General features: G+C 39.6%; 59 protein-coding genes and 1 riboswitch (2 of these 60 running past the window's edge). Of the genes, 23 read left to right on the top strand and 36 right to left on the bottom strand.

Annotated features, from left to right (window positions below; all coding sequences use genetic code 11):
* The 3 genes in view from rsxG to nth are tightly spaced (at most 36 nt apart) and all read left to right on the top strand, a layout consistent with a single transcriptional unit that may run on beyond the window.
* Window positions 1–553, top strand: the 3' portion of a protein-coding gene (gene rsxG / locus ACOB80_RS03390; RefSeq protein ID WP_473164391.1) for an electron transport complex subunit RsxG. 77 nt of this gene lie to the left of the window's left edge; only the last 553 of its 630 coding nucleotides appear in the window; its start codon lies off the left edge, out of view; it ends in the stop codon at window positions 551–553.
* Complete coding sequence (locus ACOB80_RS03385) at window positions 553–1,254, top strand: electron transport complex subunit E (RefSeq protein WP_473164390.1); 702 nt, start codon at window positions 553–555, stop codon at window positions 1,252–1,254. The genes rsxG and ACOB80_RS03385 overlap by 1 nt, the downstream gene beginning before the upstream one ends.
* Window positions 1,255–1,290: 36 nt before the next feature.
* Complete coding sequence (nth, locus tag ACOB80_RS03380) at window positions 1,291–1,923, top strand: endonuclease III (RefSeq protein WP_473164389.1); 633 nt, start codon at window positions 1,291–1,293, stop codon at window positions 1,921–1,923.
* Window positions 1,924–2,035: 112 nt separating this feature from the next.
* Here the strand turns inward: nth and ACOB80_RS03375 are convergent, their stop codons facing one another.
* From ACOB80_RS03375 to ACOB80_RS03355, 5 genes are all read right to left on the bottom strand, one after another.
* The gene (locus ACOB80_RS03375; protein ID WP_473164388.1) at window positions 2,036–2,695 is read right to left on the bottom strand and encodes a hypothetical protein; all 660 of its coding nucleotides are present in this window, start codon (window positions 2,693–2,695) and stop codon (window positions 2,036–2,038) included.
* 1 nt (window position 2,696) lies between these two features.
* Window positions 2,697–3,203 (bottom strand): RNA polymerase sigma factor, encoded by a 507-nt coding sequence (locus ACOB80_RS03370; protein ID WP_473164387.1) that lies wholly within the window; start codon window positions 3,201–3,203, stop codon window positions 2,697–2,699.
* 399 nt (window positions 3,204–3,602) lie between these two features.
* The gene (locus tag ACOB80_RS03365) at window positions 3,603–4,127 is read right to left on the bottom strand and encodes an RNA methyltransferase (protein ID WP_473164386.1); all 525 of its coding nucleotides are present in this window, start codon (window positions 4,125–4,127) and stop codon (window positions 3,603–3,605) included.
* A gap of 203 nt (window positions 4,128–4,330) precedes the next feature.
* A complete protein-coding gene (locus ACOB80_RS03360; protein WP_473164385.1) occupies window positions 4,331–5,041 on the bottom strand; it encodes a DUF2268 domain-containing putative Zn-dependent protease in 711 nt (236 codons plus the stop codon).
* A 229-nt stretch (window positions 5,042–5,270) separates the two neighbouring features.
* The gene (locus ACOB80_RS03355; RefSeq protein WP_473164384.1) at window positions 5,271–6,698 is read right to left on the bottom strand and encodes a M20/M25/M40 family metallo-hydrolase; all 1,428 of its coding nucleotides are present in this window, start codon (window positions 6,696–6,698) and stop codon (window positions 5,271–5,273) included.
* A gap of 312 nt (window positions 6,699–7,010) precedes the next feature.
* Between ACOB80_RS03355 and ACOB80_RS03350 the strand changes: the two genes are divergently transcribed.
* Window positions 7,011–7,412 (top strand): hypothetical protein, encoded by a 402-nt coding sequence (locus tag ACOB80_RS03350; protein WP_473164383.1) that lies wholly within the window; start codon window positions 7,011–7,013, stop codon window positions 7,410–7,412.
* Window positions 7,413–7,488: 76 nt separating this feature from the next.
* Entirely contained in the window at window positions 7,489–8,010 is a 522-nt protein-coding gene (locus tag ACOB80_RS03345) for a MerR family transcriptional regulator (protein WP_473164382.1), read from the top strand.
* A gap of 35 nt (window positions 8,011–8,045) precedes the next feature.
* Here ACOB80_RS03345 and ACOB80_RS03340 read toward each other — a convergent pair whose 3' ends face one another.
* From ACOB80_RS03340 to ACOB80_RS03295, 10 genes are all read right to left on the bottom strand, one after another.
* Window positions 8,046–8,960 carry a carbon-nitrogen hydrolase family protein gene (locus ACOB80_RS03340; protein ID WP_473164381.1) on the bottom strand — a complete coding sequence of 305 codons (915 nt, stop codon included), beginning with the start codon at window positions 8,958–8,960 and terminating at the stop codon, window positions 8,046–8,048.
* 8 nt (window positions 8,961–8,968) lie between these two features.
* Window positions 8,969–10,453 (bottom strand): adenosylcobinamide amidohydrolase, encoded by a 1,485-nt coding sequence (locus ACOB80_RS03335; protein WP_473164380.1) that lies wholly within the window; start codon window positions 10,451–10,453, stop codon window positions 8,969–8,971.
* Between the two features lie 3 nt (window positions 10,454–10,456).
* Window positions 10,457–10,792 carry a DUF2149 domain-containing protein gene (locus ACOB80_RS03330; protein ID WP_473164379.1) on the bottom strand — a complete coding sequence of 112 codons (336 nt, stop codon included), beginning with the start codon at window positions 10,790–10,792 and terminating at the stop codon, window positions 10,457–10,459.
* Entirely contained in the window at window positions 10,789–11,370 is a 582-nt protein-coding gene (locus ACOB80_RS03325; RefSeq protein ID WP_473164378.1) for a MotA/TolQ/ExbB proton channel family protein, read from the bottom strand. The genes ACOB80_RS03330 and ACOB80_RS03325 overlap by 4 nt, the downstream gene beginning before the upstream one ends.
* A gap of 1 nt (window position 11,371) precedes the next feature.
* The gene (locus ACOB80_RS03320; protein WP_473164377.1) at window positions 11,372–15,847 is read right to left on the bottom strand and encodes a cobaltochelatase subunit CobN; all 4,476 of its coding nucleotides are present in this window, start codon (window positions 15,845–15,847) and stop codon (window positions 11,372–11,374) included.
* 115 nt (window positions 15,848–15,962) lie between these two features.
* Window positions 15,963–16,107: riboswitch (cobalamin riboswitch) on the bottom strand.
* 97 nt (window positions 16,108–16,204) lie between these two features.
* The gene (locus tag ACOB80_RS03315) at window positions 16,205–16,348 is read right to left on the bottom strand and encodes a DUF2256 domain-containing protein (RefSeq protein WP_473164376.1); all 144 of its coding nucleotides are present in this window, start codon (window positions 16,346–16,348) and stop codon (window positions 16,205–16,207) included.
* Window positions 16,348–17,799 carry a cryptochrome/deoxyribodipyrimidine photo-lyase family protein gene (locus ACOB80_RS03310; protein ID WP_473164375.1) on the bottom strand — a complete coding sequence of 484 codons (1,452 nt, stop codon included), beginning with the start codon at window positions 17,797–17,799 and terminating at the stop codon, window positions 16,348–16,350. The genes ACOB80_RS03315 and ACOB80_RS03310 overlap by 1 nt, the downstream gene beginning before the upstream one ends.
* Before the next feature lies 1 nt (window position 17,800).
* Window positions 17,801–19,150 carry a DASH family cryptochrome gene (locus ACOB80_RS03305; protein WP_473164374.1) on the bottom strand — a complete coding sequence of 450 codons (1,350 nt, stop codon included), beginning with the start codon at window positions 19,148–19,150 and terminating at the stop codon, window positions 17,801–17,803.
* Between the two features lie 125 nt (window positions 19,151–19,275).
* Entirely contained in the window at window positions 19,276–19,929 is a 654-nt protein-coding gene (locus ACOB80_RS03300) for a substrate-binding domain-containing protein (RefSeq protein ID WP_473164786.1), read from the bottom strand.
* A gap of 54 nt (window positions 19,930–19,983) precedes the next feature.
* Entirely contained in the window at window positions 19,984–20,166 is a 183-nt protein-coding gene (locus tag ACOB80_RS03295) for a helix-turn-helix domain-containing protein (protein ID WP_473164373.1), read from the bottom strand.
* Window positions 20,167–20,332: 166 nt separating this feature from the next.
* Here ACOB80_RS03295 and ACOB80_RS03290 point away from each other — a divergent pair, with 166 nt between their 5' ends.
* The 4 genes from ACOB80_RS03290 (at window position 20,333) to ACOB80_RS03275 (ending at window position 23,446) form a co-directional block, all read left to right on the top strand.
* Window positions 20,333–20,818 carry a VOC family protein gene (locus ACOB80_RS03290; protein WP_473164372.1) on the top strand — a complete coding sequence of 162 codons (486 nt, stop codon included), beginning with the start codon at window positions 20,333–20,335 and terminating at the stop codon, window positions 20,816–20,818.
* 182 nt (window positions 20,819–21,000) lie between these two features.
* Window positions 21,001–21,870, top strand: a complete 870-nt coding sequence (locus ACOB80_RS03285; protein WP_473164371.1) for a GGDEF domain-containing protein — start codon at window positions 21,001–21,003, stop codon at window positions 21,868–21,870.
* Window positions 21,871–21,963: 93 nt separating this feature from the next.
* Window positions 21,964–22,608 (top strand): HAD family hydrolase, encoded by a 645-nt coding sequence (locus ACOB80_RS03280; protein ID WP_473164370.1) that lies wholly within the window; start codon window positions 21,964–21,966, stop codon window positions 22,606–22,608.
* Window positions 22,609–22,702: 94 nt separating this feature from the next.
* Window positions 22,703–23,446: an MBL fold metallo-hydrolase gene (locus ACOB80_RS03275; RefSeq protein WP_473164369.1), complete on the top strand. Its 744-nt coding sequence runs from the start codon at window positions 22,703–22,705 to the stop codon at window positions 23,444–23,446.
* Between the two features lie 37 nt (window positions 23,447–23,483).
* On the opposite strand, the gene ACOB80_RS03270 is transcribed toward ACOB80_RS03275, so the two are convergent.
* From ACOB80_RS03270 to ACOB80_RS03260, 3 genes are all read right to left on the bottom strand, one after another.
* A complete protein-coding gene (locus tag ACOB80_RS03270; RefSeq protein ID WP_473164368.1) occupies window positions 23,484–24,392 on the bottom strand; it encodes a helix-turn-helix domain-containing protein in 909 nt (302 codons plus the stop codon).
* Window positions 24,393–24,439: 47 nt separating this feature from the next.
* A complete protein-coding gene (locus ACOB80_RS03265; protein WP_473164367.1) occupies window positions 24,440–25,339 on the bottom strand; it encodes an oxidoreductase in 900 nt (299 codons plus the stop codon).
* A 171-nt stretch (window positions 25,340–25,510) separates the two neighbouring features.
* Window positions 25,511–25,942, bottom strand: coding sequence for an organic hydroperoxide resistance protein (locus ACOB80_RS03260; RefSeq protein ID WP_473164366.1), 432 nt, complete (start codon window positions 25,940–25,942; stop codon window positions 25,511–25,513).
* Window positions 25,943–26,092: 150 nt separating this feature from the next.
* Here ACOB80_RS03260 and ACOB80_RS03255 point away from each other — a divergent pair, with 150 nt between their 5' ends.
* The 3 genes from ACOB80_RS03255 (at window position 26,093) to ACOB80_RS03245 (ending at window position 29,073) form a co-directional block, all read left to right on the top strand.
* A complete protein-coding gene (locus ACOB80_RS03255; RefSeq protein WP_473164365.1) occupies window positions 26,093–26,518 on the top strand; it encodes a MarR family winged helix-turn-helix transcriptional regulator in 426 nt (141 codons plus the stop codon).
* An 88-nt stretch (window positions 26,519–26,606) separates the two neighbouring features.
* Window positions 26,607–26,978, top strand: coding sequence for a hypothetical protein (locus tag ACOB80_RS03250; RefSeq protein WP_473164364.1), 372 nt, complete (start codon window positions 26,607–26,609; stop codon window positions 26,976–26,978).
* 112 nt (window positions 26,979–27,090) lie between these two features.
* Window positions 27,091–29,073, top strand: coding sequence for a TonB-dependent receptor plug domain-containing protein (locus ACOB80_RS03245; RefSeq protein WP_473164363.1), 1,983 nt, complete (start codon window positions 27,091–27,093; stop codon window positions 29,071–29,073).
* Between the two features lie 86 nt (window positions 29,074–29,159).
* Here ACOB80_RS03245 and ACOB80_RS03240 read toward each other — a convergent pair whose 3' ends face one another.
* The 4 genes from ACOB80_RS03240 to ACOB80_RS03225 form a co-directional block, all read right to left on the bottom strand.
* Window positions 29,160–30,047 carry a helix-turn-helix domain-containing protein gene (locus ACOB80_RS03240; protein ID WP_473164362.1) on the bottom strand — a complete coding sequence of 296 codons (888 nt, stop codon included), beginning with the start codon at window positions 30,045–30,047 and terminating at the stop codon, window positions 29,160–29,162.
* Between the two features lie 54 nt (window positions 30,048–30,101).
* Window positions 30,102–30,476 carry a DUF2255 family protein gene (locus tag ACOB80_RS03235; RefSeq protein WP_473164361.1) on the bottom strand — a complete coding sequence of 125 codons (375 nt, stop codon included), beginning with the start codon at window positions 30,474–30,476 and terminating at the stop codon, window positions 30,102–30,104.
* 105 nt (window positions 30,477–30,581) lie between these two features.
* A complete protein-coding gene (locus tag ACOB80_RS03230) occupies window positions 30,582–31,655 on the bottom strand; it encodes an alpha/beta hydrolase (RefSeq protein WP_473164360.1) in 1,074 nt (357 codons plus the stop codon).
* Between the two features lie 195 nt (window positions 31,656–31,850).
* Window positions 31,851–32,219, bottom strand: coding sequence for an SgcJ/EcaC family oxidoreductase (locus ACOB80_RS03225; RefSeq protein WP_473164359.1), 369 nt, complete (start codon window positions 32,217–32,219; stop codon window positions 31,851–31,853).
* Between the two features lie 137 nt (window positions 32,220–32,356).
* Here ACOB80_RS03225 and ACOB80_RS03220 point away from each other — a divergent pair, with 137 nt between their 5' ends.
* From ACOB80_RS03220 to ACOB80_RS03205, 4 genes are all read left to right on the top strand, one after another.
* A complete protein-coding gene (locus tag ACOB80_RS03220; protein WP_473164358.1) occupies window positions 32,357–33,703 on the top strand; it encodes a dihydroorotase in 1,347 nt (448 codons plus the stop codon).
* A gap of 163 nt (window positions 33,704–33,866) precedes the next feature.
* A complete protein-coding gene (locus ACOB80_RS03215) occupies window positions 33,867–36,038 on the top strand; it encodes a M3 family metallopeptidase (protein WP_473164357.1) in 2,172 nt (723 codons plus the stop codon).
* A 245-nt stretch (window positions 36,039–36,283) separates the two neighbouring features.
* The gene (locus ACOB80_RS03210; protein ID WP_473164356.1) at window positions 36,284–37,126 is read left to right on the top strand and encodes a DUF4437 domain-containing protein; all 843 of its coding nucleotides are present in this window, start codon (window positions 36,284–36,286) and stop codon (window positions 37,124–37,126) included.
* Window positions 37,127–37,162: 36 nt separating this feature from the next.
* Window positions 37,163–37,582 (top strand): VOC family protein, encoded by a 420-nt coding sequence (locus ACOB80_RS03205; RefSeq protein ID WP_473164355.1) that lies wholly within the window; start codon window positions 37,163–37,165, stop codon window positions 37,580–37,582.
* Between the two features lie 78 nt (window positions 37,583–37,660).
* Here ACOB80_RS03205 and ACOB80_RS03200 read toward each other — a convergent pair whose 3' ends face one another.
* The 4 genes from ACOB80_RS03200 to ACOB80_RS03185 all read right to left on the bottom strand — a co-directional run bounded on the left by ACOB80_RS03200 (window position 37,661) and on the right by ACOB80_RS03185 (window position 41,726).
* A complete protein-coding gene (locus ACOB80_RS03200) occupies window positions 37,661–38,146 on the bottom strand; it encodes a phosphatase domain-containing putative toxin (protein ID WP_473164354.1) in 486 nt (161 codons plus the stop codon).
* A gap of 31 nt (window positions 38,147–38,177) precedes the next feature.
* Window positions 38,178–39,209, bottom strand: coding sequence for an ACR3 family arsenite efflux transporter (arsB, locus tag ACOB80_RS03195; protein ID WP_473164353.1), 1,032 nt, complete (start codon window positions 39,207–39,209; stop codon window positions 38,178–38,180).
* 42 nt (window positions 39,210–39,251) lie between these two features.
* A complete protein-coding gene (locus ACOB80_RS03190; protein ID WP_473164352.1) occupies window positions 39,252–39,617 on the bottom strand; it encodes a metalloregulator ArsR/SmtB family transcription factor in 366 nt (121 codons plus the stop codon).
* 156 nt (window positions 39,618–39,773) lie between these two features.
* Window positions 39,774–41,726, bottom strand: coding sequence for a spermidine synthase (locus ACOB80_RS03185; RefSeq protein WP_473164351.1), 1,953 nt, complete (start codon window positions 41,724–41,726; stop codon window positions 39,774–39,776).
* A gap of 191 nt (window positions 41,727–41,917) precedes the next feature.
* Here ACOB80_RS03185 and ACOB80_RS03180 point away from each other — a divergent pair, with 191 nt between their 5' ends.
* Window positions 41,918–42,814, top strand: coding sequence for a DUF2785 domain-containing protein (locus ACOB80_RS03180; RefSeq protein ID WP_473164350.1), 897 nt, complete (start codon window positions 41,918–41,920; stop codon window positions 42,812–42,814).
* Between the two features lie 83 nt (window positions 42,815–42,897).
* Window positions 42,898–43,557, top strand: coding sequence for an outer membrane protein (locus ACOB80_RS03175; RefSeq protein ID WP_473164349.1), 660 nt, complete (start codon window positions 42,898–42,900; stop codon window positions 43,555–43,557).
* Window positions 43,558–43,628: 71 nt separating this feature from the next.
* Here the strand turns inward: ACOB80_RS03175 and ACOB80_RS03170 are convergent, their stop codons facing one another.
* From ACOB80_RS03170 to ACOB80_RS03160, 3 genes are all read right to left on the bottom strand, one after another.
* Window positions 43,629–45,611 carry a tetratricopeptide repeat-containing diguanylate cyclase gene (locus tag ACOB80_RS03170; RefSeq protein WP_473164348.1) on the bottom strand — a complete coding sequence of 661 codons (1,983 nt, stop codon included), beginning with the start codon at window positions 45,609–45,611 and terminating at the stop codon, window positions 43,629–43,631.
* A gap of 299 nt (window positions 45,612–45,910) precedes the next feature.
* Window positions 45,911–46,930, bottom strand: coding sequence for an MJ1255/VC2487 family glycosyltransferase (locus ACOB80_RS03165; protein WP_473164347.1), 1,020 nt, complete (start codon window positions 46,928–46,930; stop codon window positions 45,911–45,913).
* Window positions 46,927–47,508: a phosphatase PAP2 family protein gene (locus ACOB80_RS03160; RefSeq protein ID WP_473164346.1), complete on the bottom strand. Its 582-nt coding sequence runs from the start codon at window positions 47,506–47,508 to the stop codon at window positions 46,927–46,929. The genes ACOB80_RS03165 and ACOB80_RS03160 overlap by 4 nt, the downstream gene beginning before the upstream one ends.
* Window positions 47,509–47,690: 182 nt before the next feature.
* Between ACOB80_RS03160 and ACOB80_RS03155 the strand changes: the two genes are divergently transcribed.
* Window positions 47,691–48,323: a CPBP family intramembrane glutamic endopeptidase gene (locus ACOB80_RS03155; RefSeq protein ID WP_473164345.1), complete on the top strand. Its 633-nt coding sequence runs from the start codon at window positions 47,691–47,693 to the stop codon at window positions 48,321–48,323.
* Window positions 48,324–48,453: 130 nt separating this feature from the next.
* Complete coding sequence (dapE, locus tag ACOB80_RS03150) at window positions 48,454–49,674, top strand: succinyl-diaminopimelate desuccinylase (RefSeq protein ID WP_473164344.1); 1,221 nt, start codon at window positions 48,454–48,456, stop codon at window positions 49,672–49,674.
* Between the two features lie 259 nt (window positions 49,675–49,933).
* On the opposite strand, the gene olsF is transcribed toward dapE, so the two are convergent.
* Window positions 49,934–51,646 carry a bifunctional ornithine lipid synthase OlsF gene (gene olsF / locus ACOB80_RS03145; protein ID WP_473164343.1) on the bottom strand — a complete coding sequence of 571 codons (1,713 nt, stop codon included), beginning with the start codon at window positions 51,644–51,646 and terminating at the stop codon, window positions 49,934–49,936.
* 215 nt (window positions 51,647–51,861) lie between these two features.
* Here olsF and ACOB80_RS03140 point away from each other — a divergent pair, with 215 nt between their 5' ends.
* The 3 genes from ACOB80_RS03140 to ACOB80_RS03130 all read left to right on the top strand — a co-directional run bounded on the left by ACOB80_RS03140 (window position 51,862) and on the right by ACOB80_RS03130 (window position 54,119).
* A complete protein-coding gene (locus ACOB80_RS03140; protein ID WP_473164342.1) occupies window positions 51,862–52,689 on the top strand; it encodes a polyphosphate kinase 2 family protein in 828 nt (275 codons plus the stop codon).
* 123 nt (window positions 52,690–52,812) lie between these two features.
* A complete protein-coding gene (locus ACOB80_RS03135; protein WP_473164341.1) occupies window positions 52,813–52,974 on the top strand; it encodes a DUF2986 domain-containing protein in 162 nt (53 codons plus the stop codon).
* A 176-nt stretch (window positions 52,975–53,150) separates the two neighbouring features.
* A complete protein-coding gene (locus ACOB80_RS03130; protein ID WP_473164340.1) occupies window positions 53,151–54,119 on the top strand; it encodes an alpha/beta fold hydrolase in 969 nt (322 codons plus the stop codon).
* Window positions 54,120–54,156: 37 nt separating this feature from the next.
* On the opposite strand, the gene ACOB80_RS03125 is transcribed toward ACOB80_RS03130, so the two are convergent.
* The 6 genes from ACOB80_RS03125 to ACOB80_RS03100 form a co-directional block, all read right to left on the bottom strand.
* Complete coding sequence (locus tag ACOB80_RS03125; RefSeq protein WP_473164339.1) at window positions 54,157–54,573, bottom strand: acyl-CoA thioesterase; 417 nt, start codon at window positions 54,571–54,573, stop codon at window positions 54,157–54,159.
* 114 nt (window positions 54,574–54,687) lie between these two features.
* Window positions 54,688–55,302: a GNAT family N-acetyltransferase gene (locus ACOB80_RS03120; RefSeq protein WP_473164338.1), complete on the bottom strand. Its 615-nt coding sequence runs from the start codon at window positions 55,300–55,302 to the stop codon at window positions 54,688–54,690.
* A 7-nt stretch (window positions 55,303–55,309) separates the two neighbouring features.
* On the bottom strand, window positions 55,310–55,657 hold the full coding sequence (locus ACOB80_RS03115) for a hypothetical protein (RefSeq protein WP_473164337.1): 348 nt from the start codon (window positions 55,655–55,657) through the stop codon (window positions 55,310–55,312).
* A gap of 82 nt (window positions 55,658–55,739) precedes the next feature.
* Window positions 55,740–56,102 carry a putative zinc-binding protein gene (locus tag ACOB80_RS03110; RefSeq protein ID WP_473164336.1) on the bottom strand — a complete coding sequence of 121 codons (363 nt, stop codon included), beginning with the start codon at window positions 56,100–56,102 and terminating at the stop codon, window positions 55,740–55,742.
* A gap of 154 nt (window positions 56,103–56,256) precedes the next feature.
* Window positions 56,257–57,219: a 2-hydroxyacid dehydrogenase gene (locus ACOB80_RS03105; RefSeq protein ID WP_473164335.1), complete on the bottom strand. Its 963-nt coding sequence runs from the start codon at window positions 57,217–57,219 to the stop codon at window positions 56,257–56,259.
* 26 nt (window positions 57,220–57,245) lie between these two features.
* On the bottom strand, window positions 57,246–57,318 hold the final stretch of the coding sequence (locus ACOB80_RS03100) for a YehS family protein (RefSeq protein WP_473164334.1). 551 nt of this gene lie beyond the right edge of the window; 73 of the gene's 624 nt are visible here — the last part of the coding sequence; its start codon lies beyond the right edge, outside the window; the stop codon is at window positions 57,246–57,248.

Here is a 57,318-nt window from a genome sequence, read left to right as displayed (position 1 = left end):
GCACTGGCTAACCTTTGAGCAAATTGCGCACCAGCAGCAACAATACCTGGTTAAGACACTTGCGGAAGTTGTTAACCCAGATAGCCACGACAATGATATGACCAAGTCGTGCATCATTATCAATGATGAAGCCTTATCGCCTTCACCACAAAAAGCTTACCTAGCCTTTTTAAATGAACAGCCTGTTGCCGCCGCTATCACAACAGTAGCACCTGATGGTTACAACGGTAACATTGAGCTACTTGTTGCTGTAAATAACGATGGCCTCGTTCAAGGCGTTCGTACCTTAAAGCATAGTGAAACACCTGGCTTAGGCGACAAAATAGAGATTAGACGCAGCAATTGGATTTTATCATTTAACCAACAATCGGTTATTGATGAAAACGATCCTAATTGGGCAGTTAGAAAAGACGGCGGGATGTTCGATCAGTTTACCGGAGCAACCATAACACCAAGAGCTGTCGTAAATGCTGTTAAACGAACAACGCTCTATTTTAATAAACATAAACAGACGCTATTTACCCAAGCTACTCAATGTCAGGAGAGCAAGTAATGTTGACGCCAGAATATAAGGAACTTGCTTGGCAAGGCCTATGGAAAAACAATCCAGGCATAGTCCAACTGCTAGGCTTATGCCCATTACTCGCGGTAAGCTCAACAGTCGTTAATGCTCTAGGGCTAGGTTTAGCTACCTTGTTTGTCTTAGTTTGTTCAAATGCAACCGTCTCAGCGATTCAAAAATGGGTTCCGAAAGAAATTCGTATCCCTATTTTCGTATTAATTATTGCTGCCTTCGTAACCTGTGTGCAGCTGCTAATGAATGCGTTTACCTTTTCTTTGTATGAATCGTTGGGCATATTTTTACCATTAATCGTGACTAACTGTGCCATTATTGGGCGTGCTGAAGCTTATGCCTCTAAAAACCCAATTAAACAAGCCAGTTTCGATGGTTTGATGATGGGTATTGGCTTTTTAATCGTTTTGGTACTGTTAGGCGCAATAAGAGAAGTACTAGGGCAAGGTACTTTGTTTGACGGGGCAGACTTACTTCTAGGGCAGTGGGCTGCCGTTTTACGTATTGAAGTATTCGCTTTAGATAACCAATTTCTACTCGCAATATTACCGCCAGGCGCTTTTATCGCCATGGGCTTTTTGATCGCACTAAAAAATAAAATAGATCAAATGATTGCAGAGCAACAACCTAAAAAACAAGAGCAACAAATAGAGCGCGTTAGGGTTAGTTTCGATAACTAACCTACAGCAGCTCACTCAAGGGCAAGGCTATAAAAAATGAACAAAGAAAAGCGTTTAGAAATTTTAACGCGTCTTCGTGACGACAACCCAAACCCAACAACAGAGCTTAATTTTACAAATCCGTTTGAATTGCTAATCGCAGTTTTGCTATCAGCGCAGGCAACAGATGTCGGTGTAAATAAAGCGACAGGGCCACTTTTTGCTGTCGCAAATACGCCTCAAGCCATTCTTGATCTAGGGCTAGATAAACTTAAAGATTATATAAAAACGATTGGTTTATTTAACACCAAAGCTGAAAACACCATGAAAACGTGCCAAATGCTTGTCGATTTACATGGTGGTGAGGTGCCAGAAAGTCGAGAAGCCTTAGAAGCGTTGCCAGGTGTTGGCAGAAAAACAGCAAACGTTGTACTTAACACGGCTTTTGGTTGGCCTACAATCGCCGTAGACACCCATATCGACCGCGTTTCAAACCGTACTAAATTTGCCATGGGTAAAAACGTGGTAGAAGTAGAAAACAAACTGCTTAAAGTTGTTCCTAAAGAATTTAAGGTAGACGTTCACCACTGGCTAATTCTTCACGGCCGTTATGTTTGTACAGCCCGTAAGCCTAAATGTGGCGCTTGTATTATTGAAGATTTGTGTGAGTATAAAGAGAAGACAGAATAGATTATTATCCTTAGAGACTTTGAGTGTTAGAAATTAAAATCGCTCACAGCTAATTATACAAGGTGGCACCAATATTCGCTGTCCTTAGCAGACTATTGATGCCCCTATCTATTTAATACTCACTCGACTCCATGTTGTTAATAAATTGGGCCATGTTTACTAAGCGCTCACCAACGATGAACTGGATTGTATTTCTCACCCACGAAGTCGAAATATTGTTGTAATTCAATTTATACAAAACCCATGCGGAACAAACAAACAATAACACGGAAGATAATGAATAAAACCAAATCATGTGCGATTCCAAATGCTGAAACAAGTCGATACCAAACATTAGGTCAAAACCCAAAAATACATAAGCTAGATAAAAAGGCGTAGACATCAACAACAACTTAGTTAAATTAAGTTTATGTGAGCAAACGTGATATATACCTTTCTGCAATTCGCTAACGGGCTTTGAATAATCAACTTTCGAAATTAAAGCGATTTGTCCAATACTTCCTGCAAGCCCTATTATGGAAAACACTGTCAGTATAAAGGCAGAAATATTTACGGGTGATATTTCAAAGTCTTGAGCAATATAACGCCATAACAACACTGTTATGATGAAGAACACGACGCCTTCAACAATACGCGCCCACTTCATGTTTGCCAACTCCTGTATTTGTTTATTCACTTTCATTTCAGCTAGCATTTTTTGATCGATGTTAATAGACTTTGTACTGTTAGAATCTTGCTGCTTCCACATATTTTTCATTTCATCTATATTCATGTTAAGACTCCTGATTGTCAAACTGCTTTCTCAAAGCTTCTTTAATTCGGCCAATTCTCGTGGCTACATTCGTTTTACTTATACCTAAACTATTCGCTATGTCGTCGTAAGGCTCACTTTCTAAATAGAGCAACATAATCGCTTTGTTCAAACTATCTAGCTGACCGATAAATTGATACAGCAGCCTAATCTCTTCGCTTCGTTCTCCCTCTTGAGTTAAGTCGGCAATATGAACTAAACATTCTTCATTTGCATTCGCTTTGTCTTCCCGTTTACTGTCTTTGCGGTAATAAGAGATTGCTACATTCAAGGCTATGCGATACATCCAAGTTGAAAATTTATATTCTGGATTGTATTTGTCGAAGGCAAGCCACATAGTGGTTAATATTTCTTGTGCTAAGTCTTGTCGGTCATCTTGATGTTGGCAATAAGAGTTCGCGACCTTAAAAACAATCCCCTTGTTCTGTTCCATCAACTGAACAAATTGTTTCTTTCTAGTTGTACTCATTCAACATCACTCACAGATTCCTCATGTTTTTTAGCCAATTAACATACTAGTTTTATACTATCGGTACTCATTGACATAATCTTCTTATCTAATTATTCGCAGCTTCTTTGAAATAATCACAAAATAAATTTAAAAAATATTAAAAAAAATAGTTACTCTCTAAAAAAAAACGACTTAGGAATACCCTAACCCTTTGAAAATAAGTCGCTTAATATGGCGTCATTGATGTTAGCAAAACAGGTATATGTAATAGAATTTAAGTAGGACTAGAAACGCTTGAATTAAAATAAATTTATTAGGAAATGAGATTAAAGCTGAACTTAGTTTTAGCTCACAAAATGGAGGTGACTTATTTCATCATGAATGTTCAAAGGCTATTTCTTGCCAAGATAGCCTAGGCTAGCTAGTTTTAACTTTTAAGCGATTATTGGTATCACGACTTTTTCGAATCAATTCATCACCTTGATTAATAAAAGAAGATTTAGCAAGTCTGTCATAAAGAACAACATTTGCAGTTGCCGCTAGATTTAAACAATCTTTTGTTGGTATATAAACGACGTGATCTGCTTGATCAATAATATCTTGGCTAATTGAGCCATCTTCTGGGCCAAATATATACATAGCTTGTTCAGGGTGAACAAAGTCAGTTAGCGATGTGGCACCTACGCAAAGCTCTACACAAACCACTTTCATATTTTCGGTTTTCTGACTAACCAAGCACTCCACTTGAGTCAATGGGATGCTGTTTCTCGATTTATGCGTATCGGTATTGGTTTTTACTTCATATTTCGCTGCACGCGCATAACGAGCACCCGTATAAAGAACTTCATTAGCATTAAAACAACCTGATGCTCTCATGACGGTACCAACATTGGTTGGCCCTTTAGGGTTCACTAGACCAATAATTACACGTGACTGACTCATTATCTTAAATTTAGATATCTTAGCTATTTGATAGTGGGCGCTAGCATACGTGAAAAAATATTCTGTTCAACTAAATTAGTTATAGATACTAGAATGGAAGTGCTAAATTCAACTACGCATGTTTTAAAGTTTGAATTGCGAATAGAGAAGTAAAATCACACTAGCTTCGACTCTTATATAGCCAAAGCTAGTGTATAAAATGATTACATGCCAGCTAAGCGATATATTTCTTCAGGGCTTAATTGGCTTAACTCGACAATACCCTTGCCTGAGTTTTTCATTGCCGCCTTAACGACGTATGCACCTGCTCTATAACCAACAGCAATGCGTCCATCAGGATGAAACCCCATCCAATGTCCGTAGTTGGCATCTTTAGGTAATTGCTTTATCTCTTTTACCCACGCATCAAAATCAACGTCTTTAGGCATTTTGTTCATGTCTCGATGTATTTGCTGTTCGGCAAATACATCAGCAAGACCTTCATTGATGGCTGCTACATCAATTCCTTTTGGGAATTTGTTGTCTTGCATTGTCCAGCCTCTAACCGAGTGATGAAGCTCATGAAACACTAAGCCTCTTAGACCGTCACTTATAGCACCATCAAGTCCGTTCTCGTATGTCGAAGATATTGATACTTCGATAGCATCTGCTCTATCGGTTCTACCTGTAACCCCATAAACCGGCGATAAATCCCACTCGACAATTTTTACAGTGAAGGTAATTGGTTTAGCTATTGTAGACAGAACTGATTCAGTATCTTTTATGGTCTGCTTAACAATGCTTTTTACTTTTAATTTTTGTTGTTCGGTAATCTTCACTTTTTCACTATTTACAAATGTAAATTTTGCGACTTCAGTTTCCGCATAGGCTGTAGAAGCAAAAACAATTCCTGCGACAAACGCTGCTAATTTCATGTTTATTTATCCTTGATATTAAAACTATAAAAGAGCAAAAAACTGTCCAATAGTTTTTTTACATATATTTCAATAAATTAACCAAAAAACCAGGTTCAATCGCTAAATCCTTTTATTTATAAATTAGTGAAAAGCACTAGATAATAGCTAGATTGTTAATATTACCGAACCAATGAAAAAGGGAGGCCTAATAGCCTCCCATTTCTAACGTGAATTAATCACTCGTTCTTTATTTTTTTGCTTCTGACGTTTTAGGTTTTGCTTTTAAGTCTGCGTCGGTATCTGCAAACAAGTATATTGTCGCAGCATAGGCTGCCACATTTTGTGCTAACTCGTCAGGCTTAATCTTATCTAAAGTATCATCAGGTGTGTGGTGTAGATCGAAGTAATCTGTGCCCTCTTGGCTCAAACGAATCGTTGGAACGCCCATTTCCGCCATAGGAATAATGTCTGGTCCGCCGCCTTTAACATTTGAACCACCACGAATAATCCCCAAAGGTGCGATAATTTTAGCGATTTCGTCCACTAACTTAGTCGCTTCAGGGTTTACGTTTGAAACAATACGCCAAATATTTCTTGCACCAAAGTCTGATTCAGTGGCTAAAACATGGTTATGTAGATTGTTTTTATGCTTTTTAGCGTAAGCGATTGCACCTAATAACCCAACTTCTTCTGCACCAAACATAACAACACGAATTGTGCGTTTTGGGCGTTTAGGTAAGTTGGCAATAAGCTTTGCAGCTGCAGTGGTAATCGCAATACCTGCGCCATCATCAACAGCGCCAGTACCAAGATCCCAGCTATCTAAATGACCGCCAATAAGTACGATTTCTTCAGGCTTTTCACTACCAATTATGTCCAACACAACGTTGCCGCTTGTTACATCACCTTTCCAATCTGAGCCGGAGTGAAGCGAAATAGAAAGTGGCTTTTGTAAATTGTGTAAACGACGCAAGTGATCTGCATCAGGGTTTGAGATTGCAATAACCGGAATGCTCGCCCACTTATCTTCATTTTTACTCATCATGCCAGTGTGAGGAAAACGGTGAGAGTCTGAGCCGACAGAGCGAATAACTAACGCACTAGCACCACCACGTTCTGCATGTTTCCAACCAATTCTTCGTTTTTGATTTGACGGACCGTAACCAGCACCCGTTTGGCTTTTAACCATAGGCTCACCGTCAACAAACGCCACTTTACCTTTTAATGCGCCATCTTTAACAGCTGTTAATGCGTGAATGTCTCTAAAATAAACGATAGGAGCATTGATCTCTTTTTTACTTGGCGCTGCGCCACCAAGTGCAGAACCATATAATTCTTGGTTGTACGGAGATGTAAGAGCAATGTGCAAATGCCCTCTATCCCAAAATGGCATAGTAAATTCTTCTATCCAAGCCTTATCAAAGCCTAACTCTTTACCTAATTCTACCCCCCAATCACGAGCGCGTTTTTCGGCTTCTGAACCGCCTAAACGAGGGCCTATTTCTGTTGTTAATGATTCAACAATATCAAACGCTAAGTCACTTTTAAGTGCAGTGTCCATTAACTGTTGAGCGGTTTCTTTTTGATGTTTTGAGATTGGCGACTCAGAGGCCAATAAGGGCGCGGTAATTACACAGAATAATGCGCTGAGCGTAACTTTTTTTATTAATTTCATTTTTGCTCCATAAAGCGAAACTTTATTTAGTGGGGGTAGTGTTAAATACAACGTTATAGATTCTAAACGTAAGTTTTATTTAGTCTAGTGCTTTTATCGAACTATCGTCCAAAGTGAAAATCATCGCTCTTTTTAAAAATGAAAACTCTCTATCAATTCTTTTAACTCTCGATGAAAGATCACCAATTGCACTCTTCAAGTAAGTAATTAACTGGTTTAAACAAATTAACTTAACACTACATTTGATATTTGACCTGACCATGACTTGATAGTTTAGCCTTACATTTTTTATCAATTTGAGGAAATTTAACAATGCTTGACGATGCAGAATTCATAGAACAATTTGAAAACCTTACTTTAGCTGCGAATGAATTTAACCACTTGGGCCATTTAAGGATCGCTTGGCTTTATTTAAGTAAGCACACCTTAGACCTAGCGTTAAAAAAAATAACATCCGGTATATCTGCTTACGCTAAAAGTTTAGGGGCTGCCGATAAGTATCAACACACGCTAACAAGTGCCATTGTCTATATTATGGCTGAAAGACGAATAATAAATAACGGTATGAATTTTGATAACTTTATAGCAAGAAACAAAGATTTGGTCGATGAATTACCCACTATAGTTGGCCAATACTATAGTGCTGAGTTGCTCAATTCACCCCAAGCTAAAAACAAATTTGTTGCTCCTGACTTGCAGGCATTTCGCGTTTAGTTCAGCAAAGGTTAAACTAATTTTAATATCCAAATGATATAGCGCAGCTTTTATCATTTTATTATTGAGGAAAAGCATGCTCACCGTAAACCAACTGGGTAAAAAATTTAACTTATCTCGAAGTACCTTACTGTATTACGACAAAATAGGGTTACTAACGCCTTCTGCTCGCTCAAACGCTAATTACCGGTTGTACTCAACAAGTGACATAGAAAGAATGGAAAAGATCGCCACATTTCGTGAGGCAGGTCTGTCTCTAGAATCGATTGCAGAAATATTAACCTCTGAAAAATCTAGCGCAACAATTGTACTTGAACAGCGATTACTTAATTTAAACACTGAAATAAGTAAATTAAGAGAACAGCAACAGCTTATTGTAAAACTACTGGGCAAAGATTCACTATTTAGAAGTACTAAAACCATGAATAAGGATCAGTGGGTAAACATCCTTAAAGCTTCAGGTATGGACGAACAGGATATGCACAACTGGCATATCGAGTTTGAAAAAGACTTACCAGAGATGCACAAAGACTTTCTAGAGTCACTAGGATGCAGTGCTGAAGAGGTTCAACGTATTCGAGCTTGGTCAAAGCTTTAGCGTTCAATAAGACGATAAATTCAGCACTCAAAAGGTCAAAATTTCAGTTTATTTAGGCCTTGCAGTGAATCGTTAGCAAAATCAAACGTAAACATCACGATTTGATTGTCTAATGAGTGGTGGCTAAACAGCCTTTTTCCAGCAGTTTCAGATGGTACTGCAACAACACTTTGTGCTTGTGTCATGTCTAACGTGTCTTCTATTCCTGTTCGATTATTCACAAAAACAGGTAACCCTGTTTCGAAGGCACGCTTTCGCCATGTTTCGCCCGGTCCATAAAGCCCAGGAGCCCAGTTAGCTGTTGAAACAATCACCTCAGCGCCTTGCTGCTTAAGTAATTGACTATGACTTTCTGGCCAAGCGTCTGCGCAAATGAGTAAGCCAACATTTACTTCTGTATTATCATGCAATGATAATGACACTGTGGTAGCTTCACGCCCTTTTGTTGACCAAGATTCAGAGCCTGGAATGGTATTAATCTTTCTATGCTTTGCTAAGACTTCGCCCTCGCCATCGATAACAAATAAGGTGTTATAAGCTAATTGCGTCTTACTATCTTTTTCTAAGTGACTTAAAAAAAGAACGATATCTAATTCATCTGCTGTTTGTTGCAAATAACGAGTCCAACGATCTACTCCTTCTTCGAACCAGTCGATACCAATTTTATATTTAAATCGGTACCCAGTTAAACTCAGCTCAGGAGTCATCACCCAATCAGCTCCCTTTGCTTTGGCTTGCCTCATTCCTTGCTCAACTAACTTAACATTTTGCCAAATATCTTCTCGAGTTTCCGCCAGCTTTGGTGCTATATGTAGCATAGCAACACTAACGCTAGCGCTATTTTGTTCCTGTTTGTCACCTACTTCAACTACTGTGCTGCACGCTATCAGGCTAAAGAAGAACGTAAATACAACACTTGCCTTTAAGCTTTTTATTACCGCTTTATCCATCGTTATTATTACTCATCTAGCCATTTATGTTGCCAACCTAACGCAATTGCTTTGGTAAACAAAGCGATACTCTCTTTAAAAAGTTGCGCTTGATTTTCGCTCGTTACTTTATTTGAGTGAGTTGCTTTAGTTTCAGCGTTAGCTATGTTTTGTTTAGGGAAAGATAAAAGTTGCCAAAACTCTGACCAAAGCTCTGGTTTAGCAGACACTGCAACGGCAGCCTGTGAAGCTTGATCTCGTGTTGCTTCTCTTACTATCGCTTTAGGCAGCGCACCATATTGCAGTTTATCCAACAAATTAGCGAACGCGTAGGCACTCGCAACAAGGCGAGCATCACGCGAAACAATGGCTAAATTATGCTTAGCTAGCTTAAACTCCTCTTGAGAAAGGTGTTGCTCTAGTTGAGATAAAAGATACGCTTCGTTTAAACCAAAACGACTAAGTGCATGAAAAACACTACTTGTTTGGCTTGGCTCTAACTCGTTTTGCCAACGCAGTGCTTCAAGCACAGCTTCTTTAACGGTAACACCAACTAATTCACCTAACTTTAGGTGCCCGCTAGCGCTTGGTAACGGCACTGTTTTATCGCTCGCCGTCGCAATTGGTGTGGCGACAATAATTTGATCCGTTCCTGTGCCAGTCGCTAAATGTGAAGATTGCTTGCTAAAAATACTTAATTCAGCCAAAGCTGCAGACTTTGCTTCTGTCGTCAGCATAGCAATTTTCGTCTGTGCTCCAGGGGTAACAGCTTGATTAACTAAAACGATTATATTTATCGTTCCCTTATTATCTATTGGGCGACTTTCTTTAAAGCTAGGCACAGAATTTTTATCTGTTGATTTAATACTGTTAACTGACTTATTTACCACACGACCACTTTCTTGCACTTGAAACCAACGCGTATCATCGCCAGCCCGTTGTGCATTTCCTTTAACACCTGCGGTGGCAAAAACGGTAACAGTAAGGTCTTGAAAACTATGCTCGGCTTTTGCTAATTGTTGAATATTAGCAGCTGTGCCCATCAGAGCTAATTCATTTGGCTTAACACCTAATTTACTGGCTATCGTTTGATGATATTGCTCGCGAGTTTTCGCTAACTGAGCAAAAAATCGTGTGTTATCGCCTTTAGCCTCCATACTTTGATGATTAACCAAGTACTTTATATCTCGCAACTGGCCTCCGTTAAAAGCGGAAGTAGATAACACCAAATGCGGCGTTAAAAGCTGAGTGACAAAGAAGGTTCCTTGCCGCATCGCTTTATAATGTTCCGTTTGCGCTAAAACCGTAGCGCTTTTTAAGGCCAAAGGGCTAGATAAGTTCGCCGATCCACCTCCAGAAGAATTAACATCAAAATAGTCCCCTTCATCAATACTGACTCGTTCAAAAGCGTTAGCTGGAACACTTAGCCCATAAATTGCAGGTAAAATACAGTGAGCAAATATTGATAATTGAATCCCTACTTTTTTCTTAGTAAGAGCTTTTGTATTCTTCACAAGTTAGTTCCCACTGATCAAAATAAGCTTGCCGGTTTTTGGGTCTTTATACACTTGACCTAAAGAAGTCATCCCGTCAGTTTTCCCTTTCATACTCGACTTTATCTCTTCTGGTATTTCCACCAATTCATCGCCGGTGGTTACGCTTACCTTGTTCGACTTATCAGCATTAATGTTTAACCTTTCCTGTAAGTCTGGGCTTTGAGCAACTAGTGCTAGCATAAGCCCCAAAGAGAACACCAACATTACATCCATAATATTGGCAAAACCGGCTAATGGATCGGTATCTTGCTCAGTGAAATGAGATGATTGCCATGAAGGTTTGTTCGCTTTCATCATTCCCCACCCGCCTTTGCATTAGCAGCGACATTATGATCATCACCTGTAGAAACTAATCTAATACTTGCCGAATTTTTATGGCTTTCGTCAATCACTTGCCAAGTATCTTCATACCATCGTCGACGAACTCGTCCCAAAATATAAGCGACTAAGCCAATAAGTAACCCTAACACAGTAGTGTCGAACGCTACTGCTAGCGCTGTCGCTAGAATATCTAAATTTCCTTCACCAAGTGCTGTTAGGCCTGGCCCTAAGGGAATAAGTGTTCCCATTAACCCAAGAATGGGGCCAGAGCGCGCGAGTAAATCAACGCGTTCCAATCGTTTTGTCGCGTAAACTTGAAAATGTTTAGCTAGCTTTTCTTTTCGTTTAAAGGATTCGTTGTTAAATGTACCGCCGTCCTCTGGAGTTAACTCAATTTGTTGACGATAGGCTTTTAGCGTCATTAAACGTTCAGCGACACTTAAACCTAGTTCCCAAAGAATGAGCACGAGCAGTAAGCCCAAGGCGACAATAACGGGATAAAGCAGCCAGCTAACTAATTGATGAAGGCCACCAAGTAACATTCCATAATCCATGTTATTCACCTTTTATTTGTTTTGATTGTCGTAGACCACGGTAAAATCCACCGATAACAAATAGCAATAGAGCCAGTACAAGCCACCATTGCCACAATGGAATATCTGAAGAATCTGAGGCAGCTTCACCATTTTCATCACCAGCATTAGCTTCATTACTTTGATTATTTAGACTGTTATTACTCTTTTCTTCGCTTGATTGCGCTTTAGCTGCATTATTTAGTTCATGAATTTCAGTCACTCGATATTCTTCTGGGCTTTGTTGCAACTTATCTTGTTCACCTTTCGCCAATGCAATAACTTGGCTAAGTTGCTGCCATTGTTGCGCATCTAGATGTTGCTCTAACCAAGGTAGCATCGGATTATCAAAATCAGTATGACCACTTCCTGGCAAGCCATTTTCATTAACAAGCTCAGCAAATTGACTAGCAAGTTCTTGAGTCGTTTTATCAGAAGCCTGCCAAAACTCTTTGTGAATCGCGACAAGCATTACTGCTAACATATTCGCTTTTACATGGGCGTTGTGGCCTTGGCTTAAGAATTCATCTAATTGAAGATTATAACGATCATCCATATAAACAGACTTTACTTCTTGCCAAGCCCAGTCTCCCACTAGTGTAGGGTTAGTCACTTGCCAGCCCCACAAGTATTCTAAAAATTCACTTCCCATGGTACGCGCGCCAGCGTATCCGTGTTTCATTTGTCCTTTTAACCACTCAGGGTTTAAGAAGCGACCGCGTAACTCTTGCCTCAACGCAATACCTAGTGGACGTGTTTTCACTTGAGTAGGATCAGCATGATCAATAACAAAGTTGTTTGGTGCTGAACCGGTAATCGTTTCAATGGCTAAACTTAGACCACCTAAGTAATCAAAGGCGTCGTTATTGTCGATTAACCCATATAAATTACTAGAGCGACCAAAGTAAGTATTTTCTACACTAGACAAGGCTTGTTCAAACGATGCTTGTGACGGTTGACCAAAGTTGTTCAAACCATAGCTATGACCAATTCTTCGGATGTAAACTTGAGCAAGCTCTTCACGTTTTTCCCACGCACCAGAACGTTCTGCCAGTCGATTAATACCTGCGCCATAACTTCCTGGCGCATCGCCAAACACGCGATAAGAAGCCATTAAACCAGCGTCTTTTCCTGTTACACCTTTAGCTAAATGAGCTTTCGCTTGTTTTACCCAATGCGCCGCAACTTGGTTCTGCGACAACGGCTGCGTGCCGCCTTTAGCTTGCTTGCCAAGCCTGTTTAACGCTTCTGCAAGTGCCAAGCTTAAGGCAGGATAGTCTTGACGTATCACATCACTACTTGCATCTAACGCCATCAATACCGCTTTATCAAGTAGTATCATTTGTGAGCCGTACAGGTCTCTAAATAACCCTGAAGTAGTAAAAACAATGTCGCGGCGAATACTGTTCGCATTATTATTTCGTTCTTGGTGTTTTAATCCTTTAACTAACCCTCGGCTGTTCCATACCGGCTCTAAACCAAGCATATCCAAACCAAATGCGATCATGACACCTTCATCCCTAACCACATCAGACGCCCACAAAATTACCGCTTCACTTTTATCAATATTTTGCGGGTTATTGGCACGAGCTGTTTCAGCCATTTCTTTGCCAAGCTGCCATGCGATTCTGCTAGGAATCAACGAGCTGTCAAGCGCATAAAAATTTCGCCCAGTTGGTAAACTCGCAGGGCTACGAATAGGATCATTGCCTTGGCCTGGAGAAACAAAACCACCTGACAAACCGTTTAATAATGACGTTAGTTCAGCTTGTGGTGATGCAACTAAATTGGCTTTTATCTCTTCTGCTTTACCTTTATCAACCGTATCAACCGCAGCTAGTTCAGAAGTAACTTCAGTATCTAGACTACCTGTTGGTATAACACTTTCCTTGCCTTTCGATAGCATAGAATCAAGCATCATGTTAATTGCATCGTCTTGCCAATCTTTACCAAACACATGTAAGCCTAAAGGCATAAAACGTTCTTGTAAATCAGTTAAATAGTGTCCGACTTCATGCACTAACATGTCGTCATCTACCTGCTCAAAACTAATGCCCATCACGGCAAGTTCTGCAGACATTGCTTGAGCGAGCTCTTCTTTTAATTCAAGGGCGTCGACTTTGTCTCTTATTTGTTTTACTAAACGATCTGCAACTAATTCATTGTCACTACCATGGTTAGCTTCAAAACTCTCTATCAACTGACGTAGCTGTAATAACTCATCATAAAGTGGTGTGCTAGCTAGCGGTGGTGTTAAATGATCCACCATCACCGCTAAACCTCGTCTTTTTGCCTGAATACCTTCACCTACACCGTCAACTATGTATGGGTAAACGCCTGGAATATCGCCTGCAATAATTCGCGCATAATCATCTTCGGCTAAACCAACAGAACGACGAGGTAGGAATTCGTAAGTTGAGTGGCGGCCTAGGTGAACCAATGCATCCGCCTTAAATTTATTCTTTAAAAAATGGTAAAAAGCCAAGTATTGATGAGGTGGAGGAAAAGCCAAGTTGGCGTGAAGTAACTCTTCGTTTATCTCCCAACCACGCGGAGGCTGTGGACCAATAAACACGTTGCCAAACCGAATACCTGGCAACAATATTTCGTTATTGAACGTCATGACTTTACCAGGTGCTTTACCCCAACCTCCTAGACCTTCAATCCCTGTTTTCTTTATCGCGGCAATAATCGACGGCGCTTCTTCTAAGCAAGCATTATCAAGCTCTTTTTCTATTATGCCGTGGTAACAATGTTCCAGCTTTTCTAATAAAGCTAATGCTCTTTCTCTCCCTTGATGGTCAACACCTTCAAGTAAGTGATGCATCTCTTCAACAGTGTGATGCAGCGCTTCTTCAGCCATATCAAATTGCTTAGCTTCGATTGCTGCCGTTAACTGCTGATGCAATAAACCAAAAGGGCCGTGCTCCATTTCATGCTTGACCGTATCAGGTAAAGCTTCAAACCATGATTGGTAATCAGTAGCAGACATGGTTTCTATAGTGTTACTCATGGACGCTAACGCTGCAGAATCTCTTGGTAGATTAACGCCCTGTGCTTGCATCAGGTCTAAGAGTTCTTCTTGAGAATTAGGCAGCTTTCCTGTGTTGTAACCTTCAGCCTTCAACTTATTTAAAATTTGCCAAATCGACGCAGGTACGTCTAAGTTATCAGCGCCAATGTTATGTCTGCCCGGAGGGTGGTTGTAATAAACAATAGCAACACGCTTATCTTTATTTTCCTTAACTTTTAACTTATGCCAGTTGTTAATGCGTGTTAACACAGAGTTGATGCCACTCTGTTCAGCGATAACGCCTTGTACTTTTATTCCCGTGCTTTGATCGATAAAAGGTTTCCCTAAAGTAGCGACAACTAATGGTTGGCTAGCTCCTTGAAGTTCAGGCATGGCGATTTGGTAGTACACCTTATCTTGCGCTAAACCGTCTGATGAAAGTTGTCGTTCAATTGAACTGCGATCGCGCACTTTAATCGCTTTAATTACCGGAACATTTAGTTGCTGTAGAAATTCAGTGGTTTGTTCGCGCCCTTCACCGCCACCAATAACAAAATCTTGTAGCATAACCACCGCTGCTAATTTGTCTTTTAAAGGCAATAAAGCTTTAGCTGCTAATACGCCCGCTTCGCCCCAATAAGCTAATGCGGCGAGACAATGCGCGTTAAATTTATCTTTTGCTTGCAGACAAACTTGACGTAATAACTTAGCATCCGCGGGTCTTCCGCCGCCTGCATGATCGATAATGGCAATAATAGGCTCATTCACAGTCAATTTGTTTAAGTTTGTCTTCGGTAATTGATGATGAAATTCATCGTTAAAGTACCAACGAAGTTGTGGCGTCGGAAACGGGGGTTTTACGTCAGTACCATGTCCCATCTGTTCAAACATCCAAGCAAACAATTGCGCTGTGTTTTCAGCGCCAGCAGCATGCCAATAGGCTCTAGCCATCAACCATTCAGACTGCGCTGGATTGGCGTTAAGTTGGTCTTGTAAATCTTGTTGAAATGACTCGCCAGGCAAGGCTTTAGCGAGGGCTTTAAGTTGCTGTGAATTATCAAAAATTGTCTTTCGATTAAACTGGCTAAGCGCCACTAAACGGTGGTCACTGCTCATGATAAGTCGTTGTTGATTGTCGTTAACCAGCAGAGGTCTTAGGTTAGCGACACTTGCACCATAAAGGCCAAAGCCTAAAACCGCTTGGCTATTTTCGATGAGTGTTGCTCGTTGCTTGGGCGTTAGTGCCCATAATTGTGTATCTGTACGTGCGGTGATTTTAAGGTGACTGAATTTCGGGTTTGCCAAATAAAATAAACGAGCAGCTTCGGCAATGGTCTCGGCATTACGTTGAGAGGTTAGAATGAGTAAATCACTTTTACTTTGGGTTGCCCAAACAAAGTGTGAACTGCTCAGTAGCAGAAAAACAAAAAGAAAATAATTGCGCATGATTTCTCGCCAACGTCTTATAAAGCAATTGCGAGAACATAGACAAGAAGCTCTGAACAGCTAAGAAACCTGTGTCAAAAAACCACCTTGAAACTATATCGAGTATTCTCGCCCGAAAAGTAGTGTTTCTATGACATGTATCTGGCTCGTGTTGTTAAAACACTTACAGTTGCGAGTACAGCTCCGGAATTTAAATAAATAACTGACGATAGATATTCAGCACCGGATTCCATGGCGTTATCAATAAGCAATTGCTTTTTCAAACACATAGAAAACGCGAACTTTTTACAGGGAAAGGTTCGCAAAGTCAATTAATTGCTCAAAAATACAACTTTTATATTGTATTAAATGACGAAGTTATATTTGAACTTTCATTCGGCTGCGTCGGCAACGTTCTGAGCAGTATTTAACTGCGTTCCATTTGCGTTGCCACTTTTTTCTCCATCGAAACGGTCGTTTACAAACGACACAAACTTTAGTTGGTAAATCAAATTTCTTCATTACTGTCTTACGTGGCGACTTAATATTCGTTGCTTTTCTTGCACTACCTCTGGATTGTTTTTCCATGACCAAAGCAGCTGCTGGGCTTTCTTATAACTCTCTTCGAGATCAACGATTGGTGAAGGATAATCAACTCCTAGCTCAATGGCATACATTGCTTGTTCCATTACTGTGAGTTTCCAAGGCTGATGCACAAGAGTTTCTGGGATTTCGCTCAATTCTGGTAGCCAACGTTTAACAAAATAGCCATCGGGGTCTTTCTCCAGTCCTTGTTTTACTGGGTTATAGATTCTTATGGTATTAATTCCAGTTACACCCGCTTGCATTTGAAATTGGCTGTAATGTATACCCGGTTCAAAGTCTAAAAAAACACTTGCTAGATGTTTTACCCCAAGGCGCCAATCAACTTCTAAGTGATGACACAAAAAGCTGACTAGCATAGCCCTCATTCTAAAGTTAATATAGCCAGTTACGAGCAGACAGCGCATACATGCGTCAACCATTGGAATACCAGTTTTGCCTGATTTCCATGCAGCTAAACGAACGACAGATAGCTCTCCTGCCATTCTAGGCATGTGTTCATAGCCTTTATTAACGGCTCGAAACTCCATATCACTCTCACTTTCAAACTTTTGAATGAAGTGACAATGCCAATGAAGTCTTGAACTAAATGCAACCAAGCTACGTCGCCATCCTGGCTTTTTCCAATGAGACAAAAGGCTTTGATAAACTTGCCTTAGGCTAATATTACCCCAAGCAAGATAAGCACTCAGTCTTGAGCAATATACTTGGCTTTGTTCCGGTGAAGATAAGTTAAACGCATAGTTTTTACCACGTGTTGAAAAAAATGACTCTAATACCTGCCATGCCTCATTCTCCCCTCCTTGCTGCCAGTTAGTCTCACCAATATTAAAGTAAGCTAATAATTGAGCCGTCGATGCAACATCGCTTTCATCAGTTGTCATCCAATTCACAGTATTTGGGTCAACATTTTCAACGTTAGCTCTCATCACGTCGCTCCAGTGCTTGTCCCAACCAATTCTATTTGGTTTACCTCGAATAACAGCAGCATAATTAGCCTCGTGCCAGTGAACTTCATTGTTGTAACACCATGTCATAACGTCTTTATCACGCTGAAAGGTATTACTTAAGCCTACTTCTTGATGTGAAAATAAATAGCGAATGTCGAATTTTTCGTGGAGACTTGACAACAGCGCTAACATATCCTCATTCGCGCACAATAAAGAGCGACTAGGCAATCGACTCTGAATGTCTAAAAGTGATTGTGCGACGAATTGCCAATGCCTTTTACTATAGTGAGTGTCTTGTAATAGCATCGGTTCGAAGTTGTATATCAACAAAACGGGTAAGCCAGTGGATGAAGCCCACTTCAAAGGTAGGTGATCAGTCAAGCGTAAATCTCGCTTTAACCATACAATCGCGATCGACATACTAAACGGCCTTAGTTACCGGCCAATCGACTAAGTCTACCGAATCTAAAGGTTGATTATCTGACTCTCCTTGCCACTTTTTAATGAAGAAACCTTCGGGGTCATAAATGTTGGTTTGTTTCTCCAAATTAAAATGTCGCCCTCCTCTTGGGTCAGCCCCCACGCCAGCAATGTATTGCCAATTGCCCCAATTAGCGGCGACATCGTAATCAATTAATTGCTGCTGAAAATATGCAGCACCGTAACGCCAATCTAGACCGAGTTCATTGACAAAACAACTTGCTACTATTTGCCTACCGCGATTTGACATATAACCAGTTTCGTTTAATTGCTTCATACATGCATTGACCAAAGCAAATGGGGTATTTCCAGCTTGCCACTTTCTCAGGCGCTCTGGATAAAAGCTGGTTAACGGCGATTTTTTATCTTGCCCCCCGAAGGTAAATAGCGTTTTGCCTTGCTTGAGTGAAAGCCATTGAAAATACTCGCGCCACAACAATTCAAATTTAATCCAATAGGTTGAGTCATTTGCGACCGTATTGGCTTCATAGTCGTCAACCGCTCGCCACACTTGAGAAGGCGATAAACAGCCATGTGCAAGATATTGACTAAATTTCGTTGAACTACTCCATTCATCTAACGCGTTTCTGGTTTCTTTATAAGTGCTCGGAGATTTAGAGGAAAAGTAAACATTGATGTGTTCATTAGCTTGTTTGTGGCCACCACGAAAGTAAGAAAACTGAGCCAACTTCTCTAACGTAATTGATTGATACAAATAAGGCTGTAATCGTGCTTCTATCGCTTGCGTTATGCCGCTTTTAGGAAAACTAGCGTGTTGATTAGCTTCAGATGCGATCTCAAGCTCACTATTTTCTACAAACTTTCTAAATTTACTAAATGAATTGAAAAGGTTGTTTTGATTTAAGATATCCGCCAGATCAAATAAGGTGTACTGTTGATAACCGTTAAACGCCACATGACTATTATTACAATTGAGTGTGGTGATTAGTTTGCGCTCATCAAATCCGTGCTGCTTTGAAAAGTAAAATGCGTCAGGCTCAATTACATCGATAGCTAATTGTAAAACGCTATCAACTTTGCCCGATAAGACCAACAACTTATGCCCTAGCGCGGCCAAAGAGTCGTTAATTTCTCTCAAACACTCTAAGATAAACCTTTCTCTATGATGACCAATTGCTGCTGCTTGAAAACTACGTTTAACAAAATCTCCTTCATTGAACACATAAATAAAGCAAACTTCTTCAACTTGTTCACTTAAACCTACTAGCGCTTTATTATCTTTTAGGCGTAAATCATTGGTAAACCAATAGATGGCTCGTTTGTATTTCAAAGCTATTACTCTTGAACTCAGTACTAAGTAAATACATACGAACTATGACGATTCAAAGTTCAAAAAGCGCAATAATCGTAGCCTATCCAACCTAGATTCAAGTAGAAGTGCAGTACTTGTCTGAGCTAGCTTGCCCATCCACGTTCAATTATTTTATTAAATGTTGTATAGCGAGCAGGCAATTCTCGGTTTTTCTTTTTGATGAGATAAAGCGTTTCTATCACTGAGTGTTTCGACTCCATCACTGAGAGCAAGTGTTTTTGAAGAAAACTATCAATAACAGTTCGAGGTAAGATGGTAAACCCGATACCTTGTGATACAGGCTGAAGTATCTGACTGATTTGATTAACAAAACCAACAACTGGAATGTTTTTAATTTCAATTTGATTGATAGATAAATCAGTACTTTGGCCAAAATAAAGCGCTAAGTAATGTTCCGCATCTGGGTGCGAGATTAACCCAAGCTTCATCAGAGAGTCAGCAATGTTTCCGTCAATTATACAATTACTGGGAACGACTAAACACAGTTCTTCTTTTCCGATTTCAACCGCATCAAAAAGGTGCTTGTTGGGAATATCAGTCACTATACCTTGATCGATATCGCCTTCTCGAATATCTAATAAAATTTGATGGTTAGGGGCGGCTTTTAACTTCATTACCAAATTCGGGTATTTTAATTGATGATTAAGCATTTCCGGATAAAGCAAAAGAGCAGCCGAGCCAGAACAAGCCAGCGAACACTCCCCTGTATATGGATCATCAAAGGCAAGGTGTTCAATAAGCTTTTTTTCACTTAAAGCGAGTTCTTTGGCATGTTGATAAACTAGCCTACCTTATTCAGTTATAACAAAAGACTTTTTCTCACGCTTGATCAGTGCATATCCGCATGCGCTTTCTAGTTTGTGGATATGCTGAGTTACCCCTGGCTGCGTCATAAACAGCTTTTCAGCTGTTTTAGTAAAGTGACCAGTATCAATCAAAGTAACAAAGGTCTTTAACCAAACAGGGTTTAACATACACACACTCTTTCACTTTTAATCAGCAGAAGTAATAACAATTCATTATCAACATAATTATTAATGATAATTTTTATTAATCAATATCCAAACCTAAAATAGTCTCATCAAATTAATTAATGAATATCACATTAAGTCTGAGATTAAAGAAAGGTTGGAACGAGCTATGAAAATGAATCACGTTGGTATTATGGTAGGCGATATGGACAAAGCGGTAGAGTTTTACACCCAAGTTCTAGGCCTAAAGATTGTGATGAACAACACCAAAGTCGTTGAAGAAAGAGAAACTGCAATCGGTAGAATGTGTATTGCTGTTTTTGGCGAAGGCTTTGAGGGGTTTAACATTGCTCACTTAGTTACAAGCGATGGTATTGGTGTTGAACTCTTTGAAATGAAAAACCGAGACGAACGCCATGAAGTAAACTTCTCACGTTTGGGCATATTTCACTTTTGCTTGCAAACAGATGACTTTGAAAGTGTTATGCGAAAAACAGAAGCATATGGCGGTAAAGTTCGAATGGATATTATGCGCTATCACCCAGAAGATGACAGTAAGCCCGCCAAAATGGTTTATTTAGAAGACCCTTTTGGTAATTTATTTGAGCTTTACTCTCATACGTATGAAGAAACTTACGCTTCAGACTACGAATAACCGATTTCTTTATACGTGTAGTCCCCATAAGAATACGCAAAGGCAAAGTTACAAACTAGCCTTTGCGATTAAAACACAATTGCAACTTTAACGCCGAATAAACGAATTTTCTTCAATATTTTCTCATATCTATAATTTCTGCTTTACTTAAGTTATCTCTAAAAAAATTTTTACACGATTGTATGCCAGAGGCGCAACAAAAAACTCTAGTAAGAGCGCACATAGGCTCCCTCTCTGTCGATGAAATATTCAATGTCTTTCCTGACTTGATTTTCGTCTTAGATAAACACGCTCAAATATTAGAGTACCGCGCAGGCAACATGAATGATCTTTATATCCCCCCTGACGAATTTTTAGGTAAATCTATGTGTGATGTACTGCCTAACGAGGCAGCTCATATTATTCGACAAGCCTTAGATGACTCGATGATAAGCCAAACAGTTGAAATAATAGAGTATAAATTACCCGTTATGGAGGCAGTAAAATGGTTTGAAGCTAGAGTTTGTCTTTCAGATGGTGAGCGCTTTATCATGCTTGTTCGGGATATAACTGAAAGCAAAGTAAAAGAGGAAGAAATTACCTACCAAGCTACTCACGACCATTTAACAGGGCTTTACAATCGTGCTTTCGCTTTTGATTACATTAATCAAAAATTAAAAGAAGCCGAGAGACAGCAACTACCTGTCGCTATTCTATTTATAGACATAGATGAATTTAAGCAAGTAAATGACAATTTTGGTCATGACGTTGGCGACCAAGTACTCAATATGACAGCAAAAGCAATTAAGGTCTCTTTGCGAGACGAAGACATGGTAAGCCGGATTGGCGGTGATGAATTTTTAGTGATGATCACCGATAAAAACTCGCTGTTCAACTTAGATAAAATAGTTACCAAGATTCAAGATTCTATCGAGAAATTCACCTATTTATTGCACGAAGAACTGTCGGTATCAGCAAGTATAGGTTATTCGATTTGTCAAAATGGTAAAACATCGTTAGTTGAATTAATAAAACAAGCTGATTTGAATATGTATAAGTGCAAAAAGAACTAGAACTTTTAATCATTACACCTTTTTTTGTCATCTCATTTTTGTAGAATGTTCTAATCTAGCTTTTGAATTCCAGACATAACTAAGAAACTAACAATGCTAAATTATGACAACTTTGACGCCATTTTGTTTGATATGGATGGAACTATTTTCGACTCTGAGGTTGTTCATAGAGAAGCTTGGAAAATAACCGCAAATCAATTCAATCAAACATTTACCGACGAGATGTATTTGCACTTTATTGGCAAAACTACCCCCAATTGCGTCAAATTAGCCGTAAAGTGGTATAACAATAATATGTCTGTAGAAGATTTTTCTACTCGCTATTACCAAAACTTAGATTTGTTACTTAAAAAAGGCGTGCCATTAAAAGCTGGCTTCGAGCAATATTTGCAAACAATCAAAAAGCTTGGAAAGCCTTTAGCCATAGTCACCTCTAGCGCCGTTTATGGTGTTGAAAGTAATTTTGCTCATTACGATTTCTTTTCTGAATTTAAAGTGATAGTAACCAGAGACGACGTTAATGCTTTTAAACCTTCTCCGGAGCCTTATTTACTCGCTTGTGAAAAACTAAATATAGATCCGACACGAGCACTAGTCTTTGAAGATTCTAATACAGGCGCTGCTGCGGCAATAGAAGCAGGCTGCTTTACCGTGGGCATTCCTGACTTAGTGCCCTTTGATGAATTAACGGCTCATCGATTAAGGTTACAAATAGCGAGTTTTCACGACCTGCTTTAACTGTTGAGTGTAAGCAATTCACCTCAAACTTGTCAGACCAGTATAAAAAAACGTAAACTGTTAGCTCAAATTACTGACACTAGATATTGCTTAAATGGAAATTCGCCAAATACAAGGCTACATACAATCTATTTATTTTGCCGTTTACGACGACAAAATATTACTACTAGATGGTTGCTGCAAAGCAGATATTAGCCGTATTGAAGAGTTTGTCACTAAAGAATTAAATCGCCCTATTGATCACCTTAAAGCGGTATTTGTTACCCATATGCACCCAGACCATGCGGGGGCAGCGAATACACTCAAATCAAAATTCGGCTGTAAAATCATCACAAGTTCAGTGAATGGCCAGTGGTATAATGGCATTGACGGGTGGTTAATGTACTTAAGCGATATCTTACTCACCTATTGGGTTGCCAATCGACTTGGCCGAAAGCGCAAGAACATCTGGTACATGCCAAGGCTTAACGTGGATCATGCGTTAAAAGACGGTGAACCATTACCTGAATTTGAAGATTGGATAGCCATTGAAACTCAAGGCCATACCGATAGAGATATGTCACTTTTTCACAAACTGACTAAAAAAGTTTATATTGCTGATTTAGCAGTAAAGGTGAAAAACAAATTTATTCCCCCCTTCCCCGTTTTTTACCCGAACCGCTACAAAACGTCGCTAGAAAAAGTGGAAAAACTAAGACCATCTAGTGTTATTTTGGCGCACAATGGCGAAGTAAAAATAACCCATGAAGAATACCTACACTTAGTGAGTTTAGCGCCGAAAGTGCCGATGACACACTGGCGGGCGACTAAAGCAAAAATTAAAAAACTTTTTAAATAAAGCATATTCTCGGCACGAGTTACCTATTAACGCTCCTCTAATGCACCTTCCTAAACTCAGCAGGCGTCATATCCGTTTTCTTTTTAAAGATCCGACTAAAGTATTGCGGATACTCAAACCCTAACTTATAGGCGATTGCAGAAACACTGTCACTCGAATTTAACAACAGGTATTTCGCTTTTTCGATGAGCCTTTGATGAATAATTTCTTGTGCACTTTTACCCGTTTGGCTTTTGAGTAAATCACCCAAATAATTTGGAGACATATGCAACTCTTTTGCTAACAAACTAACGGAAGGCAGCCCGTCTTCATGGCTTTCCGCATGCTCTAAGTGAGTATCGACTAATTCGGTAAAGCGTTCCACATAATCTAGATTAAAAGTTTTTCTTGTTAAAAACTGACGACTAAAAAAACGGTCGATGTATTTAAGCATCAAATCAAGACTTGCTTGAATAATCTCTAAACTAAACTGATCTTGGTTTTGCTGAATTTCTTGATTTATCTCTTTGACTATTTTCGTCAAGGTATTTTGTTCACGGTCAGAAACGTGCAACGCTTCAAAAATATCGTAAGAGAAATAACCGAGGTTTTTAATTTCTTTGCCAAGTGGATGACGAAGTAATAAGTCAGGATGAAACATGATAAACCAACCACGCACCTCTCCTGGTTCATGCAATTCTTCAATTTCAATCACCTGACCAGGAGCATATGCCGTTAAGACGCCACTGCTAAAGTCATAATGCTGCCGGCCGTAACGTACTCTTCCACAAAAGCCCTCTTTTAGTGAGACACTGTAAAGATCCGAGCATATTCGAGTATTAACAAATCGCTCATCAACATGGGTTTCTGATAAATCAATAATATGAATTAGAGGGTGATCAGGTTTTGTTCCCATATAAAACTCGACCGCCTGACCCACACTTTTAATTGTGACTAAATCTGACATCACCCTCTCCTTTGTTTATTCCTAACTCATTCACCATAAACTTAACGTTAGCCAGCTTTAGCTAATATTGTTTCGGTTGTTTGCCACAATCTCTCTCGTAATGAAGCATCTGTTGCCGCTTTAGGTAAAGAGTTTAGCACTGGATAACCTCGAAAATTACTAAATCGCATTGGACCAAGATATTCTCCGCCAACTAAATTATCGTCAATTGCTGCTCGAAGAGTTGGTAGCACTCCCATAGTTATCTTCTGCGCAAACAATGCGTTCATGACAACGCCAGTAATGCCCATATGTTGCTGCAGATTTGTCGCTGTATATCCGGGATGAGCAGCTACTGAAATTATTTTACTGCCGGCTTCTTTTAACCTTTTTTGGAACTCTACTGCAAACATTACATTCGCTAGTTTACTTTGTGCATATGCAGCCATACTGTCATAGCTATTCGTGAAGTTAATATCTTCATAATAGATGTCTGCGCTTTTAAATTTTGCCACTAAACTGCTCAAAGTTACCACTCGAGGGTTTTGTGCTTTTTCCAGTAATGGAAGTATGCCCATCGTCAGTGCAAAATGCCCTAAATGATTTGTCGCCCACATAAGCTCAAAACCTTGCTTTGACTCGAGTCTCTTATCCATTTGCATCACGCCAGCATTATTAATTAGCACGTCGATAGTTTCGGATTTATTGAGCAGCTCAGTCGCACAGTTTTGAACTGAATTAAGATCAGACAAATCTAATTTAATGAGGGTTAAATCTGCACTCGGTACCACTTGTTTGATTTCTGCTAACGCTTGGTGGCCTTTATCTAAGTTGCGCACAGCTAAAGTAACTTTAGCACCTTTGATGGCAAGTACTTTTGCAGCCTCTAACCCTATTCCACTGTTAGCACCAGTAATTAAAAAGTGCTTACCCGATTGGTCGATAATATTCTCTGTTGTCCAAACCATTGAGATTCCTCAGTTGATGAATTTAACAAGGAAAATTATCTATTAGTTGAAGTGAAAGTGCGTTATACAAACTACAGGAAGGTGTATACAAATAACGAAAATGTATACCAATAGAAGATCATCCTTCCCGCAGTTCGATGCTGAATGATATGCGCTAAAGCGCCATTTAGTTTATTCGGCAACCTCTAAAATTACTTCGATATTACCACGAGTAGCATTAGAGTATGGGCAGACCATGTGTGCCTTTTCCACTAAAGCATTTGCAACTGATTTGTCTAAATCAGGTAAAGAAACGATTAACTTAACAGCGATGGCAAAACCCACTTCAATTGGCCCTATCGCCACTTCAGCAGTAATTTGTATATCATTACCCAACGCCACTTTTTCCGCTGCCGCAACATGTTTTAAAGCGCCGATAAAACACGCTGAGTAGCCTGCGGCAAATAGTTGCTCAGGGTTAGTACCTTCACCACCTGCACCGCCAAGCTCTTTTGGCGTGGAAAGCGCAAGATCTAGCTTGCCGTCATTTGAAGTGGCCGTCCCTTCTCTACCGCCTGTAGATGTAGCAATTCCCGTGTAAATTGTTTGTTGTAACTTGTGCATGTTCATTCTCCAAAATATAGTTTGCACGCAAACTATATTAGTAAAACCAAGCTTCTGTCAATTACTTTGCATACAAAATATATAATCAAACATTGATGAAGTGTTAATTTGCATGCAAAATAAGAAGGTAATTTATTGATAGAATCTAGTATGTCTGACGCGTTAAAACTTGAAAACCAGCTATGTCATCGCTTTTACTTAATTTCCAATGCGCTGACCAGAGCCTATCGCCCTTTGTTAGAAAAGCTCGATATTACCTACCCTCAGTATTTGGTTATGATGGCATTGTGGGAAAAAGACAAAATAACAATTGCAGCTCTTACGCAAAAAACTGGCATAGATGCAGGAGCGATGACGTTAATTTTAAAAAAGCTCTCGCAAAAACAACTAATAGAAATTGAAAAAAACGCAGAAGACAAAAGAGTTAAGCACGTAAACTTAACGATAGCAGGTCAGGATTTGAAAGAGTCCGCAGAAACGATCCCTGCGCAAATGTTCTGTAAATTCAATCACCTTAATGACAGCGAAGTAAAGCAGTTAGTCAACTTGCTAGATAAAATGACCATGTGTTTTTAAAGGGACAAGGTGTTTTGATGATCAATAGTATTAACTTTACATACACATTCAAATACAATTAACTAAATTAAAAATTAAAAAACACTCAATGCCTAAACCTAGCACGCAATTGTTAACAATGATGATGTTGTTACTTGCCTTTATCGGACAAGTAACAGCTATGTCTGCGCCTGCTTGTAATGAGGAAAGTAGCTTAACTGACTCTAGTGCTGTCACTGAACTAAACACTCATATTAGTGACATAAAGGCTGCTGAAACAAAAGAAAGCAACTGCTGCTCAACACTGTGTTGTGATCTAGGCTGCTTATGTTTGGTAAGCAACTGTGCATCTGTTGTTTATGTAAGTACCGACTTACCCCTTTATCACCACAATCTAACTACTGACGTTATCGACTTTTCTGAAACGTTATTACTCGACACCTCCCAATCTCTCGTTTATCGACCTCCGATTTTTGCGTAATACAGGATAATTGCGCCTATTTTTGGCCGATTATTCACTTCATTCAAAGTCACTTTTCAGTTACGCATTTAATTTGCGTGTAGTTAACATCAAGCATATTTTGAGGTCAAACGTGCTTAAAACATCATTAAAATTAACGAGCCTATTATTATTACCAACACTTGCCTATGCCAGTGATGATCATGACGATCACCACAAACATAAGCATGAACACGACAAAAAAAGCATCGAGAAAATTCAAGTAACCGCCTCTCGTCTGGGTAGAATCGTCACCGAGTCTGCCACGCGAACCGAAGTGATAAACGGGGAAGAAATCCAGGAAAAGGCGTTAATGCGCCCTGGCAATATATCCATGTTGGTGGCTGAAACCGGCGGTGTGCGTGTACAAACCACCTCGCCTGCACTGGGTAGCGCTAATATTAGACTTCAAGGTTTATACGGAAGATATACCCAGCTACTAAGCGATGGCTTACCCCTTTACGGCGGCCAAACCGCTTCAATTGGCTTATTACAAATACCGCCAACAGATTTAGCCAATGTTGAGATTATTAAAGGCTCAGCTTCGTCACTTTATGGCGGCTCTGCTTTAGGTGGGGTCATCAACCTTATCTCTAGAACACCTAGCGACGAATATGAAGGTGAAATTTTACTTAACGTCACGTCTAAAGACGGACAAGATTTAACCTCCTATTTTGCCGCACCGTTATCAGAGAATACTAGCGCGTCTATTACCGCGGGTGTTCATCATCAAGCAAAACAAGATTTAGACAACGATGGTTGGATGGATATGGCGGGTTATGAGCGAGTAACAGCTAGACCTCGACTGTACTGGCAAGGTGAAGACGGGACTAACCTTTATATGACTATGGGCTTTATGTCGGAAAATAGGCAAGGTGGTACATTAGAAGGACATACAGTGCCAGATGGAACCTCTTATCCGCTAAATCAAGACACTCAACGCACAGATCTCGGCTTTATTTTTGACCAGGCACTAACAGACGAGCTAAATCTAAACTTTCGCGGTTCAGCCATGCAGCAAGATCATGAACATACTTTCGGTATGGAATACGATGAAGATAAACACGAGAGCTACTTAATTGAGTCAAGTTTATCGGGCTTTAGTGATCAAACAGCGTGGCTATTTGGCATTGCTTGGCAATCAGAGCAATTTTCATCTGATAGTTATAGCGAATTTGATTACAACTTCGAAGTACCTGGCATATTTACCCAAGTAGATTATGAAGCAACTGATCTTCTGTCTATGTCATTTAGCGCTCGTGCCGATTGGCACAGTGAATACGGTACCCAATTTAGCCCTCGCTTATCGATGCTTTACAGCCCTGAAAATTGGATTATACGTGGCTCTTACGGTAAAGGCTTTTTTGCTCCTAGTCCATTTATCGAAGATATCGAAGCAGCAGGATTATCTAACCTAGCTCCATTGGAAAACATTGAAGAAGAAAAAGCGACAACGGCATCTCTTGATATTAGTTACGTGCAAGACAGCTTAGAAACTAGTGTGACGCTATTTGCTTCCAACATAGATAATGCCACCGAACTTGTTGAAATTGAGCCGCAATTTCAGGTGAACAACAAAGCAGTACAGATTGTTAATGCAGAAAGTGAAACCAAGGTTAAAGGAGCAGAATTAATGCTTCGCTACCGATGGCACGATATCAAGTTTACGGGAAGCTACTTGTACACTGACGCTACTAAACAGCCAGAATTAACCATGGGCAAAATGCCCCTTGCCTTAACCCCTGAGCACTCGGCAGGGCTTGTTGTTATGTGGGAAGAACATGGCAGTCATTTAGTGGGCTTTGAAGCTTACTATACGGGAAGCCAAACACTAGAAAATAATCCTTACAGAGACAAAAGCGATCCTTACTGGCATTTAGGTTTACTCGGACAGATTACAGTTGGAAAAATTAGCTATTTTCTCAATGCAGAAAATCTACTAAATATTCGCCAAACAAAAGGCGAATCACTTCTATTGCTCGAGCAAGCACCTAGTGGTCGTTGGACAACTGACATTTGGTCAAGAAACGACGGATTTACTGTTAATGCTGGTATCAGAATACAGTTTGGCCATTAGCAACTAAACAAGCTCTTAATTGCAAAACTGGCGATCCGCTAGCTTTAACTCTTAACGCTAGCGGATTTTTTGCGTTTAAAACTGAATCAATGAGGCGTTTGGTTTCGATACTGTGTTGGCGTTAAGCCCACTTTGTTTTTAAATAAACGAGAAAAATACTGCGGGTATTCAAACCCCAATGCATAAGCAATGGTAGAAACAGAATCATCTGAGCCTAAAAGCAAGTTTTTAGCTCGTTCTATTTGGTGAATATGAATATTCTCTAGTGCAGTTTTCCCCGTTTCCACTTTTAGCCCGTCGCTTAGATAACGCGGCGTCATCGCCATTTCATTCGCTATTTCTTCAACTGATGGGATATGATCAGAAGGCAAGCCTTTCAGCACATCATAGAAACGCTCTTCCAGTGAAGAAATTGGGCTTTCTAAACGTTGTTGAAACTGGCGCTGATAAAACCTTTCTGCATAAGTGAGCAAGGTATTAAGTTGCGACACCATAATGTCTTTACTAAAAGCATCATGGTTTTGCGAATATTCAAGCTCCAAAGTATCAAAGATAGACTTAACTAAATTTTCTTCACGAGGCGACAAGTGCAATGCTTCGTTTATCGCATAGCTAAAGTAATTAGCTGACTCAATAGTCTTTTGAATTGGCGTGCCACGAATAAAGTCTTCATGAATAATGATGGTTCTAGCGTCAGACTTTACGTTCACTTTACTGATCCTAACTACCTGACGTGGAGCAGTACAGATAAAGCTGCCATGGCTATGATCATATTTAGTTCGACCATAGAAAATTTCCCCCTCAAGTATATGCTTCAAGCTGATACTGTAAAAGTCAGTACTTAACTCAACTTCTTCTCCTATGCAGGATGCATCTGTTTTAACACCAGTTAACGAAATAAGCGGATGTTCCGGCGCTGGAAACCCAAGAAATTCGTGGTATTCAGCTAGGTTGCTAAAATGTCTTTTCTTCATATTTAATACTCATTGAAACGCAACTTATTGTGGCTGTAGCTCGTTATACAATGCCTACTTTTCTATTTGAGGGATCAACTCAAGTGTCGATGCTTCGTGCTTTTTCGTATTAAAAAATAACTTCATGATGGTATAAATAATACCGTATTTTTTCTTAAATGCTCGGTTTACCAACGGATTTACAGTATCTAAATCCTCAGGGGGTTTGCCTTCAATCTCAATTACCGAATCGCCGCACTTAATCTCACCCTCCGGTGTTTTTAAGAATGCACCATACCAGCTGTTTGGATTAAATTTATACTGACGAACGAAAAATCGTCCTTCAGTTTCAACAATAGAAATATCTACAAATCTATGGGTTTTCCCCGAACGAATTTGGTGAACTCGATAAGCATTAACTAACTGACTTACATCTGCGATTGATTTCATTTTACACCACGCTATTTAACTTTTAAGGTCATTTCAAAAAGGAGAAAAAGGGCTAATCACATAGCCCTATTTCACAGTTTTCCCTATACCACTGTTAGAACTGGACTAATGCTTTTTAAAGAATGCATCCATGGCATCTATGGCTTTACTAACAAATTGCTCTTTATCGTACAAATCAACGTGTGACGCACCTGCAACTTGAACAAATTTTTTCGGCTCTGACGCAGCGTCATAAAAGTTTTTGGTTAGTGGCCCTGTCATCAATATACCGCTTGCAGGATCCATCGCTTTTGTACCAACAATACCGATAAACGGAGTGTATAAATATGGAGCATAAGATTGCGCGTCAGCTAGCATTGGTGCTTCAAGCATAAACGAAGGCGATAAGTGACTATAATTAGGATACGTTTGAGCGCCAGCCCGCTCAGTCATGTAGTAGTCATAGCCCTCACTCGGTGTAGCGCCGTCTTTAATCGCACTTTCTTCAGCTGTCATCCCCAAAGCATCGACGTAGTCGATTTCACCCGTTTCGTAGGCTTTTTGACGTCCAGCATTTTGCATCGCTATTAACCCTGTAATAGTTTCTCTATCCATAGTTTCAAAATAGCTAGCTTTGTTACCCATCATACCGGATACCGTTGCAATCGCCTTTAATCGCTTATCGGTAGTCGCGACAAGCGCCATGTAACCGCCCGAGGCACAAACACCTAATCCAAATAACTGCTCTTTATCTACAAATGGCAAAGTTCCCATGTAACTTACGGCATCGCGAATACTTTCGATTTTAATAAAGGAATTTTCATTGTTACGAATATCACCTTCGCTATCGCCATACCCTAAGTGATCAAATACGATGGTTATATAGCCGCGTTTGGCAAGGTGTTCCGCATAAACAGCGCCGGTTTGTTCTTTTACTTGGTTAAAAGGCGGTGAAAATACAACACTTGGGTATGTCGCCTTACTATCAAACCCCTCTGGCAAATATAAGTGACCAGCCAATTGAACACCCTGAGACTTAAAGAAAACTGTGTTTTTACCTGCATGTAAATTGTGAGACTGCATATTCGTTACCTTACCTTTCAAATGATTAATAGTTTCGATTTTTGTCGAATTAGCCAATGCACCATGACTAAACATCAGCATTGCACTAGCGACACCAACTGCTATAAAGTTTTTCATTTTGAAGTGCTCCTTACTGTTATCTGAAAACTTGTTGAATATTGTATGGAGCGGAGAAAAGTAAGGTAATAAACAAAACTGCGTAAGTTGAACACAAAACCGTTTAAAGTAAACAAATCGGCTTGTGTTCAAACAAGAAGCGTTTAAAGAATTAGTCTTTAAACGAGAATTATTCTAAGTGGTGTAAAGGTGAAACTAGCCCTCTGGCATTGCCGAAGAATGATGTTCGATGATAAGCCAGTCTTGGCCACTAGCGCGATACACAAAACTAAAGCGCGCTTGCACTGTTGAATTATCACCAAACGTAAAAGTATAAATACCTGAATGAATAGCGATATCGCCAAACAAGCGAACAGTTGACTCATCAATAACGCCTTGTGGCTTGCGTGAAAGAAAGTCGTTGAAATAGTCTTCTCTTTCTTCTTGTGTTCTGCGCACTTTATTTGAAATGGTTGGTAATAAAACACCTTCATTATCATATAAACTGGCCACTTTTTTAGGGTCGCCCGTTCTCAACGCTGCATTCCACTTATCAAATAGCTGATGTATTTCTGTCTTTGTCATTAATTATATTTCCATTAATTCTACTATAGCCAAACACATTTGTAATGTTATAACATCACCACAATAAATAACACCAAACTTGAGTGTGTTTATCAGCTCTCATTCTCACGTTTAGCTAGCTTTTGGAAACCGTTAATATGTCAAATACTCTGATTAAAAATGCACAATTAGTAAATGAAGGTAAGATCGTTATTTCAGACTTGCTCATTAAAGGTAACCGCATTGAAAAAATAGCGGAAAATATCTCAGCATCTCCAAGCGATATTATTGTCGAAGCTGACGGCAAGTTCTTATTACCCGGCATGATTGATGATCAAGTACATTTTCGTGAACCTGGGCTCACCCATAAAGGCTCTATTTATACCGAATCTCGTGCAGCAGTTGCAGGTGGTATTACTAGCTTTATGGAAATGCCTAATGTTAACCCTTCTACAACCTCAATTGAGGCATTAGAAGCTAAATTCGAAATCGCACACAAAAACTCGCTAGCAAACTATTCGTTTTACCTAGGTGCAACCGAGAATAATTTAGAAGAAATTAAAAAGCTCGACCCATCTCGCCACTGTGGCGTAAAAGTATTTATGGGGGCATCAACAGGTGATCTATTGGTTGAACATCCTGAAGCATTAGATGAGATATTCAAACATAGCCCTACCCTAATTGTGACACACTGTGAAAGCAGCCCGATAATCGATGAAAACCTCCACAAGTTAAAAACAAAACTAAACGCCAATGAAAGCGACATTACCATTGTTCACCACCCGATTATTCGCGACGCAGAAGCTTGTTATGCATCCTCTTCTTATGCAGTAAATCTTGCGAAGAAATTTGGCTCTCAACTCCACGTTCTTCATATTACTACTGAGAAAGAGCTTAGTTTATTTGAAGCAGGAGGTATTCAAGGCAAACCGATTACTGCAGAAGCATGCGTTCATCATTTATGGTTTAATCAAAATGATTACGCTGAAAAAGGCAACTTAATAAAGTGTAACCCTTCTATTAAAGCACCGTCAGATCAACAAGCACTGTTGAATGCACTACATACTGGGCAAATCGATATTGTGGCAACAGATCATGCGCCTCACACATTAGAAGAAAAACAAACCGATTACTTACCTGCACCTGCAGGACTACCCTTAGTAGAAAGTGCTTTACTCACAATGTTAGACCACGCTCATGCAGGGCGTTTATCAATGGCGCAAGTGGTAGAAAAAGTCTCGCACAACCCAGCCATTAGGTACGGCGTTGAACAGCGCGGCTTTTTACGAGAAGGCTACTTTGCCGACTTGGTTTTAGTCGATGCAAACCAAACAACATTAGCGAGCCATGAAAAGACTCGATATCACTGTGGCTGGACACCATTTGATGGCCACACTTTCTCATCCAAAATATTACACACTTGGGTAAACGGTGAACGCGTTTTTAGCGATAACAAGATTATTGAAAAACCAAGCGCCAACATGAGACTTAGCTTTGCTCGATAGCAGTCAGTTAACTAAATTTTCACAGAATTACAGGCTTAGTTTTACAGTAGTAAAAATCTAACAAAATAATGGGATAACTCGCCGAAAAACAGCGGTAGTTTCCATTGGAAATACATGAATAAAACATAAAAATAAAAGAATCTATTATAATAGGAGTTATTAAATGAAAACCTCTCTGGTTGCAGTAGCAATTTCCTCAGCCCTACTGTTCACGGCATGTAGCGACAATACTGAAATGAACAATTCTGCTAATTCACAAACTGCTTCACAAGAACAAGCGAGTGAAGCTACGGCAGCGAATCCTTTATTAACGGCTAGTACTTTGCAATACCAAACACCTGATTTCACCAAAATTAAAGATGAACATTTTTTACCAGCTTTTGAGCAAGGTATGGCAGAGCATTTGAAAGAAATCGAAGCGATTGCGAATAATCCAGAGCCTGCAACATTTGACAATACGCTTGTTGCAATGGAGAAATCCGGTAAGTTACTTACTCGTGTTTCTCGCGTTTTCTTTAACCTGACTGGAACAGATAGCAACCCTGAGCGTCGTAATATTCAAAAAACGATGGCACCTAAACTTGCAGGCCATTCAGATAACATTAACTTAAATGCTAACCTATTTGCACGAGTAGAAAGCCTTTATAACACGCGTAACGACTTAGGCTTAGACGCTGAATCGATTCGTTTAATAGAAGTGAAATACCGTAATTTCGTTCGCGCAGGTGCCAAACTTACAGAAGAGCAAAAAACAGCGATTCGTGCCATTAACGAAGAGCATTCAACGCTAACGACTCAGTTTGGTCAAAATCTTTTAAAAGAAACCAAAAATATCCAAGTGATTGTAGACTCAGCTGAGGAGCTAGACGGTCTATCTGAATCACAATTAAAATCAGCAAAGAGTGCTGCTGAAGCTTCCGGATATAAAGATAAATACGCGCTAAGTATTACCAACACGACTCGCCAGCCAATTCTTGCGTCATTAAACAATCGAGAGTTACGCCAACGTGTTTGGGAAGCGTCAGCAAACCGCGCTCAATCAGGTGAAACTGACAACCGCCCTATCGTGGCACGTTTAGCTACTCTTCGTGCTGAAAAAGCAACCTTACTAGGTTTCGACAGTTGGGCTAATTATGGCCTAGAAGCACAAATGGCAAAAACTCCGGAAGCTGTTTACGACATGCTAGGTTCTATGGTGCCTGCAGTTGTTGCCAAAACGAATCAAGAAGCTGCCGCCATTCAAGAGATGATTAAAGAAAAAGGCGGTGACTTTGAGTTAGCGCCTTGGGATTGGGCTTACTATGCTGAGTTCGTACGCAAAGTACAATACAACATAGACGAAGACGAAGTTAAACAGTATTTTGAATATAATCGCGTGTTAAACGACGGCATGTTCTACACCATGGAGCGCTTATTTGGGATCCGCTTTGAAGAACGTAAAGATATTCCAGTTTATCACCCAGATGTAACCGCTTATGAAGTATTTGACGTAGATGGCAAAAGTATTGCCATTTTCTTCGCTGACCTTTTCGCTCGCGAAGGTAAGCGTGGTGGCGCATGGATGTCTTCATTTGTTGGTCAATCAGGCTTGTTAAATCAAAAACCTGTTGTGATTAATGTCATGAATATTCCAAAAGGCCCAGAAGGCGAACCAACATTGGTAAGCTATGATCACGTAACCACTATGTTCCACGAATTAGGCCACGGTCTGCACGGTATATTTTCAGACGTAAAATTCCCGTCTCTTGCAGGCACAGCTACATCTCGTGACTTCGTAGAGTTCCCTTCTACCTTCCAAGAAGATTGGGCTGCACATCCAGAAGTTATTGCCAACTACGCTAAACACTACAAAACAGGCGAAGCTATACCAAAAGAGTTACTTGATAAAGTTATCCGCTCTCGAAGCTTCAACCAAGGTTTCGATACGTTGGAGTATTTATCTGCCGCATTACTTGATATGGAGTGGCACTCAATTTCTGCTGACCAAGATGTATCTGACGTTAATGCCTTTGAACAAAAAGCGTTAGAAAAGCATGGTGTTAAGTTAACAGCTATTCCGCCACGTTATAAGTCAACCTACTTCTCACACTCAATGGGTGGCGGCTACTCCGCAGGTTACTACGCTTACATGTGGAGTGAGATCTTAGCCGCTGACGCCTACGCTTTTGTCCAAAAAAATGGTGGACTGAACATCGAAAATGGCATGAACTTCCGCCAAAACATTTTGGAAGTTGGTAACAGCAAAGATCCAATGGAGGCATACAAAGCCTTTAGAGGTAAAGAACCAACAACTGATGCCTTACTGATCCGTCGAGGCTTAAAAGTCGGTCTGTAAATAGTTTAACTGTTGATACTAAGCCGCTCTCTTTAGGGCGGCTTTTATATCCTGCTCACTTCAAAACTGCACAGCTTCTAACGCCGTTTAATTTCTTCCATTTCATTTCTAAACGGCCTTAAATCGAGTCTCTATTTTTTCCATCACCTGTTGATTTGTTAAATTTTTGTTAAGTGACTTTTTATTCTACAATGTAGTCAAAAAGCACACAATAAATGCAATTATAAAAATATCAGGTGACTTTCATGTTTAAACGTTTTTTCATCGCAAGCTTAGCTGGCTTGCAGCTGTTAGTACCTAATGCTACAGCCAATACAGAGAATATCCCGCATCAATCAGAAGTGGTTAAGTTTACAGATGTTAAATGGGGTTACCTGAACCCTCTTAGGGGGGATAAAAGTCCGGGTGCTGCAGATTTATGGGGAAATCGCAGCCACAATGAACAGACAGGAATGTTAGTTAAATTTAACAACGGTTTTGCCTCACCTCCCCATTTCCACAATGTCTCTTATCGAGGGATTGTAATTAATGGCCTTATTCACAATGACGATATGCTGGCAGATAAGATGTGGATGGACACTGGTTCCTTTTGGACACAACCTGCTGGTGGTCCACACATAACCGCGGCAAATGATAATAACAACCTAATCTTTGTTGAAATAGATTCTGGCCCATATCTTGTTCATCCTATCGAAAAGCAGTTTGATAATGGCGAGCGACCTATTAATATTCATAGTGCAAATTTAGTGTGGCAATCGTCTGCGGTAAGTAAATTAGTTACTAGCGACAAGGCTCAGATAAGTTGGCTTTGGGGAGAGCCTTTCGATAATCACGAACGGGGATTTTTACTGAAATTGAACGCTGGATTCAAAGGCAGTATTCTCTCTCACAAAGATGATATTAAGGCTGTAGTTATCAAAGGCGATGTTGAATACTACTCGTTAGAGCACAAAGATCGAGATATACTCGAACCTGGCAGCCATTTTCGCTCTGTTGGCCGATTTCAACATAATGTCGTCACCAGAGAAGAAGCTATTGTCTACATTAGAACAAATGGCGATGTAACCATTTATTCTTCGAAAAAATAATAACGGTATAAAAATTATTGAGTTAAAGGGCAAACCATGAAATTTTTACACACTATGGTGCGTGTCACAGATTTAGACGCATCTCTAGATTTTTACATAAACAAATTAGGGCTTATCGAGACAAAGCGCAAAGAAGTTCCCGCAGGAAAATTCACACTAATATTCTTGGCGACAGCTCACGGCGAAGCAGAAATCGAGCTTACTTACAATTGGGACTCAGAAGAAGAATATGGCTCAGGTAGAAACTTTGGTCACTTAGCATTTGAAGTCGAAAACATTTACGACCTTTGTCAGAACTTACAAGATAGCGGCGTTGTTATTAATCGCCCACCTCGTTGTGGTCATATGGCTTTTGTAAAATCACCAGACGGCATCTCTATTGAATTACTACAAAAAGGTGAATCACTCCCTCCACAAGAGCCTTGGGTAAGTATGGAAAATACAGGTAGCTGGTAACTAAAACTCAAACCAGCTATTCACCTGTACTTAAAACTAACTCTAATCCTAAGCATGGAAGCTTACTTTGAAGATTATTTAGTAACCTTCAAAGTAAGCGACTTGCGCAGGTTTAGACAGCGCTTTTGGCCTTATTGACTGCACCAAAGTCTTGGCTTCATCTTTTGAATAATCAAGTTCAACCAGCAATATCGCAATCATTAACCCTGTTCTTCCTGAGCCTCCCTTGCAATGCACAGCAAGGCTACCTTTGTTTTCAAGGAGTGCTTTAATGTCAGGTAATGACTGGCTTACTGCATCACTAAAATCATCGTTAGGTGCTGCATCATCAGAAAGTGGCAGTTGAAACCATTTTAGTGATAATCGGTCACAAACATCACCAATATTTTCGGCGTTATTATTTATTAATTCTTCATCATACATCAACGAAATAATGCCTTTAGCGCCAGCAGATTTAAGTTCAGCAAGCGCATTAACCACACTCGTTTCTTTAGTGCCAGGACAAGGCGTGAATATGAAGCTTGCGCCATTATCCAGTGTTAATTTATCAAAAGGATGAGACATCTTATTCCTTATTAAATAATATTTATCTTTGTTAATTGGTTTGATTGTCAAACCAATGATGTGTTTTATTTACGATAGCTACTAATGACAGCATAACCGGTACTTCAACCAGCACACCTACTACCGTTGCAAGTGCAGCCCCCGAATGTAAACCAAAAAGTGAAATAGCCACAGCTACCGCCAATTCGAAAAAGTTAGACGTGCCGATCAAACACGCAGGGCCTGCAATTTTGTGCTTTAGTTTTAGCTTGATAGCGATGGCATAGGTTATGATAAAAATGCCGTAGGTTTGTATGATGAGTGGGATCGCTATCAACACGATATCTAACGGTTGTGCAATAATAGTATTGGCCTGAAAGCCAAACAGCAGCACAACCGTTGCTAATAGCCCGACAATCGAAAAGGGTTTAATTCCAGCAAGAAAATCACTGATAGCTTGTTCGGACTTTGACGAACGATTTAGATATTGACGAGTTAAAACTCCTGCTACTAATGGCAGTAGCACGTACAGTACAACAGAAACTAATAAGGTGTCCCAAGGTACAGTAATATCAGTTACGCCGAGTAAAAAACCTGCAATCGGCGCGAATGCAAAGATCATGATAATATCATTTACAGATACCTGTACTAAAGTGTAATTAGCATCGCCTTTTGTTAATTGTGACCAAACAAATACCATTGCCGTACAAGGGGCTACACCTAGTAAAATCATACCCGCGATATATTGCTGGGCAGTCTCTGGTGACACTAAATCTGCAAATACCCCTTCAAAAAATAGCCAACCAAGAGCCGCCATAGTAAAAGGTTTAACAAGCCAGTTAACCAGCACAGTTAGTAGTAACCCTTTCGGGTTTTTGCCAACCTGACTTAGCGTTGAAAAGTCTACTTGAACCATCATAGGGTAAATCATGATCCAAATAAGAATCGCTACCGCGATATTAACGTGTGCATATTCCCAGTTAGCCACCAATTCGAAAAACTCAGGGATGACAACGCCTAAGCCAACACCAGCGGCAATAGCTAACGCGACCCAAACAGACAAATATCGTTCGAAAACACCCAAAACTGCCTCCTAATAAACTACTTCTATTAGAGAACTAACTCTCTAACAACACATGTTATTTCGTGCTGGTCTATCGCCCATTTTGTGCAAACGGGCTAATTCTTGTTCAACCAACTCAGGCGCTTCATTAGCTGTTGAGTGAATAACACTTTTCATCCACTCAGGTAATAGAGGGTTAATTGAATAAAATACCCATTGTTTTTGCTTTCGATCAACCAAAATACCTGATTTTCTGAGCAACGCGAGGTGACGTGATACCTTAGGCTGGCTTTCTTCAGCTAAAGCCACCATAAGTTCACACACGCATACTTCTTCTTCGCAAGAGATAATAAGCAAACTTTTCAAACGATTGTCATCACCTAACGCTTTATAAAAACTGGTAGCAGAAATGATAGTTGAATTGGTCAATGTAATTACCTCAATCTAGTCGGTAAGCAGAATCACTTTTCAGCTTATCTGTTAAACTCGGCTGCACTATATAACAAAATCATTATATACACTAACATTTATATTAATTAGTTGAGTTTTGTTTAATTGTGTTATTTCCAAAATAAAGTTTTCAAATTATTTTAATAACTCGAAGATGTTGCTCTTGCTATCTGTCCACACAATCGGGCTCCGCACATGTTGCCAAGAACTATCAAAGAAACTTGCGTAACTGTCGTTAAGAATCGTTTGGTTTTTTGTTAACCACACCCATTCAGTATCGTGCTGATGTGCATTCTGTGCTTTGGTATTAAAGTATTTCAACGACAAAGAATAATGCTCAGCTATTCCTCGCATTAACGGCAGCAAATCTAAATGAGTATTTGAAATATGAACAGCTATGGCACCATCTTTTTTGAGTACTTTTTGGTACAGGTTAAACGCCTCTACCGTTAGCAAATGCTGCGGAATACTGTCACCAGAAAATGCGTCCAACACCAAGATATCGTGTAAAGGCTCAGTGCCATTATCAACTAATTGTTGAATGGACACTCTACCATCGCCTTGGATAAAGCTCACCTCAGCCTTACTATTAGTTGTATAGGTAAAGTAGTTTTTAGCGGCAGAAATTACTGCGGGGTTAAGCTCATAAAAATGATAAATATCTTGGTTTCTGCCGTAAGCTGCAAGCGTTCCTGCACCTAAACCAATCAACCCAACGTTTAATGAACTATTTTCCTTGCCTGCGGCGTCCAGTAACAAGGCTACCCCCGTTTTATCGCGATAATAACTTAACGGTGTAGCCGCCATTGTAGCGTCAAGATATTGAGTACCATGTGAAGTAGTGCCGTCAATAAGCCTTCTTTCCCATTGACCATCAATCTCTACATCTTTAACACTTATCACGCCATAAAAGTTACGCGCCTGCATGACATCTGTCGCTTGGTACAACGAATTTAGATAGGTCAAAATGAGCGCAGTAACGATAGCTCCACTCGTGTACGCACCTACAAGTGACCAAAGTTTATCCTTATCAAGCAATGATTTTATCGCGAGTAAAATCAATAAACTCACAAAAGCTAACGGGAACTCTAAATACTGATTAAATGACTCGGTGGCAACAACAGAGACTAAAACACTACCAACAACTCCACCAAATGAAAGTGCTAGATAAAATTGGGTGAGATTTTCTGTAGAGGGCTTTAAATTAACAAGTTCAGCATGTGCGACCATACTCGCGATAAACATCACCACTAAGTACATAGACAATTGTGTAATTAAGCCGAATTGAGAGCCAATAAAATACATCATAATTGCGGTTATACTTGCTAATACTAGCAAAGCAAACCAATACCAAGAGGTATACCAACGCGTCGTTTGAAAACAAATAATAAAGCTAAGTAAATACAGGCAAAGTGGTGTCACCCATAAAAACGGTACTGGGCTTATATTTTGTGTCATCGCATTAGTCGTAGACAACAAAACAATAACACCTAGTGCAGAAAAGCTGATCCAGAGTATATATTGTGTGAGCGAAACGCGGCTTTTCACGGCGTTTGTCTCTAATACCAGCCCTTTTGTCTTTAATAAACCTTTTACACAAATAACCGCCATAGAGCCTATAAAACAGGCAAAGCCCAACCACCATAGACTCCCCTGCTGTTCCAGCGGAAACAAAGGTTCAAATAAAAATGGATAGGCCAATAAAGCCAATAAAGACGCAGCATTCGACCAGGCATATAGATAGTACGGAGTTTTGTTGTTCTGTAATTTGGCATACCAATGTTGAATCAAGGGGCCTGTGGCAGACAGCATAACAAAAGGTATTCCGATACTTTGAGCAAGTACGATAACAATCTCAGCGAAAGGTTGTTGCTGTTGACCTGTAAACGAAATATCGAAATTCAAAAACAACGTACTAACCGCTAACAAAGCAATATGAACAACAAATTGATAGGCTAAATTGGGCACCTTGGATAGTGCATTAGCGTAAGCATAACCAAGTAATAATGCCGACTGAAAAAACACCATACAAGCCGTCCATACCGACGCACCACCGCCATAATAAGGCAAAAGGACCTTCGCAATCATAGGTTGAACTAAGAACAATAAAAAAGCGCTGATAAAAACAGTAATTAAATAAGGCATATCGATATGGGACGATTTACAATGAGCGCTAATCTATCACAACTAAATGGTTTGCAAAGGTAAAATTGCAAGATATTATCGAATCGTTAAAGAGATAATTTTAATCTCACCAAAAACAAACAACAGGGAATCTCATGTTAACAGTTCGTACAATAACAATAATGGCTCTGCTTGCCTCTCCTTTGACATTAGCCAACACTTGTGAGAAAGCACTACCGCAGCAAGTGCTGACTAAATTAAAGAAAAATAACTTTCAAGTACAAGACGAGGCCAAACGAAACCAATTTGCTTTGAAGCTTCTTCAATGTCTTGACAGCACAGATCCGAATATTAGAGATGGTATAGTTTACGAAGCTAACAGCAAATGGCTTAGAGGCGAACTATTGTCGACTAAGACAGTACAGCAACAATTTACTCATCTCATCGAACTGTTAAGCCAACCAAACCAAGATAAAAACAATTTCGAACAGCCTTTTGCTGCTTTGCTGCTGGCCGAAGTGGTTCGTGTTGACCGTATTGCGCCTTATCTATCTGAAAGTGATCGCCAAAAAGCCGTTGAAACGGCCGCGAACTTTATGAATAGCATTGAGGACTTTCGTGGTTTTGACGAAAAACATGGCTGGCGACACAGTGTTGCTCATACCGCGGACATTATGCTGCAACTGGCGTTGAATAAACATACAACGGCTAAACAACACACACTAATGCTCAATGCGATTATTAGCAAAGTAGTACCTGAAAATAACCACTTTTATGTTTATGGGGAAGCCCGAAGACTTGCATTACCCTTTTTATATTTAGCGCTGCAAAACAAACTAACACCAGAACAAATCGAGCAAAGTATTAAAAATCTCGCTGTACCAGCACCTTTTGAAAGCTGGAACGCTGTTTATAAATCAAACCAAGGTTTAGCGAAGCTTCATAACACCAGAAGCTTTCTTCAGTCACTGGTTACAATTACTGCAGGCAGTGAACAAGAGGTGCTAAAGACAATTAATAAAATATCTTTAAGCTCACTCAAACAGCTTTAGCGCATCTTGTTTAGCGCTAATTCCGATGGAAAAATAAAAAATATAGACTAACTTCTATAATTAACACACTTGGGAGTTGTTCTATGATTTTACTAAAAAAAATAAGTTTGGGCGTATTGTGTGCTGCCTTTTGTATTTCCGCACATGCGAGTGATAAAGCTGGCAATTACGAAGTTAGTTTATATGCTGTTGAATCCGGTGATAAGAAACTGACTGGTGAAGGTGGCTCAAGTATAGACATTGATAGCGACGTAGGGTTTGGTTTAACCTTCGGTTATCACTTTAACGACCACTTTCTTCTATCATTTGATTTTATGAACAGCAAGCCTGATTTCGTTGCAATGACAGGTGCTGAGTCGACAAATGATGAACGCTCTACCATTGCTCATCATTTAACTATCCGCCATTCACAACTAAACCTCACCTACCATTTAATGGCAGATGACTTCACTCCGTTTGTTATGGCAGGATTAGGATGGACTTTTATTGACAGTAATGTTCAATCAGGCCCGCCTAGTGGCTCATGTTGGTGGGACCCGTTTTGGTGGGAATATGTATGTGACACCTTTTACCCTAGCTATAACGATACTAACTTTACTTATAATATCGGCGCAGGAGTTCGTTATGATTTTCAGGAAAAGTTTTTTGTCCGCGCCTCCTACAATAAGCTCTATAGTGAAATAGGCGATAGCAAAGACTTAGACATGTCTGCTATTAAGCTCGATATTGGATTTTTATTTTAGACAGACATAAAAAAACGCGCTAAAGCGCGTTTTTTTATGTTAATCAGAGCACTTAACCAATAACTTTAACGCTAAGCCCCCTGTACTTCCTCTAACGCCAACAAACTATTATCGGCAGCAGTTTCAATATTATCTATGGCATCCAGAGGACAACGGATTGATCTAACACCTATAGCACGATTTCTTCCTCGCTCCTTAGCTAAGTACAATGCTTTATCTGAAATCACTAGTAAATCATTAATATCTTTATCACTTTGAACGCCAGGCACGACGACATAACCAATACTAATCGTTATCTTCTCAGGGGAGTCATCAATGATGAACGGAGTTTCGGCAATAAGGTTTAATACACGCTCGATTACAATCTCTATTCGTTGCCTCTCAATCGCAGAAAAAACAATAATAAACTCTTCACCACCCGTTCTAACAATCTTGTCCATTGAGCGCACATCATTTTGTAAACGTGAAACGACTTCTTTCAAAACGTCATCACCAATTGCATGACCAAACGTATCATTCACCTTTTTGAAATGATCGATATCAAATGCAAGTACAAATACAGCATCGCCTTGTTCAGATGTTTTAAGCATCTCAACTTTTACATGTTCTTCAAAGTATCGACGATTAAAGCTATTGGTTAATGGGTCATAGAAGCGCTGACGATTGATCTCTTCATTTTCTGCGCGTCGCTCTCTAATAATTCGTAAAATACGGTTAATCAAGCCAATAACGAGTATAAAAGATAGAACGCCGATAACGGAATATAAAACAAGAACCTGTTGCTCTGAACTTTTCAACTCTTTTTGTTTTTCTTTAAGTTTGGCATGAGCAAAGTTATCGTCTTCACGCCATACATTTCTGTTCGCCTCATAAAACACGTTGTAACGATTAAGTTGCTGTTCAATCACTTGGCTTTGATTTAATTCAACAAAGGTTTCAAAAGCTTTTAGTGCTTCCAACTCGTTACCCATAACTTTAGCAAGTCGATAGCGTTGGTCCCATGCGCGTATACTAGGCTCTTGCCACTTATTTTTATTAAAGTATGCGATAGCTTTGTTAAAAGCTTTCTCTGACTGTTCTAATTTCTGCTCTCTCAACAGCAGAAAGCTCCTCATTAACGACACATTGTTGTGTAAATACTGATCATCGTAATCATCAGCATAACGTTGTGCACTATCAATTTTTTCTAACGCTGCCTGAGTATCATTTAATAACAACAGCGTAAAAGATAGATATAACTGAAAATACGGTACGTCTCGGTGAAGCTGTTTACTGCGCGCTTCTTTAATAGCCTGTTGAAAGTAAGATTTAGCAATATCGTACTCGCCTCTGACCACATGGATATGACCACGAGTTGCCAATAATTCTTGGTAGTACCAGTGACTTCCGAGTATTTTATATAGCTGTTGCGCAGCTTCATTGTGTTCCAACGCTAAGTCATACTGGTGAGTTAAATAGTAAATTTCAGCAAGGTGCTGACTCGTAACATAAGTACGAAAATTGTCTTGATTTTGCTGCGCTACATCTAATGCTATCAATAGCGCTTTTTCTGCGGTGCGATAGTCACCAACTTTTCTAAACAAAGAGTTAATATTGACGCTAATCCAATACCGCAGCGTAGCTAAATCTGCTTGTTGCGCGAATAAAAACGCCTTATTGATGGATTGCTGGTATTCATTTTGATCTTTTTTTAGCTGTGCAATGCTAGATTGACACAATGCTGTAGCCGCACGAACGGAGTAATTTTGTTGATGATCTACCGACAACGCCAAAAGTTTGTCTAAACTATTCTGAGCAAGCTGCGAGGCCAAATTAGAGCGTAATAAACAATCATAAGTGAGTAATAGAGATACTTCTGCGACAGACGCAGACTGGTGTTTGGCGATCAATTTTTCCATGTGCTCCAATACAGCAGAATTATCACCACTGTATGTATTCGCCACCGCATCCATTTCTAATTCAATAGGTGTAAAAATGTATTGTTTACTTTCTTGTGAGAAAGTAGGTAAGGAAAGTAAAATTCCTATCAATGCAATGGTTATAAAGGCGTACATATCCCCTCTTTTCATCAGCCTAGTCGAACACTTATCCATCATAGTATATATAACAATCTTGATGGTTACAGCCCCTGACTATAATAAAAATATATTCTTTATCAACTCTTTATTCATCGTTGAAACAATTCGAATACATAAGTTTATTACCAGTAAATAGGCTAAAGCTGAGAGGTTATCTAACGTTTAAAGAATAGCTTCCTTGTAAAGTCTTGTAATTTTTTGTAGTTTGACGTTCTAACTATTGAATAGTTATCCGTATACAAATTACGTTCAATTACGAATTGGCAACAAGCGAATTATGCTTGCTGCCACAATTTGTCACTAAATTCCTGAACTGACGTATTTTGCCCACTCATTAGCCAAGAAACTATTTCTTTTGCTACATCTGGCGTATAACGTTGTGGCTGCTGTGGTAAGTTGGTCAACCACTGCCAAATAACTTTGCTATCTAGTTCGGTCATAACCTGCCCAAAACCTAGTTGTTGAAGTGCTAAAGCATTCGACTGCTGCTCCATTTGTCCATCGATAGGTTTTGTTAATATAGGTACTCCTAGATGAATACATTCACTATTAAGTTCAAAGCCACTATTGCAGATAACTCCACTAGCACGTTTTAAATCGGCTTTAAATCCTTCGTAACAAGCCGTTCTCAAGTCAACGTTTCCTTGATGACCATTATCTAAGTCTTGTGAGTATTGAACAAAATGAAATTCAGGAAAATCATTGAGTAATTCGGTAACATAATGTTGATCTTCAAACGGTAAATAGACCACGATTGGCCCTGACTCTTTACTACGTTGCAAAGTAACATCGATAATCGGTGGCAATACGTTATTATCAAATTTTGACCAATGGAGTCCGAAAGATTGCTGCGCAGGTGCAAAGTTTTTCATAATAAACTTCGCAATAAAGTTTTCGCCTGCCACAGGCGTGTTAGGCCCAAACGCATACTGATGACCAATAGCTAATGACTTTTTCCCAGCCCTTTTAGCTGCCCACGCGGTAATAGGCTCAAAATCAGTGATAATTAAATCGTATTGTTCGACATCTAACGTGTAAATATCTTTAAAAAAGCTAAACACATTGTTGTGCTTTAACGTTTGCCAATAATCCATTTTACCGGCGCTTGTTATAAAAGTTAGTCCTTGTCGATATAGGTAATCACCAAAAATTTCCATATCGAAAAGTTTTTCTTTTTCTCTACCAGAAAATAAGTAAGTTACGTCAACATCGAACTGTTGTAAGTATTTTGCCATTACTCGAGAACGAGAAATATGTCCGTTACCTGTTGCTTGAATGCCATAGAGTATTTTCATATTGTTACCACAAAGTAAGCGATAGAGGTGCCGAGCAATGCGCCGGCTATAGTGTCTGTTGGGAAATGAACACCCAAAATAACCCGAGAGGCAGCTATCATAGTTGCCCAAATATATAAAGGCCAAGCAGCTACGCCGATAAACCATATAGCTAACCCAGCTAATAAAAATGCTGCCATCGTGTGCCCTGATGGAAAGCTAAACTGATCAGACGCACGAATAATGCTGGTGAAATCTGGGACAACCTCTGGTGGTCTGCGTCGTTTTAAACAATTTTTCAGAACGAAATATATAGGTCTTTCAATTGCGAACGCTAACAACGCCAAGAAAAAAAATTGATGACCCGTTTCAGGACTTAACAACCAATAACTGAGAGGAAAAAGCACCTGCATAAAGCCGTCGCCCGTACGCGATAATGCTCTCGTCATCGTAATAAATTGCGGGTAGTATCTCGACTTTCTGCACCAAAGCAATAAACGAAGATCTACCTGATAAATGCTTTCTAACATAGCCATAATGACAAAGGTAGAGGGGAAGTGTGACAGAGAGGTGACACATTTTTGTTGTTTAGATGACAAAATTTAGCCAAAAGCATCCTACTCGCTCGCACTTTCACAAATGGTGACTAAAATTAGTATCAACAGGTGAATATACCAACACTGGTGAAACGTTGTTTCTATATTTATTCACCCAATGGTGTATTCAACGCTTTATTTCTTCAATGCTTAAAAATGAAATACCTGTATAAGTGAGAATTCCTATGATGTTTCGTTGGATAGAGTATGTAGCGTTATTTTGGTTACTCCCTATCTTACTCATTATAAATCGCGAGTTTGTTGCTCAATATGCGGTCGCAATTATTGTTTTACTGAGTTGTTGCTGTACTTATGTACTATGGCAAAAAGGTGTTTTACAAAAACACTGGCAGCGTACACTTAATTTAAAAAAGGCAGATCTGACACCACTTCTTAAAACCTTAATTCTAGTGACACCAGCTTTGGTTGTACTAACATTAGTCTTGCTCCCCGAACGACTACTCTTTTTACCATTAGAGCAGCCTCAATACTGGTTGTTACTCTTATTGCTGTACCCGATATTATCTGTGATCCCACAAGAACTCGTTTTTCGTACCTACTTTTTTCATCGCTATAAAAAACTGTTCAAAAACAAATCTCATCGCGCTGTATTAGGTAGCATAAGCTTTGGATTAGCCCATTTTATCTACGGAAACTGGATAGCTGTCATGCTATCTTTTTTCGCGAGCTTAATTTTTAGCTTTCGGTTTATCGAATCTAAATCAACGGCAATTGTTGTTATAGAACACAGTTTAATGGGCTTGCTTATTTTTACTTTAGGGCTGGGCTACTACTTCGTCGCTCAACCAATCGCTTAGTACAACTTGCTTACCACAACATTTGATTGAAAAAAGACGATAGTTTGTCATTTAGCGATCATAATGTAGTCATCTATTAGTCATATTCAATCAGCAAACTGATGTAAAATTAAAATACTGTTTCCTTGATATGGCTGATTTAGCGACAACCTCTGTCAATTTCTCCGCTTCTGTACATGCAGATAATGCATTTCTATCGTCTTCATTATATGGCCATCTTTCAGCACTTTTGTCGATAGCGTCGATAACGCCAAACGACCTTGGTTGCCAACAATACTTAAATGACCAGCTAACTGCTCTCGGTTTTACTTGCCAGCAGTTTAACTGTCACGGAGTCAGTAATTTAATCGCTAAAATAGGTACAGGTAATACGAGAATAGCCTTTGCTGGTCATACCGATGTCGTTCCACCTGGTGATGAAACACTATGGCAAAACCCACCTTTTGCCCCAACAATCACCGGTGAAAAATTGTTCGCCCGAGGCGTTGCCGACATGAAAGGTGGTATTGCCGCCATGCTATCAGCTTTTGAAGAAGTGCTTCCTCAACTTGATCTTGCCAAGTATCAATTTTACTTTTTGATCACTAGCGATGAAGAAGGTGAAGCAATACACGGCACACAAGAAATTGTCGACCGCCTCGCCAGACAAAACCAGCTGCCACATTACTGTATTGTTGGCGAACCTTCAGCAAGTGCTAAAACGGGTGATGCCATCAAAGTAGGACGAAGAGGGGCGATTTCAGGCGAAATAACCATAAAAGGTAAACAAGGCCATGTTGCCTATCCTCAATACGCGCAAAATGCTGCGCACTTAGCTGCAAAATTTGCTTATTACCTGAGCGAACTAGAGTGGGACTCAGGCAGTATCGATTTTCCTGGCTCTAGCCTACAAATAACGGCAATAGAAACTGGGCAATGGACTGATAATGTTATCCCTGGCCAAAGTAAAGTTTGCTTTAATGTGCGCTACAGCCATAAACACACAATGCAACAGGTTATGCAGCGTATCGAAATGTGTTTATCTGAAAAGTTAACACCAGAGCTTTCGATGTCGATTGACTGGCAGCGCCCTTGCGATCCTTATTTTACTGATAAACAATCACAAAATGCCCAGTCACTTATTGCCGAAGCAGAGCAAGCTATTTATCAAACCTGTCATTTGTTTCCACGCCTTTCAACGTCTGGCGGTACGTCTGACGGCAGATTCATTGCCAGCGCTGGTTGTCAGGTCATCGAACTTGGTGTGCCAAATGCTACAATCCACCAAATCAATGAACATGTGAAAATTTCGGATTTAGTTACATTAGAAAGTATTTATCAGAAACTATTAATAAATTTGATGAAAGCTTAATTTTCAACAAAACGAAAAAGTTAATCAATCTCAGTTCTGTATATGGGTAGGTATTCAAACTGCTGATTTTAAATTAGTGAGCTCTTTCCCTCTTTACACTAAATAGTTATTTCAATAGAGTGACAAATCAACAAGTACACTTCAGTTTACGAGAAAGGTGAAGGAGTTAGTTATTAATTTAACCTTTAGAATTAACAAAGGGCACATATTTACAGAAAATAAACATGAGCCCTTAAATCATTTAATAGACAGCAAAAATTTAATCGTCAGATAAATACCTTGCACGCTTCTTCGCTTTTAGTTTCTCTATATCTAATAGCACTAAACCATCAATACAGTCAGCAAAATCAGCATCGACACCAAAGTCTAAAAATTGCACCCCACCCTGTTCAGTTAGTTCACTGTATTGCTTATACAAGGTTGGAACACTAGTGCCCATGTTGGCTAATAAATGCTTTAATTTAGTAAAATCTGCTTTGTAGTCATCGCCGACAAACTGCTCTTTTAATGTATCTACCACAGATTGTTGAATGGTAAATGGTGAACGTGATGGTGCTAAATCTTGCTCACCACCAAAATACAGCTTATAGAAATAAACCATCAACTCTTTCGCCGCTTGTGGCATATTATTACTAATACTCACAGGCCCAAACAAGTAGCGATATTTTGGGTATTTACGAATAAAAGCGCCAATTCCGTACCACAGGTAATCTAAGCTTCGTTTACCCCAATACTTTGGCTGAACAAAGCTTCGCCCAAGCTCTAAACCTTGCGACAGATAAGGGTTCATCTCGTTACTCAACGCAAATAGCGTATGAGTGTACAGGCCTTTAATGCCGTGTTTTTTCAATACTTCGTCAGTATCAGCTAGACGATATGCCCCGACTATTTCTAAATCTTCATCATCCCAAAGAATCAAATGTAGATAATACATATCGTATTTATCTATATCTCTTCGCAAACTAGAGCCCTCACCGACAGCACGAAAAGCTTGCTCACGTAACACGCCAATCTCGCGCATAATGGGATCACCTTCCGTAAAGCGATAAAGATAAATCTGCTTACCGTCTTGAGTTTCCCCTAAATGTTCACATTGCTTAATCGCTTTTTTCAGTAATTTTGGATCTTCACGATGCGCAATAGCTGATTGAGTAGCAAATATTTCAGACTGCCCTTTCTTTAAACGATATAGATGACGCTTGAACAGCTTAGTTTTAGTTTTAATATCAAACTTAGCTTGCTGATAGCTTTCATAGGGGATCTGCTTACCCACACGCATTGGGATGTCTTTGCACTTTTGCTTAAACATTTCATCAACCAACAACAATGTAGAGGCAGGTTTGTACATCATAGAAACGCCATAGAAAGTTGCTGAATTCTTTGCATCTATATAAACAGGAACAATAGGCGCTTTTGCTTGCTTAGCAAAACGTAAAAATCCACTGTTCCATTTAGTATCTCTTACGCCTGCAGGTCTTAATCGCGACACTTCACCTGCTGGAAAGACAATAATAGCGCCATCACTTTCTATATGCCGATTGATGGCTTTTAGATTTTCTTTCGGTGTCTTACCGCCCATATTATTCACAGGTAACAGTAAGGGCTGCAAAGGCTTTAGCGTCATCAACATACTATTTACGACGACTTTCACATCGCGGCGAATATCACTGACTAACTTAATCAAAGCTAAGCCATCCATAGAGCCTATTGGGTGGTTGGCAATGATAACAACACGACCTTGGCTTGGAATATTTTCACGTTCACAATCTCTAGCAGAGTAACTTACATCTAAGTGCTGTAGACATTGTTCGACAAAATCAAATCCGGTTAAATGCGGGTATTTTTCTTCAAATTCCTGAAACTTATTCTCATGAAGTAGAGACTTCAATACCGCTTTAACTGGTTTTTCTAACCAAGGTTTACCTTGAATATTAGGTAAATTTTGTTGGACAACTTCGTCGATTTTTATCATTTTTTCATGCTCCATTACTGCATTGTGACCACAATAATTAGAAACGATGACAGTTAGGTGACCCTGAGGTGACGCTTTTATTGCATCGTCATAAATGCGTAACAAGGAGTGCTAAAAAAACCTATAATTTACAGACAAATACAAAAACTAAGCTACACTAATAGCAGTAGTTTGTTACTTACGTTGTTACGCATAATTGGAAACTGGCTTTACTAATGAAACATCCATCAACGATTAAGCACATAAAAACTCAAGAAACCTTACATTATGACTACTTAGCTATCAGTAAAATCTCCAGCAAGGCCGATTACCACGAACAACTCAGTTACTGGCAAAAGCGTATGTTAATGGTGCAACAAGCCTATTATCACCAAGGTCACAGAGCTATCATTTTACTTGAGGGATGGGATGCTGCTGGAAAAGGAGGGCTAATAAGGCGTATAACTGAAAAGCTCGACCCAAGAGGCTTTAGAGTCTTCCCATTTGCAGCACCTTCACCAGCAGAGCAAGGCAGACACTATTTATATCGCTTTCAAAAAGCCTTGCCGCCACCGGGAAAAATATCGATTTTCGATCGCTCTCATTACGGTCGCGTACTAGTTGAGCGTGTTGAAGAGTTTGCCAGTGAAAAAGAGTGGCAAAGAGCCTACCAAGAAATAAATGAATTTGAGCGAACTCTCACAGATGATGGTGTTCGTATCGTTAAGTTATTTATGCATATATCTAAAGAACAGCAGTTAAAACGGTTTGTCGAGCGCTTAGAAAACCCTTACAAACGCTGGAAGTTAACCGAGGAAGACATTCGCAATAGAGAAAAGTGGCCACAATACGAACAAGCAATTAACGATATGCTAGTAAATACTTCTACAGAGCAATCACCTTGGCATGTTATTCCAGCAGAGCACAAATGGTTTGCTCGAGTAGAAGGAATAAAAACGGCTGTAGAAGCCCTAGAACAAGGCATAAACATTGAGCCTCCACCTATTGATAAAGACTTTGTAAAAATAGCTAAAGAAAAACTAGGTATCGAATCTGATACCTGAACTAATGATAAAACTAATAGCTAAATAGTTGGCTACATTTTTGATAGACTAACGACTATTCTCAGAAATTTAATTAATTGCTAGCGCATAATAATCGCGAAAGCATATCACTAGAACTAAATCATGAACCGCAAAAAGAAAGTCAAAACAACTTTGCTTGCAAAGAAGAAAAAAGCGAATGCTAAACTGAACAAAAGCAATAAGCCTAAATACATCTCCAAAGCCGAGAGAGCGAAACTTGAAGAGCAACAACAAAGCGAAAACGTGCAACCGTTAATAGAATAAATCTTAACTATATTACCTAAACCATACTTCTACAAAAATATCATCAATTATACCAATTTGATGAAGCTGGTATAATTTACTTACACATATTGTACTTTCTTACTGGTAATTTAGATTGTTCTTAATTAGCTGCTGTGTTTAAAATTAGCTAACATCATATAAATTAAAGGATTAATGTGTCTTCCCTCGTACAAAAAGTTTTTTCAAAGAAACGGTTTTATATCCCTGCAATCTTTATTCTCATTTATGTTTTACTGCGTGCAATAACGCTTTTTCAGCATAAAAACATAACACTGCCTGGCGAGTATTTTACCTTCCAAGACAAACAAGTAAGATATGTGTGTAAAGGACAAGGTGCGCCATATGTGTTCTTTGAAACAGGATTTGGCTCTGACTCTGAAGTCACTTGGTCTGCAATAGTACAAGAGCTACCGAAAAACTTTACTGCTTGTTACTACGACAGATTAGGTCATGGTGGTAGCGACGATGTACCCACGACATTTTCAACTGATGAAAAAGCCTTATTGCAAGAATCCCTTATCCAACATGTAGCAGGAAACGAGTCTGTGATATTAGTTGCCCATTCATATGGCGGTATTATTGCTCGAAGAACCGTTGCACGTGGCAACTTAAACTTATCAGCTTTGATTTTGTTGGACTCTGCTCACGAGAACCAACACGAAGTCATGCGAGGCAAACTCGATCCAATCCAAGACTCTGTAAAATTATGGCATTACGCCGATGCAACATTTGGCATTTCAGCTATCAAGAACATCTTTACCACTTATGAATCCCCTACCTCACAACGACTAAGTCAGTATTACACTAGCTTTAGCTATGCGCATGTACTTTCTACCTATCGTAATGAAAAAGGTTTTTACACACCATTAGAAGACTTTAATTATGATTTCGGCAATTTAAAAATGCTGGTGTTAAGCCATGACAAGCAAGCCTATGCGAACAACCCTCGCTTTGCAGCTGTCGTAGATGACTGGGAAAAAATGCAAAAAAGCATCGCTAAGCTATCTAATAATTCAGAACGCATTATAGTTAAGGGAGCGACTCACAATATTCCAGGAGATGCACCTAAAACCGTGATATCAACTATCGTAGAAACCGTATCACTCGCGTCTAGCAATAGCTAGGCACGAGTAAGATTTAGCTCTCGCGAAAGAGTCAAACTTAGGCGTTAATATTTAACGAACGCATCTCATCTTTAGTTTGACTCTCTAGCTCTTCCATCGTTTTACCATGAGGTGTTGGTAGCTTAGTTTCAGGGTCAACTTTTACAAAGACGATATCTTCTGCCAAACAAATCGTCTTCTTAGTTTTTTTATTGCGCACCATACAAGAAACAGTAATGGAAGTTTTACCTATTTTGGTGGTTTCTAAACCGAACTCAACTACATCACCTTGCATTGCCGGTGCTTCAAATGTAATTTCACCGATATGCTTGGTCACTAAGTAATTTGTTTCGAGCTGACAAATCGCGTAAATGGCCGCTTCTTCATCAATCCATTGTAAAGCGCGTCCACCAAATAATGACAAGCCATAGTTTAAATCGCTTGGCATTACCAAACGTCGTGATAAGAATCTCATGATAATTTCTCAAGTATCTCGAATCTTTTAGATTCAGTTATTGAAAGTAGTTAGTTAACCTAGCTAACTACCTGAGGTGTATGTCTTTTAACGATAATTATAGCAAGTAAACAATTACTTATATGCATCTAATTTATGATTTAACGACTTTTTCACTAACGGCCATTCAGTATTTAAGATTGAAAATACTACTGTGTCTCGAATCGAGCCATCTGGACTTATTTGATGGTTTCTTAGCACGCCATCTTGCTTAGCCCCTAACCTTGCGATGGCAGCTCGAGATTTATGGTTGAACCAATGTGTTCTAAATTCTACTGCTATGGCTTCCATTTGTTCAAATGCCAAGCCAAGCATTAATAACTTGCATTCGGTATTAACTGAAGTACGTTGAAAGCTTTTACTGTACCAAGTGTATCCTATCTCTACTCTTCTATTTTTCACATCGGCGTTACAAAGGCGCGTTGTCCCTATAATGTTGCCTGTCACCTTTTCAACAACGGCAAACGGTAAACTTGTACCATTCGCTTTAGTTTCAAAAGCCATCGCTAGATAGGCATCCACTTTTTCTTCATTAGGTACGCTAGTAAACCATAACTTCCAAAGTTCTCCATCACTGGCTGCTTTGACAAGCGCATCTCGGTGCTCAGGTACTAATGGAATGAGCTCTACTGTTTCTGATGTTAATTCTGCTAAATAGTTTGGTTGAAGATACTCAACAAGTGCTTTCATTATTCCCTCAAGTCGATAGTATTTTGTAAGTAACGTATAAGCTTGCCAGAGACAAGCCGGTAAAAAATAATGTGAAGATAACGGCAAAAAAGCCCAAACATTTTTGTTTTAAGCGTTGCCACCAGCCAGCGTTGTCATCTAACTGCGTTTTGGGATAAAAGCTGTGAGCTAAAACGAAAAACAATAGCGCCCATAGCCATGCTAACAAGGTCGTATTTAAATACTGTTGTTGAAGTTCAAGGCCTGCTGCCACCAGTAAATAGACGAGAAATAAAAAACAAGCAACACACAATAAGGTTATCAGTGGCCTTATCGGTTGTATCAGCGCTGCAATACGAAAGTAGAAAGACATCATTGTCGATAACTGTTTAAGACTCAAACATTTAATTAAGGCAAAATCTTAAACAGTTATACGCAATATTGCACATTCTTTTTAATTAATCTTGATAAGCTTTTTGTAACTTTTGATAAACATAGTTCACAGCTTTACTGTTATCGAGTAAGGAGTCTTGCCACTTATCTCTTTTTTCAATGCCTGCCGCTGTTAACGTAAAGTGTTGATCAATCTCCACGCCTTTTTCTGACAAGCACTCTTTACTGCAATGTTCTTCGCAACCATCGATTACGATAACTGAAACAGCAGATTCTAATGTCGACATTAACGACTGGTTATCTGCGACAACACCGGAAATATTAGACATCTCAGCTAAGCCGTCTTGGTCTAATGTTAAAGCGATGTCATGTGCCATTCGGCCAACATTAGAGCAGCCCATACAGGCATACACTACGGGTTTAGTCATGGGGTTCCTTAATTAGCAAACACAATGACTTTGCATGCTAACAAAGATAGCCCAGCAAAAAATTGATCTAGATCTAGGGCTTGGCGATATTTAAGATTTAAATAAGATATGAAAAAAGCGTTAAAGCTTTACCAAAAAACAATTGATTGCTGACTTAATATTGGCGATTAAAGTCGACTGTAGCTGGAAGTTCGCCCGAATCTAAATAGCGAACAATATTGCCCGTTACTATTTTACAAGCACTTTGTCTGTTTGTAGGTGCCGAAATATGCGGGAGAACGGTGATTTTCGAGTGCTGCCAATATGGATGTGATTTAGGTAAAGGCTCGATAGCAAACACATCAAGTACTGCATGTTTAACTTGCTCTTGTTCAAGCGCAGATAGCAAATCTTCATCAGAAATTATTGCTCCTCTTGCAAAGTTAATAAGCGACACGCCCTTTTTTAATTGGCTAAAAAGCGTTGAATTGAATAAATGATGTGTTTCATTTGTTAACGGCAACAAACAAACGACAATATCTTGCTGAGCGAGCATTTTAGTTAACGATTCCGTGCCAGAATAACAACTGACACCAGCAACAGTTTTAGCACTTCTACTCCAGCCAGAGACATTAAAACCATTGGCTAGCAATAGCGAGCAAGCTTGTTGGCCAAGCTCTCCTAACCCTAAAACGCCGACATTAACGTCACTTGTCAGCTTTACTTCATGTTGGTGCCAGCTTTGGTCTTTCTGCTGAGCCCGATAGATAGGCATATCGCGAAGTAAATAATAACTCCAAGCAACCACCGCCTGTGCCATAGTCTCTGCCAGCACAGGGTCTACTAATCTTGCTAACTTAAAGTTCGGGGATGGCAGTTCAGCTATCAATTTTTCTACCCCTGCCCATAAGCTATGCGCCCATATTAAATTGGGATAGTTAGCTAATTTCTGTGGGTCAGGGTTAGCAACAATGGCAATGGAAACGTGTGCTTTTTCGCCATCGGTTAATTCGTCATCTCGCACAACATGACACTCTTGTCCCACCGCATTAAACGCACTATTCAGTTCTTGCTGCCAAGCAAGCTGCTGCTCTTCAGCTAACTGGCTAATAAAGGCGATTGTTAGAGCTGTCATCATTTAGCTACTGCCACTAACTTCTATGTTTATTTCTTCAATGACAATTTGCCACGACCCGACGACTTTTTCTCCGGCGTTTCTTGCAGTTTGGGGTTGTTA

The organism is Thalassotalea coralli (genome assembly GCF_055786205.1).
The sequence above is the reverse complement of the archived record's forward strand: the minus strand, read 5'-3'. Positions and strand labels throughout refer to the sequence as shown.

What these genes read in the sequence shown, in the direction of transcription:
- ACOB80_RS03235 (WP_473164361.1), bottom strand. Translation starts at nt 30,476, where the DNA reads ATGAAATCAATCGCAGATGTAAGTCAGTTAGTTAATGCTTATCGAGTT.
- ACOB80_RS03325 (WP_473164378.1), bottom strand. Translation starts at nt 11,370, where the DNA reads ATGGATTATGGAATGTTACTTGGTGGCCTTCATCAATTAGTTAGCTGG.
- ACOB80_RS03140 (WP_473164342.1), top strand. Translation starts at nt 51,862, where the DNA reads ATGAAACATCCATCAACGATTAAGCACATAAAAACTCAAGAAACCTTA.
- ACOB80_RS03385 (WP_473164390.1), top strand. Translation starts at nt 553, where the DNA reads ATGTTGACGCCAGAATATAAGGAACTTGCTTGGCAAGGCCTATGGAAA.
- ACOB80_RS03340 (WP_473164381.1), bottom strand. Translation starts at nt 8,960, where the DNA reads ATGGATAAAGCGGTAATAAAAAGCTTAAAGGCAAGTGTTGTATTTACG.
- ACOB80_RS03185 (WP_473164351.1), bottom strand. Translation starts at nt 41,726, where the DNA reads ATGATTGCGAAGGTCCTTTTGCCTTATTATGGCGGTGGTGCGTCGGTA.
- ACOB80_RS03275 (WP_473164369.1), top strand. Translation starts at nt 22,703, where the DNA reads ATGGAAATTCGCCAAATACAAGGCTACATACAATCTATTTATTTTGCC.
- ACOB80_RS03135 (WP_473164341.1), top strand. Translation starts at nt 52,813, where the DNA reads ATGAACCGCAAAAAGAAAGTCAAAACAACTTTGCTTGCAAAGAAGAAA.
- ACOB80_RS03280 (WP_473164370.1), top strand. Translation starts at nt 21,964, where the DNA reads ATGCTAAATTATGACAACTTTGACGCCATTTTGTTTGATATGGATGGA.
- ACOB80_RS03240 (WP_473164362.1), bottom strand. Translation starts at nt 30,047, where the DNA reads ATGAAGAAAAGACATTTTAGCAACCTAGCTGAATACCACGAATTTCTT.
- ACOB80_RS03105 (WP_473164335.1), bottom strand. Translation starts at nt 57,219, where the DNA reads ATGATGACAGCTCTAACAATCGCCTTTATTAGCCAGTTAGCTGAAGAG.
- ACOB80_RS03375 (WP_473164388.1), bottom strand. Translation starts at nt 2,695, where the DNA reads ATGAATATAGATGAAATGAAAAATATGTGGAAGCAGCAAGATTCTAAC.
- olsF (WP_473164343.1), bottom strand. Translation starts at nt 51,646, where the DNA reads ATGATAAAAATCGACGAAGTTGTCCAACAAAATTTACCTAATATTCAA.
- ACOB80_RS03310 (WP_473164375.1), bottom strand. Translation starts at nt 17,799, where the DNA reads ATGTCGATCGCGATTGTATGGTTAAAGCGAGATTTACGCTTGACTGAT.
- ACOB80_RS03330 (WP_473164379.1), bottom strand. Translation starts at nt 10,792, where the DNA reads ATGATGAAAGCGAACAAACCTTCATGGCAATCATCTCATTTCACTGAG.
- ACOB80_RS03295 (WP_473164373.1), bottom strand. Translation starts at nt 20,166, where the DNA reads ATGTTAAACCCTGTTTGGTTAAAGACCTTTGTTACTTTGATTGATACT.
- ACOB80_RS03170 (WP_473164348.1), bottom strand. Translation starts at nt 45,611, where the DNA reads ATGTACGCCTTTATAACCATTGCATTGATAGGAATTTTACTTTCCTTA.
- ACOB80_RS03350 (WP_473164383.1), top strand. Translation starts at nt 7,011, where the DNA reads ATGCTTGACGATGCAGAATTCATAGAACAATTTGAAAACCTTACTTTA.
- nth (WP_473164389.1), top strand. Translation starts at nt 1,291, where the DNA reads ATGAACAAAGAAAAGCGTTTAGAAATTTTAACGCGTCTTCGTGACGAC.
- ACOB80_RS03290 (WP_473164372.1), top strand. Translation starts at nt 20,333, where the DNA reads ATGAAAATGAATCACGTTGGTATTATGGTAGGCGATATGGACAAAGCG.
- ACOB80_RS03165 (WP_473164347.1), bottom strand. Translation starts at nt 46,930, where the DNA reads ATGAAAATACTCTATGGCATTCAAGCAACAGGTAACGGACATATTTCT.
- ACOB80_RS03345 (WP_473164382.1), top strand. Translation starts at nt 7,489, where the DNA reads ATGCTCACCGTAAACCAACTGGGTAAAAAATTTAACTTATCTCGAAGT.
- ACOB80_RS03200 (WP_473164354.1), bottom strand. Translation starts at nt 38,146, where the DNA reads ATGTCTCATCCTTTTGATAAATTAACACTGGATAATGGCGCAAGCTTC.
- ACOB80_RS03270 (WP_473164368.1), bottom strand. Translation starts at nt 24,392, where the DNA reads ATGTCAGATTTAGTCACAATTAAAAGTGTGGGTCAGGCGGTCGAGTTT.
- ACOB80_RS03175 (WP_473164349.1), top strand. Translation starts at nt 42,898, where the DNA reads ATGATTTTACTAAAAAAAATAAGTTTGGGCGTATTGTGTGCTGCCTTT.
- ACOB80_RS03360 (WP_473164385.1), bottom strand. Translation starts at nt 5,041, where the DNA reads ATGAAATTAGCAGCGTTTGTCGCAGGAATTGTTTTTGCTTCTACAGCC.
- ACOB80_RS03265 (WP_473164367.1), bottom strand. Translation starts at nt 25,339, where the DNA reads ATGGTTTGGACAACAGAGAATATTATCGACCAATCGGGTAAGCACTTT.
- ACOB80_RS03225 (WP_473164359.1), bottom strand. Translation starts at nt 32,219, where the DNA reads ATGACAAAGACAGAAATACATCAGCTATTTGATAAGTGGAATGCAGCG.
- dapE (WP_473164344.1), top strand. Translation starts at nt 48,454, where the DNA reads ATGGCTGATTTAGCGACAACCTCTGTCAATTTCTCCGCTTCTGTACAT.
- ACOB80_RS03320 (WP_473164377.1), bottom strand. Translation starts at nt 15,847, where the DNA reads ATGCGCAATTATTTTCTTTTTGTTTTTCTGCTACTGAGCAGTTCACAC.
- ACOB80_RS03155 (WP_473164345.1), top strand. Translation starts at nt 47,691, where the DNA reads ATGATGTTTCGTTGGATAGAGTATGTAGCGTTATTTTGGTTACTCCCT.
- ACOB80_RS03230 (WP_473164360.1), bottom strand. Translation starts at nt 31,655, where the DNA reads ATGAAAAACTTTATAGCAGTTGGTGTCGCTAGTGCAATGCTGATGTTT.
- ACOB80_RS03115 (WP_473164337.1), bottom strand. Translation starts at nt 55,657, where the DNA reads ATGATGTCTTTCTACTTTCGTATTGCAGCGCTGATACAACCGATAAGG.
- ACOB80_RS03215 (WP_473164357.1), top strand. Translation starts at nt 33,867, where the DNA reads ATGAAAACCTCTCTGGTTGCAGTAGCAATTTCCTCAGCCCTACTGTTC.
- ACOB80_RS03120 (WP_473164338.1), bottom strand. Translation starts at nt 55,302, where the DNA reads ATGAAAGCACTTGTTGAGTATCTTCAACCAAACTATTTAGCAGAATTA.
- ACOB80_RS03125 (WP_473164339.1), bottom strand. Translation starts at nt 54,573, where the DNA reads ATGAGATTCTTATCACGACGTTTGGTAATGCCAAGCGATTTAAACTAT.
- ACOB80_RS03205 (WP_473164355.1), top strand. Translation starts at nt 37,163, where the DNA reads ATGAAATTTTTACACACTATGGTGCGTGTCACAGATTTAGACGCATCT.
- ACOB80_RS03210 (WP_473164356.1), top strand. Translation starts at nt 36,284, where the DNA reads ATGTTTAAACGTTTTTTCATCGCAAGCTTAGCTGGCTTGCAGCTGTTA.
- ACOB80_RS03250 (WP_473164364.1), top strand. Translation starts at nt 26,607, where the DNA reads ATGCCTAAACCTAGCACGCAATTGTTAACAATGATGATGTTGTTACTT.
- ACOB80_RS03180 (WP_473164350.1), top strand. Translation starts at nt 41,918, where the DNA reads ATGTTAACAGTTCGTACAATAACAATAATGGCTCTGCTTGCCTCTCCT.
- ACOB80_RS03285 (WP_473164371.1), top strand. Translation starts at nt 21,001, where the DNA reads ATGCCAGAGGCGCAACAAAAAACTCTAGTAAGAGCGCACATAGGCTCC.
- ACOB80_RS03315 (WP_473164376.1), bottom strand. Translation starts at nt 16,348, where the DNA reads ATGAAGAAATTTGATTTACCAACTAAAGTTTGTGTCGTTTGTAAACGA.
- ACOB80_RS03355 (WP_473164384.1), bottom strand. Translation starts at nt 6,698, where the DNA reads ATGAAATTAATAAAAAAAGTTACGCTCAGCGCATTATTCTGTGTAATT.
- ACOB80_RS03220 (WP_473164358.1), top strand. Translation starts at nt 32,357, where the DNA reads ATGTCAAATACTCTGATTAAAAATGCACAATTAGTAAATGAAGGTAAG.
- ACOB80_RS03365 (WP_473164386.1), bottom strand. Translation starts at nt 4,127, where the DNA reads ATGAGTCAGTCACGTGTAATTATTGGTCTAGTGAACCCTAAAGGGCCA.
- ACOB80_RS03260 (WP_473164366.1), bottom strand. Translation starts at nt 25,942, where the DNA reads ATGCACAAGTTACAACAAACAATTTACACGGGAATTGCTACATCTACA.
- ACOB80_RS03255 (WP_473164365.1), top strand. Translation starts at nt 26,093, where the DNA reads ATGTCTGACGCGTTAAAACTTGAAAACCAGCTATGTCATCGCTTTTAC.
- ACOB80_RS03110 (WP_473164336.1), bottom strand. Translation starts at nt 56,102, where the DNA reads ATGACTAAACCCGTAGTGTATGCCTGTATGGGCTGCTCTAATGTTGGC.
- ACOB80_RS03370 (WP_473164387.1), bottom strand. Translation starts at nt 3,203, where the DNA reads ATGAGTACAACTAGAAAGAAACAATTTGTTCAGTTGATGGAACAGAAC.